At 71.6% G+C, this 57,671-nt stretch carries 46 protein-coding genes and 2 pseudogenes (2 of these 48 running past the window's edge); 18 read left to right on the top strand and 30 right to left on the bottom strand.

What is annotated here, in order from left to right; translation table 11 throughout:
* A protein-coding gene (locus AB0D34_RS22385; RefSeq protein WP_362663964.1) for an alpha/beta fold hydrolase crosses the window boundary here: on the bottom strand, positions 1–525 show its beginning. 2,610 nt of this gene lie to the left of the window's left edge; 525 of the gene's 3,135 nt are visible here — the first part of the coding sequence; the start codon lies at positions 523–525; its stop codon lies off the left edge, out of view.
* 224 nt (positions 526–749) lie between these two features.
* On the opposite strand from AB0D34_RS22385, the gene AB0D34_RS22380 reads away from it, so the two are divergent.
* Positions 750–1,721, top strand: a complete 972-nt coding sequence (locus AB0D34_RS22380) for an aldo/keto reductase (RefSeq protein ID WP_362663962.1) — start codon at positions 750–752, stop codon at positions 1,719–1,721.
* Positions 1,722–1,737: 16 nt separating this feature from the next.
* Here the strand turns inward: AB0D34_RS22380 and AB0D34_RS22375 are convergent, their stop codons facing one another.
* A complete protein-coding gene (locus tag AB0D34_RS22375) occupies positions 1,738–2,529 on the bottom strand; it encodes a phytanoyl-CoA dioxygenase family protein (protein ID WP_362663960.1) in 792 nt (263 codons plus the stop codon).
* Between the two features lie 63 nt (positions 2,530–2,592).
* Between AB0D34_RS22375 and AB0D34_RS22370 the strand changes: the two are divergent.
* The 3 genes and pseudogenes from AB0D34_RS22370 to AB0D34_RS22360 form a co-directional block, all read left to right on the top strand.
* Positions 2,593–2,880: pseudogene (locus tag AB0D34_RS22370) on the top strand (AraC family ligand binding domain-containing protein); the annotation flags it as partial.
* A 108-nt stretch (positions 2,881–2,988) separates the two neighbouring features.
* Entirely contained in the window at positions 2,989–3,843 is an 855-nt protein-coding gene (locus tag AB0D34_RS22365; RefSeq protein ID WP_362664161.1) for an AraC family transcriptional regulator, read from the top strand.
* A 368-nt stretch (positions 3,844–4,211) separates the two neighbouring features.
* Positions 4,212–6,152 (top strand): ricin-type beta-trefoil lectin domain protein, encoded by a 1,941-nt coding sequence (locus tag AB0D34_RS22360; protein ID WP_362663958.1) that lies wholly within the window; start codon positions 4,212–4,214, stop codon positions 6,150–6,152.
* 6 nt (positions 6,153–6,158) lie between these two features.
* Here the strand turns inward: AB0D34_RS22360 and AB0D34_RS22355 are convergent, their stop codons facing one another.
* From AB0D34_RS22355 to AB0D34_RS22345, 3 genes are all read right to left on the bottom strand, one after another.
* Positions 6,159–7,415 carry an SLC13 family permease gene (locus AB0D34_RS22355; RefSeq protein WP_362664159.1) on the bottom strand — a complete coding sequence of 419 codons (1,257 nt, stop codon included), beginning with the start codon at positions 7,413–7,415 and terminating at the stop codon, positions 6,159–6,161.
* Between the two features lie 88 nt (positions 7,416–7,503).
* Complete coding sequence (locus AB0D34_RS22350) at positions 7,504–8,148, bottom strand: DUF4232 domain-containing protein (RefSeq protein WP_362663956.1); 645 nt, start codon at positions 8,146–8,148, stop codon at positions 7,504–7,506.
* An 86-nt stretch (positions 8,149–8,234) separates the two neighbouring features.
* On the bottom strand, positions 8,235–10,616 hold the full coding sequence (locus AB0D34_RS22345) for a SpoIIE family protein phosphatase (protein WP_362663954.1): 2,382 nt from the start codon (positions 10,614–10,616) through the stop codon (positions 8,235–8,237).
* Between the two features lie 257 nt (positions 10,617–10,873).
* Between AB0D34_RS22345 and AB0D34_RS22340 the strand changes: the two genes are divergently transcribed.
* Complete coding sequence (locus AB0D34_RS22340) at positions 10,874–13,972, top strand: glycoside hydrolase family 2 TIM barrel-domain containing protein (RefSeq protein ID WP_362663952.1); 3,099 nt, start codon at positions 10,874–10,876, stop codon at positions 13,970–13,972.
* A gap of 94 nt (positions 13,973–14,066) precedes the next feature.
* A complete protein-coding gene (locus AB0D34_RS22335) occupies positions 14,067–16,310 on the top strand; it encodes a glycoside hydrolase family 9 protein (protein WP_362663950.1) in 2,244 nt (747 codons plus the stop codon).
* On the opposite strand, the gene AB0D34_RS22330 is transcribed toward AB0D34_RS22335, so the two are convergent.
* The 3 genes from AB0D34_RS22330 to AB0D34_RS22320 form a co-directional block, all read right to left on the bottom strand.
* Positions 16,255–17,784 (bottom strand): cytochrome bc complex cytochrome b subunit, encoded by a 1,530-nt coding sequence (locus AB0D34_RS22330; protein ID WP_362663948.1) that lies wholly within the window; start codon positions 17,782–17,784, stop codon positions 16,255–16,257. The genes AB0D34_RS22335 and AB0D34_RS22330 overlap by 56 nt on opposite strands.
* Positions 17,781–18,689: an RNA polymerase sigma factor SigJ gene (gene sigJ, locus AB0D34_RS22325; protein WP_362663946.1), complete on the bottom strand. Its 909-nt coding sequence runs from the start codon at positions 18,687–18,689 to the stop codon at positions 17,781–17,783. Before sigJ ends, AB0D34_RS22330 begins: the two co-directional genes overlap by 4 nt.
* Positions 18,690–18,782: 93 nt before the next feature.
* Positions 18,783–19,505 carry a 2OG-Fe(II) oxygenase gene (locus AB0D34_RS22320; protein WP_362663944.1) on the bottom strand — a complete coding sequence of 241 codons (723 nt, stop codon included), beginning with the start codon at positions 19,503–19,505 and terminating at the stop codon, positions 18,783–18,785.
* A gap of 151 nt (positions 19,506–19,656) precedes the next feature.
* On the opposite strand from AB0D34_RS22320, the gene AB0D34_RS22315 reads away from it, so the two are divergent.
* The 3 genes from AB0D34_RS22315 to AB0D34_RS22305 all read left to right on the top strand — a co-directional run bounded on the left by AB0D34_RS22315 (position 19,657) and on the right by AB0D34_RS22305 (position 22,400).
* A complete protein-coding gene (locus tag AB0D34_RS22315) occupies positions 19,657–19,902 on the top strand; it encodes a hypothetical protein (RefSeq protein WP_362663942.1) in 246 nt (81 codons plus the stop codon).
* A gap of 3 nt (positions 19,903–19,905) precedes the next feature.
* Positions 19,906–20,283 carry a hypothetical protein gene (locus AB0D34_RS22310; RefSeq protein WP_020134791.1) on the top strand — a complete coding sequence of 126 codons (378 nt, stop codon included), beginning with the start codon at positions 19,906–19,908 and terminating at the stop codon, positions 20,281–20,283.
* 500 nt (positions 20,284–20,783) lie between these two features.
* Positions 20,784–22,400 carry an RICIN domain-containing protein gene (locus tag AB0D34_RS22305; RefSeq protein WP_362663940.1) on the top strand — a complete coding sequence of 539 codons (1,617 nt, stop codon included), beginning with the start codon at positions 20,784–20,786 and terminating at the stop codon, positions 22,398–22,400.
* Positions 22,401–22,438: 38 nt separating this feature from the next.
* Here the strand turns inward: AB0D34_RS22305 and AB0D34_RS22300 are convergent, their stop codons facing one another.
* The 3 genes from AB0D34_RS22300 to AB0D34_RS22290 form a co-directional block, all read right to left on the bottom strand.
* A complete protein-coding gene (locus tag AB0D34_RS22300) occupies positions 22,439–23,608 on the bottom strand; it encodes a lactate 2-monooxygenase (RefSeq protein WP_362663938.1) in 1,170 nt (389 codons plus the stop codon).
* A 123-nt stretch (positions 23,609–23,731) separates the two neighbouring features.
* On the bottom strand, positions 23,732–24,421 hold the full coding sequence (locus AB0D34_RS22295; RefSeq protein WP_362663936.1) for an alpha/beta hydrolase: 690 nt from the start codon (positions 24,419–24,421) through the stop codon (positions 23,732–23,734).
* Positions 24,422–24,604: 183 nt separating this feature from the next.
* The gene (locus AB0D34_RS22290) at positions 24,605–25,168 is read right to left on the bottom strand and encodes a hypothetical protein (RefSeq protein ID WP_362663934.1); all 564 of its coding nucleotides are present in this window, start codon (positions 25,166–25,168) and stop codon (positions 24,605–24,607) included.
* Between the two features lie 322 nt (positions 25,169–25,490).
* Here AB0D34_RS22290 and AB0D34_RS22285 point away from each other — a divergent pair, with 322 nt between their 5' ends.
* Entirely contained in the window at positions 25,491–25,925 is a 435-nt protein-coding gene (locus AB0D34_RS22285; RefSeq protein WP_362663932.1) for a protease inhibitor, read from the top strand.
* A gap of 134 nt (positions 25,926–26,059) precedes the next feature.
* On the opposite strand, the gene AB0D34_RS22280 is transcribed toward AB0D34_RS22285, so the two are convergent.
* The 8 genes from AB0D34_RS22280 to AB0D34_RS22245 all read right to left on the bottom strand — a co-directional run bounded on the left by AB0D34_RS22280 (position 26,060) and on the right by AB0D34_RS22245 (position 32,195).
* Positions 26,060–26,440 (bottom strand): STAS domain-containing protein, encoded by a 381-nt coding sequence (locus AB0D34_RS22280; protein WP_362663930.1) that lies wholly within the window; start codon positions 26,438–26,440, stop codon positions 26,060–26,062.
* Between the two features lie 119 nt (positions 26,441–26,559).
* Positions 26,560–26,793, bottom strand: a complete 234-nt coding sequence (locus tag AB0D34_RS22275; protein WP_362663928.1) for a CDGSH iron-sulfur domain-containing protein — start codon at positions 26,791–26,793, stop codon at positions 26,560–26,562.
* Positions 26,774–27,448: a HemK2/MTQ2 family protein methyltransferase gene (locus AB0D34_RS22270; protein ID WP_362663926.1), complete on the bottom strand. Its 675-nt coding sequence runs from the start codon at positions 27,446–27,448 to the stop codon at positions 26,774–26,776. The genes AB0D34_RS22275 and AB0D34_RS22270 overlap by 20 nt, the downstream gene beginning before the upstream one ends.
* A gap of 21 nt (positions 27,449–27,469) precedes the next feature.
* Positions 27,470–28,483, bottom strand: coding sequence for an iron-containing redox enzyme family protein (locus tag AB0D34_RS22265; protein WP_362663924.1), 1,014 nt, complete (start codon positions 28,481–28,483; stop codon positions 27,470–27,472).
* A 379-nt stretch (positions 28,484–28,862) separates the two neighbouring features.
* Entirely contained in the window at positions 28,863–29,033 is a 171-nt protein-coding gene (locus AB0D34_RS22260; RefSeq protein ID WP_362663922.1) for a hypothetical protein, read from the bottom strand.
* 28 nt (positions 29,034–29,061) lie between these two features.
* Positions 29,062–30,069, bottom strand: coding sequence for a Ppx/GppA family phosphatase (locus tag AB0D34_RS22255; RefSeq protein ID WP_362663920.1), 1,008 nt, complete (start codon positions 30,067–30,069; stop codon positions 29,062–29,064).
* A gap of 36 nt (positions 30,070–30,105) precedes the next feature.
* Positions 30,106–30,600: an isoprenylcysteine carboxylmethyltransferase family protein gene (locus tag AB0D34_RS22250; protein ID WP_362663918.1), complete on the bottom strand. Its 495-nt coding sequence runs from the start codon at positions 30,598–30,600 to the stop codon at positions 30,106–30,108.
* Positions 30,601–30,695: 95 nt separating this feature from the next.
* On the bottom strand, positions 30,696–32,195 hold the full coding sequence (locus tag AB0D34_RS22245; RefSeq protein WP_362663916.1) for an MFS transporter: 1,500 nt from the start codon (positions 32,193–32,195) through the stop codon (positions 30,696–30,698).
* Positions 32,196–32,375: 180 nt separating this feature from the next.
* Here AB0D34_RS22245 and AB0D34_RS22240 point away from each other — a divergent pair, with 180 nt between their 5' ends.
* Positions 32,376–32,720 carry a metalloregulator ArsR/SmtB family transcription factor gene (locus AB0D34_RS22240; RefSeq protein WP_362663914.1) on the top strand — a complete coding sequence of 115 codons (345 nt, stop codon included), beginning with the start codon at positions 32,376–32,378 and terminating at the stop codon, positions 32,718–32,720.
* A 6-nt stretch (positions 32,721–32,726) separates the two neighbouring features.
* Positions 32,727–33,242, top strand: a complete 516-nt coding sequence (locus AB0D34_RS22235) for an SRPBCC family protein (RefSeq protein WP_362663912.1) — start codon at positions 32,727–32,729, stop codon at positions 33,240–33,242.
* Positions 33,243–33,867: 625 nt separating this feature from the next.
* Here AB0D34_RS22235 and AB0D34_RS22230 read toward each other — a convergent pair.
* The 5 genes from AB0D34_RS22230 to AB0D34_RS22210 all read right to left on the bottom strand — a co-directional run bounded on the left by AB0D34_RS22230 (position 33,868) and on the right by AB0D34_RS22210 (position 40,900).
* The gene (locus tag AB0D34_RS22230; RefSeq protein ID WP_362663910.1) at positions 33,868–36,681 is read right to left on the bottom strand and encodes an NHLP bacteriocin export ABC transporter permease/ATPase subunit; all 2,814 of its coding nucleotides are present in this window, start codon (positions 36,679–36,681) and stop codon (positions 33,868–33,870) included.
* Position 36,682: 1 nt separating this feature from the next.
* A complete protein-coding gene (locus AB0D34_RS22225; protein WP_362663908.1) occupies positions 36,683–38,905 on the bottom strand; it encodes an NHLP family bacteriocin export ABC transporter peptidase/permease/ATPase subunit in 2,223 nt (740 codons plus the stop codon).
* Positions 38,902–39,708, bottom strand: a complete 807-nt coding sequence (locus AB0D34_RS22220) for an HlyD family efflux transporter periplasmic adaptor subunit (RefSeq protein ID WP_362663906.1) — start codon at positions 39,706–39,708, stop codon at positions 38,902–38,904. Before AB0D34_RS22220 ends, AB0D34_RS22225 begins: the two co-directional genes overlap by 4 nt.
* 112 nt (positions 39,709–39,820) lie before the next feature.
* Entirely contained in the window at positions 39,821–40,036 is a 216-nt protein-coding gene (locus tag AB0D34_RS22215) for a type A2 lantipeptide (protein ID WP_362663904.1), read from the bottom strand.
* Between the two features lie 450 nt (positions 40,037–40,486).
* Positions 40,487–40,900 (bottom strand): PaaI family thioesterase, encoded by a 414-nt coding sequence (locus AB0D34_RS22210; RefSeq protein ID WP_362663902.1) that lies wholly within the window; start codon positions 40,898–40,900, stop codon positions 40,487–40,489.
* Between the two features lie 190 nt (positions 40,901–41,090).
* Here AB0D34_RS22210 and AB0D34_RS22205 point away from each other — a divergent pair, with 190 nt between their 5' ends.
* Positions 41,091–42,551 carry a S1 family peptidase gene (locus AB0D34_RS22205; protein ID WP_362663900.1) on the top strand — a complete coding sequence of 487 codons (1,461 nt, stop codon included), beginning with the start codon at positions 41,091–41,093 and terminating at the stop codon, positions 42,549–42,551.
* Between the two features lie 193 nt (positions 42,552–42,744).
* On the opposite strand, the gene AB0D34_RS22200 is transcribed toward AB0D34_RS22205, so the two are convergent.
* On the bottom strand, positions 42,745–44,868 hold the full coding sequence (locus AB0D34_RS22200; RefSeq protein ID WP_362664157.1) for a SpoIIE family protein phosphatase: 2,124 nt from the start codon (positions 44,866–44,868) through the stop codon (positions 42,745–42,747).
* A 305-nt stretch (positions 44,869–45,173) separates the two neighbouring features.
* Between AB0D34_RS22200 and AB0D34_RS22195 the strand changes: the two are divergent.
* Positions 45,174–45,758: pseudogene (locus tag AB0D34_RS22195) on the top strand (response regulator transcription factor); the annotation flags it as partial.
* Here AB0D34_RS22195 and AB0D34_RS22190 read toward each other — a convergent pair.
* From AB0D34_RS22190 to lanKC, 4 genes are all read right to left on the bottom strand, one after another.
* The gene (locus AB0D34_RS22190) at positions 45,681–48,194 is read right to left on the bottom strand and encodes an ATP-binding cassette domain-containing protein (protein ID WP_362663898.1); all 2,514 of its coding nucleotides are present in this window, start codon (positions 48,192–48,194) and stop codon (positions 45,681–45,683) included. The pseudogene AB0D34_RS22195 and the gene AB0D34_RS22190 overlap by 78 nt on opposite strands.
* Before the next feature lie 40 nt (positions 48,195–48,234).
* Positions 48,235–49,953 (bottom strand): ABC transporter ATP-binding protein, encoded by a 1,719-nt coding sequence (locus tag AB0D34_RS22185; protein ID WP_362663896.1) that lies wholly within the window; start codon positions 49,951–49,953, stop codon positions 48,235–48,237.
* Positions 49,954–50,041: 88 nt separating this feature from the next.
* On the bottom strand, positions 50,042–50,161 hold the full coding sequence (locus AB0D34_RS22180) for a SapB/AmfS family lanthipeptide (RefSeq protein ID WP_362663894.1): 120 nt from the start codon (positions 50,159–50,161) through the stop codon (positions 50,042–50,044).
* Between the two features lie 59 nt (positions 50,162–50,220).
* Complete coding sequence (gene lanKC, locus AB0D34_RS22175; protein ID WP_362663892.1) at positions 50,221–52,839, bottom strand: class III lanthionine synthetase LanKC; 2,619 nt, start codon at positions 52,837–52,839, stop codon at positions 50,221–50,223.
* A gap of 196 nt (positions 52,840–53,035) precedes the next feature.
* Here lanKC and AB0D34_RS22170 point away from each other — a divergent pair, with 196 nt between their 5' ends.
* The 4 genes from AB0D34_RS22170 to AB0D34_RS22155 all read left to right on the top strand — a co-directional run bounded on the left by AB0D34_RS22170 (position 53,036) and on the right by AB0D34_RS22155 (position 57,269).
* Positions 53,036–55,492 carry a SpoIIE family protein phosphatase gene (locus AB0D34_RS22170; RefSeq protein WP_362664155.1) on the top strand — a complete coding sequence of 819 codons (2,457 nt, stop codon included), beginning with the start codon at positions 53,036–53,038 and terminating at the stop codon, positions 55,490–55,492.
* 45 nt (positions 55,493–55,537) lie between these two features.
* Positions 55,538–55,957 (top strand): CBS domain-containing protein, encoded by a 420-nt coding sequence (locus AB0D34_RS22165; RefSeq protein WP_362663890.1) that lies wholly within the window; start codon positions 55,538–55,540, stop codon positions 55,955–55,957.
* Between the two features lie 157 nt (positions 55,958–56,114).
* Positions 56,115–56,291 (top strand): hypothetical protein, encoded by a 177-nt coding sequence (locus AB0D34_RS22160; protein ID WP_362663888.1) that lies wholly within the window; start codon positions 56,115–56,117, stop codon positions 56,289–56,291.
* Positions 56,292–56,465: 174 nt separating this feature from the next.
* Positions 56,466–57,269 (top strand): class I SAM-dependent methyltransferase, encoded by an 804-nt coding sequence (locus tag AB0D34_RS22155; protein ID WP_362663886.1) that lies wholly within the window; start codon positions 56,466–56,468, stop codon positions 57,267–57,269.
* 67 nt (positions 57,270–57,336) lie between these two features.
* On the opposite strand, the gene AB0D34_RS22150 is transcribed toward AB0D34_RS22155, so the two are convergent.
* On the bottom strand, positions 57,337–57,671 hold the 3' portion of the coding sequence (locus tag AB0D34_RS22150; RefSeq protein ID WP_362663884.1) for a glycosyltransferase family A protein. The gene runs 1,612 nt beyond the window's last position; the window shows 335 of its 1,947 coding nt (coding positions 1,613–1,947); the start codon falls outside the window, past its right edge; its stop codon occupies positions 57,337–57,339.

Below are 57,671 nucleotides of genomic sequence, written 5' to 3'. Positions count from 1 at the left end.
GCCGGCGGGGACCTCGAACCCGGTCCGTGCGGCCAGCAGCAGACCGACGCCCTCCGCGTGCACCCGGCGGGCCACGAAGGCGAACACCCCGAGGGACTCCTCGTCGACCCACTGGGCGTCGTCGACGCAGACCAGCACCGGCCGCCCCTTCGCGGTCTCGGCGAGCAGGCTCAGCGTCGCCAGCCCCACCAGGAACCGGTCCGCGGGCGGACCGTCGGCCAGCCCGCAGGCCACCCGCAGGGCGTCGTGCTGGGCCGGCGGCAGCATCCCGGGCCGCTTGAGGTCGTCCAGGAGCGGCACCAGCAGCCGGTGCAGGGCCGCGAACGGGAAACCCGACTCCGCCTCCACCCCCGCCACCCCGAGCACCCGCAGATCCGCGGCCTGGACGACCGCGTGGTCCAGCAGCGCCGTCTTGCCGATACCCGCGTCGCCCCGGAACACCACCACCCCGCTCAGCCCGTCACGCAGGGCCGCCACCAGGCCGTCGAGCCGTGTCCGTTCCCCGGTCCGCCCCTTGAGGATCACACCAACGCCTTTCGAGAAGGTCCGGATCCGAACGGTTCTATGCGGTTCTTGTGAAGATGCCTCATTCAACCATTACCGGACACGGCGGACGCAGGCATTCGGTTCAGCGGCAGTACCCGGCTTTGTCGACGGGAGCGGGGTTCGGCGCGTCGCCGTGGACCGCGAGGTGCACTCCAAGTCGTACGCTCCCCTTCGGACCCCTCTCCAAGGCAGGAGCAGCAACGATGCAGTACGTGAAGCTCGGTTCGACCGGCCTGGACGTCTCGCGGATCTGTCTGGGCTGCATGTCCTACGGACTTCCGGACCGAGGCGTGCACGAGTGGACCCTCGACGAGGAGGCGTCACGGCCACTGATCCGGCAGGCCCTGGACGCGGGCATCAACTTCTTCGACACCGCGAACGTCTACTCCGACGGCACCAGCGAGGAGATCGTCGGCAAGGCCCTCGCGGACTTCGCCAACCGTGACGAGATCGTCCTCGCGACCAAGGTGCACGGCCGGATGCGGTCGGGGCAGAACGCCTCCGGGCTGTCCCGCAAGGCGATCATGACGGAGATCGACCACAGCCTGAGGCGCCTCGGCACCGACTACGTCGACCTCTACCAGATCCACCGCTTCGACCCCCACACCCCGGTCGAGGAGACGATGGAGGCGCTGCACGACCTCGTGAAGGCGGGCAAGGTCCGCTACATCGGGGCGAGTTCGATGTACGCCTGGCAGTTCTCCAAGATGCAGTACACGGCGGAGCGGCACGGCTGGACCAGGTTCGTGTCCATGCAGAACCACTACAACCTCCTCTACCGCGAGGAGGAGCGCGAGATGCTGCCGCTCTGCGCCGACCAGGGCGTCAGCGTGCTGCCGTGGAGCCCGCTGGCCCGCGGCCGGCTGACCCGGGACTGGGGCACGGTCACCGACCGCAGCTCCACCGACGACTTCGGCAGCCGCCTCTACCAGGAGGGCGACCGCGCCATCGTCGAGACGGTCACCCGCATCGCCGGCGACCGGGGCGTCCCGCGCGCCCAGGTGGCCCTGGCCTGGCTGCTGGCCCAGGACACGGTGGCGGCCCCGATCGTCGGCGCGGGCAGGCCGCACCACATCGAGGACGCCGTGGCGGCCGTGGAACTGGAGCTCAGCGACAAGGAGATCGAGGAGCTGGAGGGGCCGTACACGGCCCGCCCCATAGTCGGTCACAGCTGACTTCGGCCGCGGCCGACTAATGGGGTCCGTGCGGTGCGAACTCCGTGCCGCACGGACCCGCCCCCTCGCTCTCCGGCAACGGCACCCGCGCGCCGCTCATCGACAGGGTCCGGTAGTAGTGCCCGATCCGCTCGGTCGAGGCACCGACGTAGTGGCCGATGAACGACCGACGGAACCGGTCCGCCGTACGGTTCGGTTGCGAGCCGTGCACCAGGCTGCCGTTGAAGAACAGGACGTCCCCCGGCGACATGTCGACCGGAACCGCGGCGAGCCCCGGCGGCGGGGCGACGTACTCCCGCGCGAACGACACCTCGGAGTCCGCCAGTTCGGGACAGAACAGGTCCATCCGATGCGTTCCCGGGACGACTTCCAGCCCTCCGTTGTCCCGGTCGATCACATCGCAGGCGACCCAGGCCGCGACACACGTGCCCGGCTCCACCCGCAGATAGAAGTTGTCCTGGTGCAGCGCCTGGCCCCGCGCCCCCGGCGGCTTGAAGTAGAACATGCTCTGCGCGGCGAGCACCTCCTCACCGAGCAGCGTCTCCAGCACCTCCCGGAGCCGGGCGTCCAACAGCACCCGCAGCGCCAGGTCGTTGATCTCGTGCGGCTGCATCACCCGCGGAAACCTCCGCAGCGGGTCCGTCGACTCGCTCGGCTCGAAGTGCCCCGGCACGGGCCCGCCGGCGTGCAGCGCCCCGAACTCGCCGCACAACCGGTCGATCTCGTCGCCTGCGAACAGCCCGCGGACGACCATGAAGCCGTCCTCCTGGAACTGCCGGACCCCCGTCTCGATGCCCGTCACTGTCATGCGTCCACTCCTCGGTGAGATGTGTTCCACTCGTCACGCTAGGCCGCCGCCGACCGGAGGAGGATGACCGTGACCGCCGACGGATTGCCCGAGACTGCTGCGCCCGGCGACCCCGCCCCGCCACCGGGCCTCGTGGTCGTCGGCCACTACGACGAACTTCCGGGCTACGCCGTCCAACGACCGCACGGCGCCGACAGCTGGCTGTTCACGTGGACGGTGGGCGGCCGGGGCACCCTGCGCCAGGGCCGCGCCGAGACCGGCGCGGGCGCCGGGGACCTGGTGGTGCTCGCTCCCGGCACCCCGCACCGCTACACCGTCGAACAAGGCGCCCCCCACTGGGAGTTCTGGTGGGCCCACTGCACGGCCCGCCCCTCCTGGACCACTTGGCTGCAACCACACGCCGTCGGCGACGGCATGTACGTCGTCAGCGCGGGTTCCTCGGGCGGCGGTCCGGAGGGCGTGCGTGCGGGTTCTTCGGGCGGTGACGCGGATGGTGTCCGGGCGGGTTTCCGGGGCGGCCGGGCTGGCGTCAGTGCGGGTTCCTCGGGCGGTGACGCGGATGGTGTCCGGGCGGGTTTCCCGGGCGGCCGGGCTGGCGTCAGCGCGGGTTTTTCGGGCGGCGGCCCGGACGGCATGCGCACGTGCTCCTCGGGCGGCGGCCCGGACGGCATGCGCGCGGATTCCCCGGGCGGCGGCCCGCATCGCGTCCGTACGGATCCATCCGACGGTGACCGACACGGCGTCCCGCGAGACCGCTCCGCACGCAGCCCGCACGTCAGGATCGAGGCGGCCTTCCGACGGATGCTCGGCGACGCCCGCTGGACCGGCACCGGCACCCCGCCCCCGACCACCCCGCCCGACGACCGCGTCACCGTCGCGGTGGCCCATGGCGCCACCGCCCGTGAACTCGCCCTGTGCGCACTGGAGGAGGCCGTCCTGCTCGCCGCGGGTGCCGCGCGCCGGGCCGGGACCGGGGCCGGTGTGGACCCCCGGGTGCACCGCGCCCAGGAGCTGATCGTGGCCGACCCCGGCGCCGCGCACACCGTGCGGTCGCTGGCCGCCCAGGTGTCGCTGTCGCCCTCCCGCTTCGCCCATCTCTTCACCCGGCAACTGGGCCGCTCACCGATGCGGGCGCTGCGCGAGGCACGTCTGCAGCATGCCGCCCGGCTGCTGGAGGGCACGGACCTGTCTGTGGAACGCGTCGCGGCCGCTTCCGGTTTCGCCAGCCCCTTCCACTTCAACAGGGTGTTCAGAGCCCGCTACGGGACTCCGCCCGGGGCCTACCGGTCCGCCGGTTCAATGGTTGAGGCATGACATCGCGGCGCCACCCGGACGCGCCGTGTAGTGGACGTTCAATGGTTTCCTGGATCTCCTCGCGGAGTTGACTGAATCCCGTTTCCAATTGTGAAATCGAGAGAACGGCAATCTCCGGGGCCTCGACCTTGACGTCTCGTCAAATCAGCGTGAGGCGAACGCAATGCACAAAACCGCGAGATCTCTTGTTAGGCCTCCCTGACCTGTGCAAAGGTGTGTGTGTCGGCGCACAGTCAATGCACATTTCCCACCTGTGTGCTCTCGACCCCCTCCGTACGCCCCATGCTTCAAAAGAGCTGTCCAAGGCGGACGTACCCATAGGTATGGACTTGAAGCAACGCAGCATGCCCTCGGGAGGAAATGCCGCCGTGAGTGACGCAGGCCTGTCGAATTCCCCGTCTCCGGTTCGTCCGTACGACGTGACGGACGAACAACTGAGCGCCGAGCTCAAGAAGTGGAGCGGTACGACGCCCGCGCTGCAACCGGTCGGTGAACTCCTCGACCGGCACTGGGAGGCCGCCTTCGCCTACGCGCGGCTGTGCACCGACGGTCCCCGTCCCGCCGGCATGCTCACCACGGCCGCGTTCACCCGCCTCTTCGGGGAGTCGCTGCGTCAGACCGGGCCGACCGCCGCGTGGCGTCCCCATCTGCTCGTCACCGTCCGCCGTATCGCGGCCGAGTGGGACTCCGACGGCCGTCGGGAGATGCTCCATCCCGCGCTGAGAACCGAGGCGGGCGGCGAACGTGCCGCGGCCCGCCTGCTGCCGCCCTCGGAGCGGCGTCTGCTCTCCGGCGCCTTCCAGCGCCTGCCCCAGTCGGCCCGCTGCCTGCTGTGGCACACCGAGGTCGAGGCCGAACCGCTCGGTGTCCCCGCCGCCCTCCTCGGACTGGACGAGGAGGACGCCGGCGTCGAACTCCGCCGGGCCCGCGACCGGCTCCGCGAGGAGTGCCTCCAGGTCCACCGCGAACTCGCCCCCGAGCAGGAGTGCCGGCACTACCTGCGACTGCTCGACGTGACCTACCGGCGCGGCGGCGTCGACCTCGATCCCGATCTGCGCGAGCACCTGGAGCGGTGCAGGCACTGCATGCACACCGCGGACCAGCTCCACCAGTTCAACGGCGACCTCGGCACCGCACTCGCCGAGGCCGTGCTCGGCTGGGGAGCCGCCGCCTACGTGGCGTCCCGGATGAGCGTCGACGACAGCGGAGCCCGGCACGAGGCCGCGCGACACGCCCCGGCCAGACCGTTCGTGGCAGAGGCCTTCGGCGCCCCGGCGCCGTTCGACGCCGCGTTCCCGGGCGCCCCCGCGTCCGCTCCCGTTCCCACCGAACCGCTGCCCGCCGTCCCCGGTCCCCGCTCGCGGGCCCGCTCGGCCAACCGCCGTTCCGCCCACAAGGCCGCCCGGCGCACCTCCCGGCGCAACCTCACCGCCGCCGTCCTGACCGTCAGCGGGCTCGTCGTCCTGCCGCTGGTCCTGTGGTCCTCGTTCAGCTCCGGAGACGGCAACGGCCCCGCCGACGCCGCCCCGACCGAGGCACCGGGCTCCGACACGGCCTCCTCGACCACCGACCCGTCCTGGGCCGGGGCCGACGAGGCGCGCCAGGGCGACCTGAGCGGACGGCTGCACAACGTCGAGTCCGGGCTGTGCGTCGGCGTCGCAGGCAAGAAGGTCGCCCAGGGCGCCGAGACCGAGCTCGCGGAATGCTCCGCGGCCAAGGGCCAGCAGTGGACGTACGAGACCGACGGCCTGCTGCGCAGCGCCGCCGACCCCGATCTGTGCCTCGACTCCCACCTCGGCTTCTCGGTACGGCTCGCGCCCTGCGCCGGCGCCACCGAGGCCGACGCCAAGGACATCCGCTACGACTTCACCCTGCAGGGCACCCTGGTACCGCGCTGGGACCAGGACCTCGCCCTGGCCCCCGCCGCCACCGACGGGTCCGGCGCGCTGGTGCTGAAGAACCGCGACGACGGCTCCGCCCAGCGCTGGGTCTTCGACACCTCCAAGACCGACCCCCAGATGCAGGCGGTCAACTGGGACGCCGAGAGCAGCCCGAGCCCGACCCCAACCCCGAAGTCGGCCCCCGCACCCTCGAAGACGCCCACGGCGACCCCGAAGGCGTCCGCCACCCCGGAGCCCACACCGCCGATACCGTCGACCGCCCCCACCCCGAGCGGCAACTGCGCCACCAACCCGTACGCCTGCTCGTGGGGCGGCCCGTACGGCGGGGGCTACGGCTATGGCGGGGGCTACGGCTACGGCGGCGGTTACCCGGGCGGTTACCCAGGTGGCTACGGCGGCGGGCGCTGACCCGCCTCAGGCCCCGACGAGCTGGAGCGAGCCCCACAGCGCCACCACGGCGGCGGCGAGCGCGGTCGGCACGGTCAGCAGACCGAGCCGGCTGAACTCCCCGAGCCCGACCTCGTGGTCGTGCCGGTGGAGGATGCGCCGCCACAGCAGCGTGGCCAGGGACCCGGCGTAGGTCAGGTTCGGGCCGATGTTCACCCCGAGCAGCACCGCGAGGACCGCGCCGGGACCGGCCGAGGCGGTGAGCGGCAGCAGGACCAGGACCGCGGGCAGGTTGTTGATCAGGTTCGCCAGTACGGCGGCCAGCGCGGCGATCCCCAGCAGTGCGACGATGCCGGCCCCGTCGGGCAGCACATGGCGCAGGGCGTCGGCGAGTCCGTTGTCGACGACCGCGCGTACCACGACGCCCAGGGCGAGCACGAACGCCAGGAACGCCGGTGCCGCCGCCCGCACCACCGCCACCGGCGTGGCCTTGCGGCGCACGAGCGCGCGGCCCGCCAGCACCAGCGCCCCCGCGCACGCCACCCAGGCGGGATCGACGCCGAACGCGGAGGCCACCACGAACCCGGCCAGCGTGCAGCCGACGGTGACGAGCGCGAACAGCGGCAGTGCGGGCTCCTCGCACGGCTCGGGGGAGTGGTCCACGACGGTCAGGTCGGCTTCGAAGAAGCGCAGGAAGACCACGTACTCGACGCCGATCGCCACCAGCCAGGGCAGCGCCATCAGCAGCGCGAACCGGGTGAAGCTCACCCCGCTCGCCTCGAAGGCCAGCAGGTTGGTCAGGTTGGACACCGGCAGCAGCAACGAGGCCGTGTTCGACAGGTGGGCGCACGCATAGACGTGCGGCTTGGCGCGGGCGCCCATCCGGGAGGCGGTGACCAGCACCACCGGGGTCAGCAGCACCACGGTGGCGTCCAGGCTGAGCACCGCAGTGATCACCGACGCCAGTCCGAACACCCCGGTCAGCAGCCGCCCGGGGGACCCCGCCGAGCGGCGGGCCAGCCAGGCCCCGCAGGCCTGGAAGAGCCCCTCGACGTCACAGAAGTGGGCGAGCACCAGTACGGCCGCCAGGAACCCGACCACCGGCCCGAGCCGCTCGGCCTCCGCCCACGCGTGCTCCGGGGAGATCGCCCCGGTCACCACCGCGAGCCCCGCCGCCGGGACCGCGACCACCGCTTCCGGCCAGCCGAAGGGGCGCAGCACCGCCCACACGAGTACGGCGACGAGCAGGGTGACGGACAGGGCTTCGGCGAGCGGGGTGTTCAGGGCGAATCCTTCGGGACGCGAGCAGATCGTGCCCGGTCATGAAACCAGGCCGGGGTAAGAAGTCGTCTCATACCCCCGACTGTGATCTTCAGGCGCCCGTGCCGGGACTGAACGGGATCAGCCGCACCGACGACTCGGTGCCGGACACCGGGACCTCCCCGCCCCGCCATGTCACCTTCAGGGGGTCCTCCTCGTCGGGCGGGGTCACCAGGAGGGCGGCCGGGGTGGCCGTGCCCGCCCCACTGACTTCGGGGTTCGCGAAGGACAGTCCCGCCCAGGCACTCCGGCCGGGCGCCAGTGACACGGTCTCCGGATCGGCCGAGGACCGCTTCGGGTCCGGGCCCAGCTGCTTGCCGGACGCGTCGACGAAGGCGGTGCCCGGATAGCCGTACAGGGTGCAGGTGCGGTTCGACCTGTTCGTCAGCACGACCGGGAAGTTCTCCTGGCCCGCGCCCGGGTTGTTGCGGCCCACGGAGGCGCTCAGCTCGGAGGTGTGACAGCGGGTGCCGGAAGCCGGGGACGGGGTGAGGGAGTTGCTCACCGCGTCGGTCGGGACGCCGCTCGGCGCGCTGCTCGCGTCTTCTGTGGCGGAGCCGGACGGCGTGGTGCCGGATTCCGTGCGCGGGGCGCTCGCCGTGTCGTCGCCACTGCCGCAGCCCGTCAGCAGGCCGAGCACCGCGAGCGAACTCGCGAGCAGAGCCGCCCGCCGCACACCCAGGGACCTGTTCGTCATGTCTCCACACTCCCGGAGATCTCACGCACGCGCGCGGACATGGAGGGATTTCAGGACACGGCCGACCCCGCCGGACAGCCGACCGCTCACTCCTCGTCGAGGAGACCGATCTCCGCCCAGATCGTCTTGCCCTGGGCCGTGTGCCGGCTGCCCCAGCGCTGGGTGAGCTGAGCGACCAGGAGCAGCCCCCGGCCGCCCTCGTCCCAGGTCTTGGCGCGCCGCAGGTGCGGGGCGGTGTGGTTGGTGTCGGAGACCTCGCAGATCAGCGTGGTCGCGTCATGGATGAGCCGCAGCCGGATGGGGCGGGCGCCGTACCGGATCGCGTTCGTCACCAGCTCGCTCGTCACCAGTTCGGCGGTGAAGGACGCCTCGCTCAGGTCCCAGCGGCCCAGCTGTTCCACGACCTGCTTGCGGATGGGCGCCACCAGGGCCGGATCGGCCGGGATGTCCCAGGTCGCCACCTGCGAGGCGGGCAGCCCCAGGGTGCGGGCCAGCAGCAGCGCCACGTCGTCCGAAGCGCCGCCCGACGGGAGGAGCGCGTGCAGCACCCGGTCGCAGACCTCCTCCAGCGAGTCGGAGGAGACGGCCAGGGACTCGCCCAGCAGCGTGTGACCGGCCTCCACGTCCCGCTCCCGGGACTCGATCAGCCCGTCCGTGAACAGGGACAGCAGCGTGCCCTCGGGCAGATCCAGCTCGGCCGACTCGAACGGCAGCCCGCCCACGCCCAGGGGCGGCCCCGCGGGCAGGTCCACCTCGCGGGCCACCCCGCCCGGCGTCAGCATCACGGGCGCCGGATGCCCGGCCCGGGCCAGCGTGCAGCGCCGGGACACCGGGTCGTAGACCGCGTACAGACAGGTCGCCCCGACCTCGCCCGGACTGCCCTCGCCGCCGGCCTCCGCGGACAGGCGTACGACGAGGTCGTCGAGGTGGGTGAGCAGCTCGTCCGGGGCCAGGTCGATGTCGGCGAGGGTGCGGACGGCGGTGCGCAGCCGGCCCATCGTCGCCGAGGCCTGGATGCCGTGTCCGACCACGTCCCCGACGACCATCGCGACCCGCATCCCGGACAGCGGGATCACGTCGAACCAGTCACCGCCCACCCCGGCTCGCGCGGCCGGAAGATAGCGCGAGGCCGCGTCCACGGCGGCCGTGCGCGGCAGGGACCGGGGCAGCAGACTGCGCTGGAGGGCGAGGGCGGTCTCGCGCTCGCGGGAGAACCGGCGGGCGTTGTCGATGCAGACCCCGGCCCGCGCGGTGATCTCCTCGGCCAGCAGCACGTCGTCCGGGGTGAAGGGGTCGGGCCGCCGGTACCGGGTGAGGACCGCGACCCCGAGGGTCTGGCCGCGGGCCTGGATCGGCACCGACATCGTGGAGTGGATGCCGAACTCCTTGACGCGTTCTGCGCGGGTCTTGTTCCAGTTGAGCCACTGGTCCAGGCGGCCCGAGGCGACCGTGGCGACGATGGTGCGGCCCGCGGCCAACGAGTCGGCCTGCGGCGAGGTGGCCGGGTACAGCTCGGTGTGCCCCGGCTTCATCACCGCCAGCGGATTGCCGCGGTCCACCGACTGGTGGGCGGCGCGGCACAGCTCGACCGGCGCGGCGAGCGACACCGGGCCCTCGCCGTGTTCCTGCGGGCCCAGCAGATCGACGCTGACGAAATCGGCGAGCGCCGGAATGCAGACGTCCGCCAGCTCCTGGGCCGTCCGGTTGACGTCGAGGGTGGTGCCGATGCGCACGCTCGCCTCGTTGACCAGCTGGAGCCGCTCCCGGGCCAAAAAGTTGTCGGTGAAGTCGTGGGCGGCCAGACACACGCCCCGCACCCGGCCCTCGGCGTCGGTGATCGGCGCCATCCGGGCCAGCCAGGCGTGCGCGCTGTACTCGCCGCCGGTCCGCATGTACGTCTGGACGTCCTTCGCCCGGCCGGTGCTGAGCACGTGCAGCAGGTGCTCCTCAAGCTCCTCGCTCTGCTGCTTGCCACCGATCTCGGACAGCCTCAGGCCCTGGATGCGCTTCTCGGGCAGCCCGATCACCTCGGCCATGGCGTCGTTGATCCGGCGCAGCCGCAGCTGGTCGTCGTACACGGCGACGGCACAGGGCGACTGGGTCAGCGCTTCCGTGTGCAACGGGTCGTCGGGGGAGCGGGGACCGCTGGTGTCCAGCGGGGTGACCACGAGCCAGTGCCCGGGACCGCCGTCGGCGGAGTCGCGGTGATGGGCGAGCAGCCACACCGACACGGCCGTGCCGTCGCGGTGGCAGAGCGTGAGGTCGCCGTCCCAGCGGGCGCCGACGGGTCCGTCCGGCACCTCGCCGTCCGTGCCGACCAGGAGGTTCGTGACGGGTCTGCCGAGGACCTCGGCGGGCGACCAGCCCAGCAGCCGTTGCGCGCCGGCGTTCCACGCGACCAGCGTGCCGTCCTCGTCGACGACGGCACGCGCCGTCGCGGCGTCGTCGAACGGGTACACGAGGGTCATCGTCGCCACTCCATTGCGCGCACTCTCAGTGAACAAACAGGTCACTTGGGTGCCAAGCCTAGTGCGTCGCCTCCGCACACGAACGCCGAACCCCGCTGCCCACCCGGACCACCGGCAAGGGGGAAATCGGGCCGCTGTGACACGCGGGACAGAAGCAGCTGACCGCACCCTTGACGGCCGCAAGTGGCTCACCGTCAGATTGTGTTTGTTCACGATCAGTTGTGAGTACTTCTGGGTCCTGATGAGGGAGAGCCGCCATGACGGTCACTCGCAGATCGGTTCTGCTCGCTTCCACGGCCGCCCCGGCCGCGGGAGCGCTTCTGGCCACCCCGGTGGCCCAGGCCGCCGAGTCCGCCGGGAGCACGCGCGGCCGCCGTACGGTCGCGCTGCGCGACGGCTGGCGCTTCGCGCTGGTCAACCCGGGCGGGATCACCGATCCGACGGGGGAGTACGCCGACGCCGCGTCCCCCGGACACGACGACTCGGGCTGGCGCGAGATCGCGGTGCCGCACGACTGGAGCATCGAGCTCGCCCCGACCACCGAGAACGGCACCACCAGCGGCACCGGGTTCTTCCCCGGCGGCCTGGGCTGGTACCGCCTCGCATTCACCCTGCCGCCCGCCCTCGCCGGCAAGCGGATCTCGGTGGAGTTCGACGGCGTCTACATGGACTCCTACGTCCACTGCAACGGCACCGAGGTCGGCCGCCACCCCTACGGCTACACCGGCTTCGCCCTCGACCTCACCGGCCTGCTCCACACCGACGGCACCACCGAGAACGTGATCGCGGTCAGGGTGCAGAACCGGCTGCCCAGCAGCCGCTGGTACTCGGGCAGCGGTATCTACCGCGAGGCCCGCCTGGTCGTGACCGAACCGGTGCATGTGGAGCGCTGGGGCACGTATGTCACGACACCGGAGATCACCGAGGAGCGAGGTCTCGTCCGGGTGGCGACCTCGGTGGCGAACGCGTCCGGCGCCGGCACCGACGTCGAGGTCGTCACGCGGATCGCAGATCCCCGCGGTCGCACGGTCGCCCGTACGTCCTCCACGGTCGCCGTCGCCGAGAAGGCCACCGAGACCCACGAACTCACCGTCGCGCAGCCGAAGTTGTGGGATTTCGCGACACCGGACCACCGCTACACCGTGCACACCGAGCTGCGCGTCGCCGGCCGGACCACGGACACCTACCGCACCCCCTTCGGTTTCCGCACCTTCCGCTTCGACCCGGACGAGGGCTTCCACCTCAACGGCACCCACCACAAGCTCAGGGGTGTCGACCTCCACCACGACCTGGGCGCCCTCGGCGCGGCCGTCAGCATCGACGCGACCCGCCGGCAGATGACCATCATGAAGTCGATGGGCGTCAACGCCTTCCGGACCTCCCACAACCCGCCCTCCCCGGAGATGATCCAGGTCTGCGAGGAGCTGGGCATCGTGATGCTGGTGGAGGCCTTCGACTGCTGGAAGACCCCCAAGACCCGTTACGACTACGGCCGGTTCTTCGACGAGTGGTGCGAGAAGGACGCGACCGAGATGGTCCTCGCGGCCCGCAACTCGCCCGCCGTGCTGCTGTGGTCGATCGGCAACGAGATCCCCGACTCCACGTCCACCGCGGGGCTCGCCATGGCCGACCGGATCATCGCCGCGATCAGGGCCGTCGACGACACCCGCCCGCTGATCATCGGCTCCGACAAGTACCGCCGCCTGCCCGCCAAGGGCTCGGCGGCCGATCTGATGCTGGCGAAGCTGGACGGCCTCGGCCTGAACTACAACACCGCCAAGTCGGTGGACCAGCTGCACGCCGCCTACCCGCACCTGTTCCTCTTCGAGTCCGAGTCGTCCTCGGAGACCTCGACCCGGGGGGCCTACCAGGAGCCCGAGCACCTCAACACCGGCGAGAACCACACCCCCGGCAGACGGGACACCTCGTCGTACGACAACAACCTCGCCTCCTGGACCATGAGCGGCGAGTACGGGCACAAGAAGGACCGGGACCGGAAGTGGTTCGCCGGGCAGTTCCTGTGGTCCGGCATCGACTACATCGGGGAGCCCACGCCGTACGACGTCTTCCCGGTCAAGGCGTCCTTCTTCGGCGCGGTCGACACCGCCGGCTTCCCGAAGGACATGTACCACCTCTTCCGCAGCCAGTGGATCGACGAGCCCATGGTCCACCTGCTCCCGATGACCTGGAACCACGAGAAGGGCGACACCGTCGAGGTGTGGGCCTACTCCAACGTCGCCACCGTCGAACTGTTCCTCAACGGCAGATCCCTCGGCACCCGGACCTTCGACACCAAGAAGACCAGCGACGGCCGGGAGTACCTGGAGACCACCGAGGCGACCGGCGACGACAAGACCTTCACCGACGGTCCCTACCCCGGCAGCTACACCAGCCCGAACGGCAGCGCGGGCAAGCTGCACCTGGCGTGGAAAGTGCCGTACGCGCCGGGCGAGTTGAAGGCCGTCGCCCGAAGGAACGGCAAGGTCGTCGCCATCGACATGCTGCGCACCGCCGGAGCACCCCATGCCGTACGGCTCACCGCCGACCGCAAGTCCGTTGCCGCCGACGGCCGTTCGCTGGTCTTCGTCACCGCGGACGTGGTCGACGCCCGGGGTGTGGTGGTGCCGGACGCCGAGCACCTGATCTCCTTCGCGGTCAAGGGCGGTTCCCTAGCCGGGCTCGACAACGGCCGTGAGGAGAGCGCCGAGCGCTATCAGGCCGGCACCCGGACCGCCTTCCACGGCAAGGCCCTCGCGATCGTGCGCGCCGGTACCGAGCCGGGAGTCCTGAAGGTGACGGCGAACGTGGAGGGCCTGCGGACGGGCACCGCGAACGTGCGCACCACCCCGTCCCGGACAGCCGCCGTCACCCAACCGACGCCCTTCACCCCCGACCCACCCCTGCCCCCGAACTACCCCCACGCCGACGCCAGTTACTCCGGACGCCCGGACACCCTGCCGGCCGCGATGCTCGACGGCGACCCCGCCACCGGCTGGTCCAACGCCTTCAGCAAGGCGGCCACCGCCCTGCTGCCCGCCTTCAGTGGGGCAAGGGCCGAGGACTGGGTCTCCGTGAACTTCGGACGGGCCAGGACCTTCGACCGGGTGGAGGCGTCCTTCACCGTGAGCAGCACACACAGCCTGCCCTCCGCCGTCGAGGTGGCGGTGTGGGACGGCTCGGCGTATGTCCCGGTCCGGGGCGCATCCGTCGAATGGGCCACCGCTTCGGGCGAACCGACGGTGATCACCTTCGCCTCCGTCCGTGCCTCCCGGATCCGGCTCACGCTGACCAGCGCGTACCCGGGGGAGGCTCGCGGAGGGGTGCGGATCGGCAAGTTGGAGGTCCCCGGTAGTTGACGCAGTGTCACGCCTGCAACAGCATGGCGTGCGTCCGCATCTGGGAGCGCTCCCATCACGAGCGTCACCCGCACCTCTCCAGAGGAGCCCAGACGTGAAACGACATAGAACCACCCTGCTGGCCCTGACGGCCCTCGTGGGTACGGCACTTGTGGGCCTCCCGGCGTCCGGAGCCGTCGCCGACGAGGTCGAGCAGCTCGAGAACGGCACCTTCGACACCTCCACCGAGTCCTGGTGGACGACCAGCAACGTCACCGCCGGCCCGTCCGACGGACAGCTCTGCGCGGACATCCCCGGCGGGACCGCCAACCGCTGGGACGCCGCCGTCGGGCAGAACGACGTCACCCTGGTGAAGGGGGAGTCGTACAGGTTCTCCTTCACCGCGAACGGTTCGCCCGAAGGGCATGTGCTGCGAGCGATCGTGGGGCTGCAAGTGGCGCCCTACGACACCTACTTCGAGGTGAGCCCGCAGCTGAGCGTCTCCGGGAACTCCTACTCGTACACGTTCACCTCCCCCGTCGACACCGCCCAGGGGCAGGTCGGCTTCCAACTCGGCGGCAGCGCCGACCCGTTCCGCTTCTGCATGGACAACGCGTCCCTGCTGGGCGGGGTCCCGCCCGAGGTGTACGAGCCGGACACCGGACCGCGTGTGCGAGTCAACCAGGTCGCCTATCTGCCCGCCGGGCCGAAGAACGCCACCCTGGTCACCGACGCCACTGCGAAGCTGCCCTGGCAGCTGAAGAGCGCCTCCGGAGCCGTCGTCGCCCATGGCTGGAGCGTGCCGCGCGGCACCGACGTCTCCTCCGGGCAGAACGTCCACTCGATCGACTTCGGCGCCTACAAGAAGCGCGGCGAGGGGCTCACCCTGGTCGCCGACGGTGAGACCAGCCGACCCTTCGACATCGGCACCGCCGCCTATGAGCAACTCCGTCTCGACGCGGCGAAGTACTACTACACCCAGCGCAGCGGCACCGCGATCCGCGACGACCTGCGCCCGGGCTACGGCCGCGCCGCAGGCCATGTGAACGTGGCCCCCAACCAGGGCGACAAGGACGTGCCCTGCCAGCCGGGCGTCTGCGACTACACCCTCGACGTCACCGGCGGCTGGTACGACGCCGGCGACCACGGCAAGTACGTCGTCAACGGCGGCATCTCCACCTGGGAGGTGCTGAGCACCTACGAACGCGAGCTGCTGGCCCGCACCGGCCAGCCCGGGAAGCTCGGTGACGGCACCCTCGCCATCCCCGAGAGCGGCAACAAGGTGCCCGACATCCTCGACGAGGCCCGCTGGGAGCTGGAGTTCCTGCTCAAGATGCAGGTGCCGGAGGGGCAGCCGCTGGCCGGGATGGCCCACCACAAGATCCACGACGAGCAGTGGACCGGCCTGCCGCTGATGCCGGCCGACGATCCGCAGAAGCGTGAGCTGCATCCGGCGTCCACCGCGGCGACCCTGAACCTGGCCGCCACGGCCGCGCAGGCCGCCCGCCTGTACCAGCCGTACGACAAGGCGTTCGCGGCGAAGGCCCTGGCGGCCGCCCGCAAGGCCTGGACGGCTGCCCTCGCCCACCCCGACCTGTATGCCTCGGAGAGCGACGGCATCGGAGGCGGCACCTACGCCGACAACAACGTCACCGACGAGTTCTACTGGGCGGCGGCCGAGCTGTACCTCAGCACCGGGGAGAAGGCGTTCCAGGACCACGTGCTCGCCTCGCCGGTCCACACCGCCGACATCTTCGTCCCCGTCGGCTACGACTGGGCCCGCACGGCCGCGGCGGCCCGGCTGGACCTGGCGACCGTGCCCAGCAAGCTGCCCGGCCGTGACAAGGTCCGGCAGTCGGTGGTCAAGGGCGCCGACCGCTACCTGTCCACGCTGAAGGCCCACCCGTACGGCATGCCGTACGCCCCGGAGGGAAACCTCTACGACTGGGGCTCCAACCACCAGATCCTGCACAACGGGATCGTCATCGCCACCGCCTACGACATCACCGGGGCCACCAAATACCGGGACGGCGCGCTCCAGGGCATCGACTACATCTTCGGCCGCAACGCCCTGAACATCTCGTACGTGACCGGATACGGCGAGGTCAACTCCCGCAACCAGCACGCTCGTTGGTACGCCCACCAGCTCGACCCGAGCCAGCCGAACCCGCCGAAGGGGACCCTGGCCGGCGGGCCGAACTCCGCCATCCAGGACCCCTACGCGCAGAGCAGACTCCAGGGCTGTGTCGGTCAGTTCTGCTACATCGACGACATCCAGTCCTGGTCGACCAACGAGCACACGATCAACTGGAACTCGGCCCTGACCCGGATGGCGTCCTTCGTGGCGGATCAAGGCTGACCTGAGCATGCTCCACCAGCTCACCGGGCCGTTCGTGCGCGGTGAGCGTGTGGAGCCGGGCCTGATCGAGCGGCTGGTGCACCTCGACGTACTCCCCGTGCGGCAGCCGCTTGATCACGCCGGTCTCCCGGCCGTGCAACACCAGCTCCCGGTCCCGGAGTTGGAGACCCAGGCAGATGCGCCGGGTGGCGACGAAGACAATCACCGGGACGACGAACATCCCGATCCGTACGGCCCACGTCACCGTGTTGATGGACAGGTGCAGCCGGGTCGCCACGATGTCGTTTCCACCGCCCGCCAGCAGGATCAGGTACAGGCTGATCCAGGAAGCGCCGATCGCCGTACGGACCGGACGGTTGCGCGGGCGGTCCAGCAGATGGTGCTCCCGCTTGTCCTTGGTGAACCGGGCCTCCAGGAACGGGTAGACGCCGATGAACACCAGCAGGAGCGGGAAGATCACGACCGGGATCAGCACTCCCAGGATCAGCGTGTGGCCCCACAGCGTGATCTCCCAGCCCGGCATCACCCGCACCAGCCCCTCCGCGAACCCCAGATACCAGTCCGGCTGGGCGCCCGTGGAGACCTGGTCGGCGCGGTAGGGGCCGTAGGACCAGACCGGATTGATGCTCGCCACGGCCGCGATGAGCGTGAGCGCTCCGAAGACCAGGAAGAAGAACCCGCCCGCCTTCGCCAGGTACACCGGGAAGAACGGCGTCCCGACCACGTTGCGTTCGGTCTTTCCGGGGCCCGCGAACTGGGTGTGCTTGTGGTACACGACCAGGATCAGATGGGCCACCACGAGGGCCGCCATGATGCCGGGGATCACCAGGATGTGCAGCGAGTAGAAGCGGGCCACGATGTCGTGGCCGGGGAACTCGCCGCCGAACAGGAACATCGCCAGGTACGTCCCGACGATCGGCACGGACAGGGTGGCGCCGTAGACGAACCTGAGGCCCGTGCCCGACAGCAGATCGTCCGGCAGCGAGTAGCCGAAGAGGCCCTCGAACAGGCCGAGGAACAGCAGGGACCAGCCGAACAGCCAGTTGACCTCACGCGGCTTGCGGAAGGAGCCGGTGAAGAAGTGCCGCATCATGTGCGTGAGCATCGCGGCCACGAAGATCAGCGCCGACCAGTGGTGCAGTTGCCGGATCAGCAGTCCGCCGCGCACATCGAAGCTGATGTCGAGCGTCGAGGCGTACGCCTCCGACATGCGCACCCCGTTCAGGGGCGTGTAACTGCCGTGGTAGGTCACCTCGTTCATCGAGGGATGGAAGAACAGCGTCAGCCACACGCCGGTCAGGATCAGTACGACGAAGCTGTACAGGCAGATCTCGCCGAGCAGGAAGGACCAGTGGTCCGGGAAGACCTTGCGCAGGTACTTCGCGCCGAGCGTGCGGGTGCCGAGCCGTCCGTCGAGCCAGCCGGACAGCCGCTCACCCTTCGCCGGTTCGGCCCGGCGTTCCGTGGCGGTCACGCCTCCTCCTTCGGGACATGGGTGAGCTTGTCGGGGTTGGTGACGACGAAGAGGCCCGAGACCCGGTCGCCCTCCGGCGTGAGGTCCAGGACGATCACCGCGTACGGCGAGCCGTGCTCGAACAGCACCGCCGCGTCGTCGCCGTTGACCCGCCGGTAGCGCAGCTCCAGGTCCAGGTGGGCCCCGCCCCGCTTCGCGTACCCGTTGAGCAACCGGGCCGCCTTGTCGCGGCCGTGCACCGGACGCAGGGCCTGCCCGCGCATGCCGCCGCCGTCCGTCCACACGGTCACGTCCGGCGCGAGGATCTCCATCAGCTCCGCGATGTCCCCGCCGACCGCGGCCCGCACGAACCGCTCGGTCGCCTCCCGGCGCACCCGGGGATGCGCCTCGTACAGCGGCCTGCGGGCATGCACATGGGTCCGCGCGCGGTGCGCCAACTGCCGTACGGCGGCCGGGGCGCGGTCGATGATCTCCGCGATCTCGGTGTGGGGGTACCCGAACACCTCGTGCAGCACGAACACCGCGCGTTCCAGCGGCGACAGCGACTCCAGAACCACCAGCATCGCGAGCGACACGGACTCGGTCCGCAGCGCCGCGTCGTCGGCGCTCGTCTCGTCGGCGACCAGGGGCTCGGGCAGCCACGGGCCGACGTAGGTCTCGCGGCGGCGGTTGACCACGGCCCGCCGTTGCAGGGCATGGTTGACGGCGATCCGGACCAGATAGGCACGAGGGTTGTCGATCCCGTCGGGGCCCCGGCGCGACCACGACAACCAGGTGTCCTGGAGCACGTCCTCGGTGTCGGCGACACTGCCCAGCATGTTGTAGACGACGCCGAACATGAGCTCTCGGTGCTCGACGAAGACCCCGGTCGGGTCCTCGGCGTCGGGAACGGGTATCTCGGACATCTCGCGTGGCCTCCCAGTAGCGCGCTCACTACTGCGAGGCCTCCAGGCCCCCGAATGTGACATCGAGCGGCCGGAATGTGACCCACGCCTCATCTAGGAGGCGTCATGGAAGACGATCCCGAGCGCGTGCCGGCGTCCCGAGCGCAGGACGCTCACTCCGTGCCGCATGGCCCCGGCCGACCAGCCGCGCTGCGTACGCACCGGCCGGTCTCGGGTCGTGAAGACCACTCCGTGGCCCTGGGGGAGCACGGTCGCCGAGCCCCGGGACTGGGCCCGGGGGCGCTGCTCGACCATCAGGAACTCGCCGCCCGTGTAGTCGGTGCCGTACTCGTCGAGACCGATCACCACCTGGAGCGGGAAGACCAGATCGCCGAAGACGTCCCGGTGCAGCGCGTTCCAGTCGCCCTCCGTGTAGCGCAACAGGATCTGCGCCGAGCGGTCCTGCCCGGCCGCGTGGCAGCGCTCCAGCCACTCCTGAAGGGAGTCCGGCCACGGTGCCGGGCGCCCGAGACGGGCCGCCCAGTCGCGGGCGACGGGGAGCAGACGCGGGTAGAGCGCGGCGCGCAGGGCGGTTACCGGGGCGGGCAGATCGTGGGTGAAGTAGCGGTACTCGCCCGAACCGAACCGGTGCCGCGCCATGTCCACGGTGGTCCGGAAAAGCTCCGGCTTCTCGTACAGCGCCGCGAGGTCCCGGCACTCCGCGGGCGTCAGCAGCGGGGCGGTGGCGGCGCAGCCGTGCGTGTCCAGTTCGGCGGCGAGTGCGGCCCAGTCGGTCCTGGCGACGCGGGTGCGGGCCAGGGCGGGGGTGACGGTCATGTCGTTTCCTCCTCGCCTCCGAGTGTGGGACGCCGTGCGCTGCCCGTCCGGCGGGAATCGGACGCCGTGTTCCTGGCCTCGCGGTACCGCGAGGAACCCTGTTTGACCTGCGTATATTTACGGCCGAGTACCCTCGCGGTACCGTGGTGACATGCCAGCTCTCAACGTGGAGTTCAGCGACCGCGAGCTAGAGGACCTGCGGCAGATCGCCAAGGAGCGAGGTACGTCGATGAAGGCCCTCGTACGGGAGGCCGCCGCGGCCGACATCGCCCGGCACCGGGCCCTGCAGGAAGGCGCGGAGGCGTTCCGGCGGTTCTTCTCCGCCCACGCCGACGAGTTCGCGGCCGCGTTCCCGGAGGACGAACCGGCCGTCAAGGGCGCGGGACGGGTCGTCTGACCGATGGCTTCCGTCGTTCACATCGACGTGCCCTGGCTGCTCCAGCGTCACGAAGAGGTCCTGCCCGAGCAGCCCACGATCAACGACTTCTCGGCCCTCGTCGCCGCCGTCGCCCGGCACCGTGTCGATCCGCCCCGCCTCGGGGTCGACTCCGACCCGGCCTGGCGGGCCGCCGCCCTGCTGCACACCCTCGCCCTGCTGAAGCCCTTACCTTCGGCCAACGCCCGCTTCGCCTGCGCCACCGCCGTGGCCTACATGTTCGTCAGCGGAGTCGGCATCGACCCGCCCTACGGCGCCCTCGTCGACCTGGCCCGCGACCTGATCTCCGGCAAGACCGACGTGTACGGCGCCGCCGACCGACTGCGCTCCTGGCAGATCTGAGTCCCCGGCCGGACGCCGACCGCCCCGCCCCCGGGGCCGCCGACCGAGGGCGGGAGGAACGGGGTTGGCGGCCGGGGTTTCGCACGGGAGAGCCGCCGTCCCGCGCGGGACCTCCGAGAAGGGCCGGTTCCAGTGGACTACCGGTCGCCGGGTGGGGGGAGCGTGCGTGGCGCTCCGGCGCGTGCGCGGGCTTCACACGGGGCGCATGAAATGTCGAAAGCCGGTGCGAGCGCACGCAGTTGCGACGCCGTGTGACTATCTTTCAATTGGCATGCATGTTGCTCAGGTGCCTTGTTGGTCACGAGTGACTTGTGCAAGGGTGAACCACCTGAGTGGGGGGCAAGGGCCGGGTCGCATTCGTCCCGTGGGGAACCGGGGTGGAGGGGCTTCGGCGAATTCGTGCTTCCCACGCCACGCCCAAAAGGGATGCGCCGTTCGGCACTCCTTTTCGGCAACGAGTTCTTCTGTGAGTCCCATGCCCCTGGGAAGGAATCCGCTCAGTGCCAACCCCCCACCCGCCACTCCCTCCTTACCCGCCGGCCGGCGGCGCCTCCGGAGAATCCGACGAGGATCTGGCCGCCCGGCTCAGGGGCCGACCCGACGGTGAGGCCGCCCAGGCCGTCGCGCTGCTCATGGCGCGCCACTGGAAACCCGCCCACGAATACGCGGTCATCTGTCTCGCCTCCCCGTCCGAGACCGCCTCCATGGTGGCCGCGGCCGCCTTCCACCAGGTCCTGGACCGGCTCGCACTCGGCGAACCGGCCCTCGCGCTGCGCCCCAGAGCCCTCGTGGCCGTGCGGGACACGGTCAGGGAGTGGGTGGCCGAGGAGCGGATAACCGGGGTTCTGCCGGACCTGATGAAACCGAACGGTGGTCGCGGTATGCGAGCCGCCAAGTCCATGACACCCGAAAATCGCAAGCTCGCCGAGCGGTCATTCCAGTCCCTTCCCGGACTCGCCCGCTGTCTGCTGTGGCACACCGAGGTGGAGGCGGAGTCGATTGCCGTCCCCGCCGCGCTCCTCGGCATGGACGTCGACACCGCGTCGGCGGCACTCGAACAGGCGCGTGAAAAACTCCGGGAAGGATGTGTACATGCCCATCGGGAACTCGCGCCGACCAAGGATTGCCGCTTCTACAACCGCCTCCTGGACGTTCCGATTCGGCGCGGCGGAGCCCTGCTTCCGGATGTCCAGCAGCATCTCGCGGAGTGCCGCTACTGCCGTTCCGCCGCGGAACAACTGAGCCATTTCGAGGGCGGCCTGGGCGTCCTGCTCGCCGAGGCGGTCCTGGGCTGGGGTGCCCGTCGCTATCTCGAACTGCGCGCCGGGCGTACGCCCCAGGAGACGGGACGCGGCCGCGGTACCGGCCGGCACGGCGCCGCCCGCCGCCGCATCCTCGCGCGCATCCCGACCCCCGGCCGTCGGGGTCCAGGCGAGGGCGGGGGACTGCGGTCCTCGCGGACAGTGCTCACCGGAGTGGGGCTCACCTCCGCGGGGCTCCTCGCCGCGATGCTCGCCGCGGGCATGTGGTCGCACGACGACGGCGCCGACCCGGCCGCCTCCACCAGCGCCACCGGCAACGACCCGGCTCCCGGCGCCGTCAGCAGGAGCCCTGGAGCCGCCCAGCTGCCCACGGCGCCGGCCGTGACCCGGCTGCGCAACGCCGACGCCGACCTCTGCCTGGACATCCGGGGCACGGTGAAGGAGGGCGCCGGCACCGAACTGGCCGCCTGTTCGACCGACGTGACCCAGCAGTGGTCGTACGAGGCCGACGGGCTGCTGCGCAGCGAGGCCGATCCGGCGCTGTGCCTGGACTCGCACGTGGACGCGGGCGTGGTCATCCTCGGCAAGTGCGCCGACGAGAAGACGAAGCGCGCCGCAGACGTGCGCTACGACCTCACCGTGCAGGGGGAGTTACTGCCTCGCTGGGACGAGCAGCTCGCCCTCGCCACCACCACCGACGACCCGGGCGCCGATATCGTCGTCAAGGTCCGCGACCACTCGGACCAGCAGCGCTGGCTGACCGACCCCACCACCAACGCCAGCCCCGGCTCGCTGTCGGTCACCGGGAGCGAGGCGCCGCAGGCGCAGCCCGCGGAGCTCGCTGACCAGATCTAGGAACGGGACCCGGTCGGGGTCCCCAGGGAGGCCTCTCCTCAGGCGGGGGCCTCCAGGAGGTCGTCGGGGCCGACCGTAACCGGGCTCGCGTGGCCCGAGAGGGCGAGCGTGAGGTCCAACTCGGCGAGCAGACAACGGATCACATGCTCGACGCCCGCCTGTCCGTCGAGGCCCAGGCCGTAGACGTACGGCCGGCCGAGGAGCACCGCGCGGGCGCCGAGCGCGAGGGCCTTGAACACGTCGTCGCCGGTGCGGATCCCGCTGTCGAAGAGCACCGTCAGTCGGTCGCCGACCGCCTCCACGACCTGCGGCAGCGCATCGGCCGCTCCGACGGACCCGGCCACCTGGCGGCCGCCGTGGTTGGACACCACGACCCCGTCCATCCCGGCGTCGGCGGCGCGGCGGGCGTCGTCCGGGTGCAGAACGCCCTTGAGGACGATCGGCCCGTCCCAGTGCTCCCGCAGGAACGCGAGGTCCGGCCAGGTCTTGCCGGGGTCCGCGAACATGCCCACGAAGTGCAGCACGGCAGCGTTCGGGTCCTCGTGCACCGGCTTGGCCAAGGCTGCCTGGAAGGCCGGGTCGGAGAAGTAGTTGGCGGTGCCCACGCCGTGCAGGAACGGCAGATACGCCTGGTCGAGATCGCGGGGCCGCCAGGCCAGCAGCGGGGTGTCCAGGGTGACGACCAGGGCGGTGAATCCGGCCGACTTCGCCCGGTTCAGGAAGCTCAGGGCCACCTCGGGGTCCTTGGGCCAGTACAGCTGGAACCAGCGCTCGGCGTCCCCCATCGCCTCGGCGACCTGCTCCATCGGAGTGCTGGAGGCGGACGACAGGATGTACGGCACGCCCTGCGCCGCGGCGGCCCGGGCGGCGGCCGGCTCCGCGTCCGGGTGCATGATCGACAGGACTCCGACCGGAGCCAGCGCCAGCGGGGCGGGCAGCGAGCGCCCCAACACCTCGACGGACAGGTCGCGTTCGTGGACGTCCCGCAGCATGCGCGGCACGATCCGGCGCCGCTCCAGCGCCGCCCGGTTCGCCCGCGCGGTACTGCCGTCGCCCGAGCTGCCCGCCACATAGCCCACAGGGCCTGGCCCGAGCCGCTGTTCGGTGAGCTGTTCCAGCCGGGTCAGATCGGTGGGCAGCCGGGGCACCGCGCCGGACATGCCGTTCAGGTAGATCTCGTACTGGAAGTCCGCCCAGTGCTTCGCCATCGGACCGTCCCGCCTCTCGTCGTCGAGCGTGCGCCGACGCCGACCATACCGGTGGGTATGCGGGACGGGTCGGTGGCTGCCGCTGGCGATCCGGTCGGTCGGCGGCCGCCGACGGGAATCGGCTCAGGCGGCTGCGCCCCGAAGGATCGCGGCCAGTTCGCGCGGCTGCGAGAACATCGGCCAGTGACCCGTGTCCATCGTCACCAGCTCCCACGAGTCGTTCTTGAGCAGCTCGGCCACGACGGGCATCGGCTCCTCGTCGTCGAGGAGGCACTTGATGTAGGTCGCGGGGAGTTCACCGAGGGGACGGGTGAGGACGGCGGGTTCGGTGAGCGTCGCGCCCGGGTGCGGGGAGGAACGGTCGATGATCCGGGAGATCTGCTCGTCCGTCAGACCCTGGCCGGCGTAGTGCTCGGGGCCCACCGGCAGCCAGAAGCCGTCGCTCTTCTCGATCTCCTCACGCACGTGGTCGCTCGGCCAGCCGGACAGGAACGACTCCCCGTCCACGGGCACGCTGGAGTCCACGAAGACCACCCTCGCGAGCCGGTCGCCGATCCTCTCGGCAGCCTGCCCCACGGGTATGCCCGAGTAGCTGTGCCCGACCAACACCACCTCGCGCAGGTCCAGCCGCTCCACCTCGTCGACGATGTCCCGCACATGGGTCTGCTGGCCCGCCGGGACACCCCGCTTCTCCGCGAGGCCCGACAGCGTCAGCGGACGGGGTTCGTGTCCGGCCGCGCGCAGCTCCGCCGCGACCTCGTCCCACGCCGACGCTCCGAGCCTCGCGCCCGCCACCAGTACGAAGTTGGTCATGCCCGCAACGTAGCCGACGGCACCGACACCGCCCCGGGGCACGGTGATCGGCGGCACCGGCACCTCGACGGTGTGTGCCAGTCGCGCCCCCTCCGGCCCGTACACGGCCCGCGGTTGAGGATGACGTCCTGCTGGGGTGTGCCGACGGTACGGCCCGCCGGGGCACCCCAGCCAGTGGACTTCTCATCCATCTTCCGGATCTCCGGTGGAGGAATCGGCCACCCCCTCGGTGTCCGGCCCGCGCTCCCGCACCCGCTGGACGTGTTCCAGGGAGTCCCGCAGCTCGGCGAGCCAGTCGTCGGTGTGCCGCTGGACCAGCCGGACGCACCAGGCGAGCGCGTCGCTGCGGCTGCGGGCGACCCCGCCGGCGATCAGGGTGTCCAGGACCTGACGCTCGGGCTGGCGCAGCCGGGTCATGACAGGGGCGGCCACGTGCGTGAACAGGGCGCGCTCGCCGTCGCACTCCACGCCCCAGGACACCTTCCGGCGGAACTTGTGCTCGGCCTCGACGGCGACCTCGATGCGGTCCTCGCGGGTGCGTTCCCGGAACTCCTGGATCCGGCCCTGTACGGCCGCCTCCCGCTCGGCGGCCGAGACGTCCTCGGCGAGCCGGGGGCCGGGGATGCGGCCGATCACGGTGATCTCCTCGCGGTCGACGACCACCTCGACCAGGGCCTCGAAGAGGTCGTCAGGCAACCGGCCGGTGAACCAGCCACGCAGCTTCTCTCGTTGCTCGTCAGTAATCATGTAATGACGATTACTCCCCTGCTTCATGAACGCAAGGGGTTGCGGAGAGGTGCGCCGACGGCTGAAGCGGAATGTTTCAGGCCTATTGCCGAGGCGGGGTAATCAGGCCATCCGGCCGGACCGGGCGATCAAGAGCCGCCCGGTTGAGGGGCCCGACTGTTCCGATGATGTGACTTCACGCCACTGATTCAACACGCAAGGTTACTGAAAGCCGCGGGGTCGATGTGAAGTTCGGGCCAGGACTCGGCAGACTCGCGCTCGCCGCTCCGGCACCGACCGAGCCGGAGGGCACACCCTCGAATCCAGCGGAAGGATGCACACAATGCGGAACACCGCGCGCTGGGCAGCGACCCTCGGCCTCACGGCCACCGCCGTCTGCGGACCCCTGACCGGGGCCGCTCTCGCCGAACCCGCCGCCGCTCCCATGGGCCTCTACGCCCCGTCGGCCCTCGTGCTCACCCTCGGCCACGGCGAGAGCGCCGCCACCGTCACGCCGGAACGGGCCGTGACCCTGACCTGTGCCCCGACCTCCTCGGGCACCCACCCGGCCGCGAGTACGGCCTGTGCCGAACTGCGCGCCGTCCAAGGTGACTTCGGCGCCCTGGCGGACAGATCCGACGCGCTGTGCACCAGGGAGTACAACCCGGTTGTGGTCACCGCCGACGGCGTCTGGCGCGGCAAGCGCGTCTCCTATGAACGCACCTTCGCCAACGAGTGCGTGAAGAACTCCTCCGGGATGAGCGTCTTCACGTTCTGAGGGACCGGGATCGCGCGGTTCCCGTGACCTGTCCGAGGGGCCCGCAGCTGGGGAGTGCCGCCCCTCTCAGGGATCCCCGTGATCCCGTACCGAGGGCCGGCGGACGGAGTGGGGCCGTCCGCCGGACCCTCGGGTCACCGCTGCTCGGGAAGCCGGGGAATCTCCCGGAGGGGCGGGAAACGGGCCCACAGGCCCGCGGCGCGCAGCAGCCGGTGCAGCCGCGGCCGGTCGGTGACCACGCGCAGCTGTCCGCCGCGTTCCCTGGCGCGGGAGTCGGCGCGGCACAGCACCCGAAGGCCCGAGCAGTCGAAGAACTCGACGAGCCGCAGGTCGACCAGCACGTCCGGCCGGGCGGTGCCGGTCGCCGCGTCCAGATGTTCCGCGAGGAAGCCCGCTGTCGCGAGGTCGATCTCGCCGACGGCCTCCACCACGGTGAAGCCACCGTCCACCCGGGTGCGGGCATACGGGTTCGCCGCGGGCGTTTCGGGAGCGCGGTCGTCGGACTCCGGCGTCATGGCCGCTCCACCTCGGCGAGGGACGCATTGATCTCGGTAGTTACCCCGCGGCGGCCCGGAACATCCATCCAGCGAGGTGCGCAAGATCTGGTTCACTCGACCCAGTGAATTTCTGTCAATTACATTGACTTTTTGTCCATAGGTGAGTCTGCTCCCCGGGTCCGCTCCCGGTGGCTGGTGTCGCACCAGGGGTAGCGGCGACTGCGTCGGCAGGTGCACAGGGCCACTTGGAAGCGGTCGGAGACGACCGTGCTGCCGTCCTCCAACTCCACTTCCACGGGGCCCTCGACAAGCAGCGGACCGCGCTGCTGGACGCGGACGCGGCACGGTCGGTCAGACGGGGAGTTCGGCACGGACGACCACCAGCTCTTCCTTCTCGTCGGCTGTGGCGACGGCGGACAGCAGCCCGCGTTCACGCAGCCAGTCCTCCCGGGTGCGCAACACCGGGCCGAACGCGATCCGGTGACGGCGGGTCACGGCGGCCTTGAGGCCTGCCGCGCGCAGATGCGCGACCGTTCGCCCCGAGTCGCTCAGCTCGGAGTGCACGATCAGCAGCACTCCGCCGGGGCGCAGCAGCGCGGGCGCCTCCCGGCAGACCCGGTCCAGGACGAACCGCCCGTCATGGCCGGCGTCCCAGGCCCGCGCCCTCCCGCGCGGCGCCCGGACGTCTGTCGGTGCCGGTACATACGGCGGATTGGCCAGGATGAGATCGAAGGACTGATCCCGCACAGGGGTGAACAGGTTCCCGCGCCGGACGCTGACCGACGCTCCGGTCAGCCAGGCGTTCGCCCGGGCCGTGCACACCGCCCGCCACGACACGTCCACCGCGGTCACCCGGCTGCCCCGGCGCGCCGCCTGAAGTGCCAGCGTGCCGGTCCCGGTGCCCACGTCCAGGACGTGCGCGCCCGGCGGCAACGGTTCTTCGGAGAGGGCCCCGGCCAGGAGCGCGGTGTCCTCCTGCGGGGTGTAGACACCGGGGAGAGCCAGGGGCGGGTTCAGTGATCTCACCCCGGCCAAGTACCCCGATATTCAGGAAATATGGGGTATTTCGGATGCCTGGAGTGAATGCAGGGACGAGTGTCCGGCCTGCCAGTCGTGCAGGAGGCGGTCGGCGAGGCGGTCCTCGACCTGCCCGGTGACGTCGATACCGAAGGCGACGTCGGTGGCGAGATGCGGCTCCTCGGCCAGCAGTCCGCCGATGACGTCATGGCGTACGACCTGTTCGTGGACGGCGTCGGCCTCGACGTGCTCGTCGTAGAAATGCTCGGCGGCCGGTCCCGCGCCGGTGCGGCGCATCGCCTCGGCGAGTCGCCGGGAGCCGGGCGAGGAGGTGATCTCGACCGCCGCGAAGTGGCCCACGAGCGCCCCGCGCAGGCTGCGGTGCAGGCCCAGCAGGGACATGAGGTTCACCGTGGCGAGCATCTCCGCGCAGGCCGCCTCCAGGTAGTGCCCGTACGTCGTGTCCAGGCCCAGGTCGGTCATCAGTTCCGCGAAGAGACGGGCGTGAACGCGGTCGGGGCGGCCACCGCCGAACTCGTCGAACTCCACCGCCGCCATGCCCGCCTTGGCCCTGCCCCACAGGCGGGGCAGCACCCACGCGTGCGGGTCGGCCTCCTTGAGGTGGTAGAGCGAGCGCTGGGCCGCGTACTCGCGCACCTGCCACAGCTCGCCCTCCTTGCTCAGGAAATGGCTGAGGCCGGTGCCGTCGACCGGTTCCACCAGAAGCCCGGCGAGCGCGTCCTCGACGCTGTCGTGGATCTGGGTGTCCGTGCGCAGGGCGGACAGGAAGCGGTGTTCCAGTGCCGCCCGGGTGCGCAGCAGGTCGGGGTCCCACTCGTGGTCGGGGGAGACCGCGGCGAATCCGCGGTAGTGCAGTTCGTAGCAGAGGTACAGGGCGAGCTGGAAGTCGTCGCCGTACACGGCCGCCGCCGCGACGTCCTCGTGGCGCGGCAGCGGCCCGGCGCCGAGCAGATACTCCTCGACGGCCGCCGAGACGGGTCCCCGGGCCGCCGGCAGCGGTGGCCCTTGACGATCGTGGTCCATGCGCCCCGGGTACCCGGGCGGCGCCAGGTCACCCGATCCGTCCAACAGCGAGGCGTTTGCGAACGTCGTCGTGGAACACCTCCGCAAGGACGGCGTGCACGTGCTGGAGCGGATGGAAGCGATGTTCTCCGAGAGCGACCACGAGGGCAGGCCCCTCGCCTGCAACCGGGTCGCGGGCGTGGTCGTCACCGGTAGCGAGGACGGCACGCACCATGTGATCAGCGAGATCTCGGGCGCGCTCGCCGACATCGGCTACACCGTTCCCGGGCCAGGCGTGGACGTCTTGGCATCTGGGCCCCGGCCCGGGCCATGGCCGCCAATCTGTACGGCGTGGCGAGCGCGCCGGCGGCGCGCCCGCTGGGCGCGCCGCCGGAGTAGCTCACTGGCCCTCGGACTCCTCCTGGGCGCGGGTGTTGGGGGTGATGGCCTCCCCGGCCTCGCCCCGGCGCCCGCGCTTCTCGCCGGAGTCCTCGGTGTGCTTCTCGGCGTCCTCGAACTCCTGGAGAACCTCCTCCAGGGCGGTGTCCGGCGCCTGCTTCTTGTCGGGCACGGTGTCTCCTTTCCCAGTTTCCCAGGGTTCAGCGGGTGGCGGCCGCGATGCGCAGCGGCACCGGGTCCGGCAGGGCGGCCTCCTCGTTGCGGCGGGTGATCTCCGCCCACCAGGACGGGCCGTCCTCGATGTGCCGCAGCAGCACGCCCTCGCGGATCGCCCAGGGGCAGATGGTGACCGTCCTGATGCCGGTGAGCTTCATCGCCGTGTGCCCCACCACCGCACCCGCCAGGCTCTGCGCGGCGCGCGGGGCGGAGATACCGGGCAGTTCGGCCCGCCGGGCGGCCGGGAGCATCGCCAGACAGTCGATGGCCTCCCGCAGGTCGGCGCGGCGCATCCGGCGCTCCACGAAGGGTCCGCGCCGCCCGGGCGGGGTTCCGCAGAGCCGTCCCAGCTGCTCGAAGGTGCGCGAGGTGGCCACCGCGGTGCGCGGTCCCTCCCAGCGGATCCGTGAGGCCACGTCCCGCAGTTGGTGGCGGACCTTGCGGCGCAGCGCCCGTACCGCCTCGGGGGACGGCGGGTCCTGCCCCTCGAAGAACTCATGGGTCAACCGGCCCGCGCCCAGCGGCAGCGAAGCCACGAAGTCCGGCAGCCGGCCACGTCCGAAGGCGACTTCGAGCGAGCCGCCGCCGATGTCCATCAGCGCGAGCGGCCCCGCCCGCCAGCCCATCCACCGCCGCGCCCCGAGAAACGTCAGTTCGGCCTCCACCTCACCCGGCAGGGTGCGCAGATCGACGCCGGTGCGCGTCCGGACGGTGCGCAGCACCTCCACGCGGTTCGGCGCGGCACGCACGACGGCGGTCGCGAAGGCCAGCGGTTCGGCCGCGCCCCACCGCGCGGCAGTGCGCTTCGCCCCTTCGACCGCCTCCACCAGCCGCTCCACGGCCTCCTCGGGCACCGGTCCGCCCGGCCGCACATGATCGGAGAGTCTCAGCCGCCATTTCGCCGTGTGCACCGGCAACGGCACCCCGTCCTGGGCGTCCGCGACCACCAGCCGCACCGTGTTCGAACCCACATCCACCACGCTTATCCGCATGGCCGTGTGGGTACCCACGGGGAGCCCGCTCCAACGTCAGCCGTCGCGCCAGGGCGTCGCTCTCGGCCACCACCCGGGCACCGCCCGTCGATACCGCTCGTACTCGGCACCGAACGTCCGCGCCAGCTCGGGCTCCTCGTACCAGTGGGCGAACGCCCCCATCAGCAGTCCCGCGCCGACCCCGTACCCGAACAGCGCCGGTCGTGCGAGCAGCAGGCCCTGACCGGCGATCGCCGCGACGACGGCGACGTACATCGGATTGCGTACGTAGCGGTAGAGCCCGCCCACCACCAGGTGCTCGGTGGGCGCGACCGGGGCGGGAGTGCCGAGTCCCTCGACCACGAACCGCCCGAACGACCAGAGCAGTGCGAGCACGCCCGCTGCCAGCGGGACCAGGCCGAGCAGCCGGACCGGCAGCCACCAGTGGCCGGGATGCCAGCCGGTCAGCCACCACGGCAGCAGCAGCGCCACGGTGCCGGGGGCGAGCGCGAGGAAGAGGGTGCTGCCGAGTGCCGCCGTCGGTCTGCGCATACGACCACCGTCGCAGCGCGTCGGGGCAAAGGGGAAGGGCCGCCGTCTCCCTGCTGACGGCGGCCCTTCGGACCGTGCGGCTCCTGTTGTGGCGGTTACATGTGTACGACGGGTGCGGCGTCCGGGTCCTGCTCCGGCACCCCGCGCCGGAAAAGCAGGAAGGTGATCAGCGTGCCGACGGCGAACAGGCCCGCCGACCACCAGAAGGCGGTGGTGTAGCTCTCGATCGTCGCCTGGGCCTGGACCAGCTTGTTCGTCGCGTCCTTGCCGGTCAGGTAGTCGGTGGCGGCACTCGCGGCCAGCGTGCTCAGCAGCGCCGTACCGATCGAACCGCCCACCTGCTGCATGGCGTTGACGGTCGCGGAGGCGACACCGGCGTCCTCGGCGGCGACCCCGCCGGTGGCCAGCTGCATGGCGGGCGGCATGACCAGACCGAGGCCGAAGCCGGTCACGATCAGCTGCGGGAGCACGTGGGAGGCGTAGCTGGAGCCGACGCCGATCCCGGTCAGCCAGGCCATGCCGACCGCGGCCACCGCGAAGCCCAGCGGGATGACGACCTTCGGTCCGATCCCGGGGACCAGCTTCGTGGTGCTCACCTGGGCGGCCACCATCAGCGCGGCGACCATGGGCAGGAAGGCCACACCGGTCTTCGTCGGGCTGAAGCCGAGGATCAGCTGGAGGTAGTAGGTGAGGAAGAGGAACACACCGAACATGCCGCCGCCGGAGATCAGCACGGCGACGAAGGAGGCGGCGCGGTTGCGGTCCAGCAGGATGCGCAGGGGCAGCAGCGGATGGGCGGCACGGGTCTGCCACCAGGCGAAGGCGGCCAGAAGCAGACCACCCGCGATCAGGAAGCCCCAGGTCTCGGGGGCGCTCCAGTCGTGCGTCTCGGCGTTGGAGAAGCCGTAGACCAGGGAGAAGAGACCGGCAGCGACCAGCACGGTGCCGGGCACGTCCAGCTTGGAGTTCGCGGCGTCACGGTGGTTGTGCAGCAGCAGCCAGCCGCCCGCGAAGGCGACCACGGCGATGACGACGTTGACGTAGAGCGTCCAGCGCCAGTCCAGGGCGTCCGTCAGGATGCCGCCGAGCAGCAGGCCCACCGCACCACCGGCACCGGCGATGGCGCCGTAGACGCTGAACGCCTTGGCGCGTTCCTTGGCGTCGGTGAAGGTCGTGTTCAGGAGCGAGAGCGCGGCGGGTGCGAGGAGCGCGCCGAACGCGCCCTGCAGGGCACGGGCGGTGACCAGCATCTCGAAGTTGGTGGCGGCACCACCGAGCGCGGAGACGGCGGCGAAGCCGGCGACCCCGATCAGGAAGGCCGTCTTGCGGCCGAAGAGGTCCGCGATCCGGCCGCCGAGCAGCAACAGGGACGCGAACGCCAGCGCGTAGGCCGTGACGATCCACTGGCGGTTGCCGTCGGAGAAGCCGAGGTCGGCCTGGGCCGAGGGCAGCGCGATGTTCACGATGGTGGCGTCCAGGACGACCATCAGCTGCGCGAGCGCGACGACGGCGAGTATCCACCATCGCCTGGGCGAGGCGTCGGGCTGCGCCTCGACGGCGTCCTCCCGGCTCTCGGTCAGAGTCTTCTGTGACATGGGAAACCACTCCAGGGAAAGGGCGGGCGTTACCAGTTCGTAAACGAAACCGTTTCGTACACGCTGAGGCTAGAACACTTTCAGCGAAACGGCAACGTTTCGCTTGGATGGGCACTCGTGACGTCCGCGACCACGCCTTATTCCTTGACTGGAATATAACTGTTGAGGCATATTGGGGTCATGTCCGATGCCGCGCTCTGGACCGCCCTCGCCGACCCCCACCGGCGGGCCATCGTCGCGCTGCTCCTGGAGCGGCCCCGGCCGGTCGGGGAGATCGTGGAGGCGTGCGGACTGAGTCAGCCGAGCACCTCGAAACATCTGAAAGTGCTCAGAGAGGCGGGTCTGGTCCGGGTACGACAGGACGCGCAACGCCGTGTCTACGCCCTGGACCCGGCCCCGATCGCCGAACTGGACGCCTGGCTGACCCCGTACCGGAAGCTCTGGAACACGAGCCTGGACGTGCTCGGCAGCCGCCTCGACGAGACAGCACCCGACACCCGCGAGGAAACCGCCCCGAAGGACTGATCCACCATGGCCGCAGATCTCACCGGCACCTATCTGACCCTGGACGACGGGCGCCCGGCCGTCCGCTTCAGCCGCACCTACGACCATCCCGCCGAGCGCGTCTGGCAGTTCGTGACCGATGCCGACGAACTCGCCCACTGGTTCCCGTCCCGCGCCGAGATCGAGCTGCGCCCCGGCGGCACGATCAGGTTCAGCGGTGACCCCCACATGGCGGACTCGACCGGCCGGGTCATCGCCGTCGACGAGCCCCGGCACCTGTCCTTCGAGTGGGGCGGCGACGAACTGCACTTCGACCTGGAGCCACTGGACGAGAAGCGGACCCGCTTCACGCTCACCAACGTCCTGAGCGCCGCCGACACCGCCGCCCGCAACGGCGCCGGCTGGGAGGTGTGCCTGACCGCCCTCGACGCGAAGGCCCACGGCGAGCAGGCCGCGGGTGCCTCCGCGCCCTGGAAGGAGCTCTACCGGGCGTATGTCGACGCGGGCGTCCCGTCCGGAGCGCCGGTTCCGGGAACGGACTGACTCCGGGGCGTCTGTTGCGGGGGACGGAGAGAAACCCGTCGCGCCATACGACGGGGGAGGACCGACCCCTACGGCAGCGGGCTCGGGGTTGCTCGATTCCTCACTCCGCCTGCCGTGTGGGCGTCCGGTTCCTCGCGCCACGGGCCGTGGGGTTGCCTGGGTCGTGGCGCTGCCTGCCGTGGGGTCGTCCGGTTTCTCGCGCTGCCTGTCGTTCATGGGCGGGGGAGCGTCCAGTCTCAGCGGCGGCCGCCGGGGGTGGTCCGACGTAGGCAACGCCATCCGTAGGGGGAGCGCCGGGCCTCCGCGGCGCTGCCTGCTGTGGGGTTGCCTGGGTCGTGGCGCTGCCTGCCGTGGGGTCGTCCGGTTTCTCGCGCTGCCTGTCGTTCATGGGCGGGGAAGCGTCCATTCTCAGCGGCGGCCGTCGGGGGTGGTCCGATGCAGGCAACGCCATCCGTAGGGGGAGCGCCGGGCCTCCATGGCGCCCCTTGCGGGATCTGTGGCGGGTGGTCCGGTCCACCCCGGGGGCTCTCCTTTACGCGACCTGTCGCGGGGTGGCTGACGCGCACGGGACCCGTCGCCGGGCGGGGTTCGGCCTGGCCGGCGCCTGTCGCGGGGCCCGGCGGGCTCACGCCATCTGTCGCCGCACCAGTTCGTGCAGTCGGCCCCCGGTGTCCGCGAGGAGCTGCGCGGGCGGGCCCTGCTGGGCGACCTTGCCGTTCTCCATCACGATCACGCGGTCGGCGTCCAGGACTGTCGACAGGCGGTGGGCGATGACGATCCGGGTGGCGTTGAGGGCCTTGGTGGACTCGATGACCGTGCGCTGGGTGTCGTTGTCCAGGGCGCTGGTCGCCTCGTCGAAGAAGAGGATGCGGGGCCGTCGGATCAACGCCTGGGCGATCATCAGCCGTTGGCGCTGGCCGCCGGAGATGGCACCGCTGCCCGAGACGATGGTGTGCAGCCCCATGGGCATGCGCTGGATGTCCTCCGCGAGCCCCGCCATCGCGGCCGCCGCCATCGCCTCCTCGGGCGTGTAGGGCTCGGTCCCGCAGATGACGTCCAGGATGGAGCCGGTGAACGGCTGGGCGTGCTGGAGCACGACACCGCACTGCCTCCGCACCGCCGACTGGTCGAGTGCGGCCAGGTCCTGGCCGTCGTACAGGACACTCCCGGAGACCGGACGGTCGAAGCCGATCAGCAGCCTGAGCAGGGTCGACTTGCCGCAGCCGCTCGGGCCGACGATCGCCACGAACTCGCCGGGCCGGATCTCGAAGGACACGTCGTCGAGGATCAGCGGGCCGTCGTCGGAGTAGCGGAAGGAGAGCCTACGGGCCTCCATCGCGCCGGTGAGCGGCCCCGGCCGGGTGCTCGCCGTGCGGACCTCCGGCTGCGCCTCCAGGACCGGCTTGATCTCCTCGAACAACGGCAGCGCGGCCACCGCCGAGACGAAGGCGCCGGTGAGCGAGGTGACCGCGGTCAGCAGCATCGTCACCGAGGTGTTGAAGGTGAGGAACTCCGCCGCCGACATCGAGCCGCGCGCCGGGCCCGCGAGCAGCATGAACATCAGCAGGGTGCACAGCGGCAGATAGACCGAACCCAGCACCGTGGTGAGGTTCTTGATCCGGCCGACCTTCTGCTGGAGCTCACGGCTGCGGGCGAACTCCGAGGCCCAGGCCGCGTACGCGTAGTTCTCCGCCGCCGCCACCCTCAGCTTGGGCAGCCCGCGCAGGGTCTGGAAGGCCTGGTTGTTCAGCTTGTTGCTGAGCACGACCAGCCGTCGCTGCCAGCGCACCTGCCACAGCCCGAGACCGAGGAATCCGGCGGCGATGACGACGAGCATGCCGATCGCCGCCATCGCCATCGGCACGCTGTACCAGAACAGCAGGCCCAGGTTCATCGCGCCGACGGTCACGGACTGGGCGACTGTCGGACCGATGCCCGCCATCATCCGGCGGATCGAGCTGATCCCCATGGCCTGGCTGGCCAGTTCACCGGTCGAGCGCTCGGCGAAGAACTTCGTCGGCAGTCTCAGCAGCCGGTCCCAGACGGCTGGTTGGAGGGTCGCCTCGATACGGCCCTCCAGGCGGAGCATGGTGAGGTTCTGCAGCAGCATGAAGGCGGCCGTCACCACACCGCTGACCATCACGGCCAGACAGACCTGCACGATCAGGTCGGTCTGGGCCTTCGGCACGAACTCGCCGAGGACCTTGCCGGTCGCGATGGGGACCAGCGCCCCGATCCCCACCGTCACCAGACCGCTGAGCAGCAGGTTCGTCACATCGCCGCGGGTGCCGCGCATGCTGAACCGCACCAGCCCCAGCGGGCTGAGCTTCCGGTCGGGCAGCGGGCGGTAGAACATCACCGCGCGCGGTTCGAACTCCTCCGCGTTGTCCTTCTCGATCGGTGTCTCGCGCCCGGTCGCCGGATGTACGGCCACATAGCCGCCGCGCCGCCACAGCAGCGCGACCGGCGCACCCGACAGGGCGCGGTGCCCCACCAGCGGGCCCACGTTGTCCCGCCACCAACTGCCGTCCAGACGTACCGACCTGATGCGGACGCGAGAGGCGAGGGCGATGCGCTCGACCGGGTCGAGACGGTCGCTCTCGGTGCCGCTGTGCGCGTTCTCGGCGAGCGGGATCCCGGCCGCGTCGGCGACGAGCTTGCAGGCCGCGTAGCTCGCGTCGGCATCGGCGGCCGTGGCCCGCTGCTTGGACTTGCCGATGGACGCGAGCAGCGTTCGGTCGGCCTGGGCACGCACCGCCTCACCGGCCCTGATACCGGCGGCCGTGCGGGTCTCGTGGGTGCGTTCCAGCTGCTCGATCCAGCGGTCGAGCGTGGTCAGCAGCCGGTACTGCTGGTCGACCATGGACTGCCAGACCCCTGGGTCCATCAGCAGGTCGGCGGCCGCCTCGGCGCCGTAGAGCGAGCCGTACTGCACGCTGCCCGGCGGCACCTGCATCCAGAAGACGTCGTCGTCGGTCGGGGCGGCGGCCCTCTCGTCGGCCATCGGCGCCTGGAAGAGGATGGAGAGGCTACGGCCGACGCCGAGCGCGAGGGCGTACTCCAGGGGGCTCGTCGTCGGCGGCACGTACTGGGGGTTGCCGTACTCGTCGTACGACCAGGTCTGGGTGTTCGCGGGCTCGTACAGCTCGCGCAGACCGATGCGATGCACCACGCAGTCCCTCAGCGGCCGTGCCACCAGGGTGTGCTGCGGTCCCGGAACCGGCCCCAGGAGCAGCGCGCCCGGCTCCAGACGGCCCAGGTGGTGCCAGTGGCCCTGCTGGTCGGCGTCCACCGCGAACAGGTCGACCGCGCCCGACACGACCAGCCACAGCACCTGGGGACCTTCGAGGTCCAGGCGGCTGAAACCGGCGCAGTCGATGCGGGTGCCCATCTGCCCGAGGGCGCCCAGGACGACATCCCCTTCGTGTGCGGTCGTCATCTCACCGTTCCTTGACCAGCGCCGCGTACGCGCCGCCGCGCGCCACCAGCTCCTCGTGCCGCCCGCGTTCCACGATCGTGCCGTGCTGCAGTACGACGATCTCGTCGCTGTCGCGCACGGTGCTGAGCCGGTGCGCGATCACCACACAGGCGCAGCCGCGCTTGCGCAGGTTGTCCATGACGACCAGCTCGGTCTCCGCGTCCAGCGCGCTGGTCACCTCGTCGAGAACCAGAATGCTGGGCCTGCGCACCAACGCCCGCGCGATCTCCAGGCGTTGGCGCTGGCCACCGGAGAAGTTGCGGCCGTCCTGCTCGACCCTGCTGTGGATGCCGCCGGGCCGCCGCGTGACCACGTCGTACAGGGCCGCGTCGCGCAGCGCGTCCACCACGGCGTCGTCCGGGATGGACGGGTCCCACAGCGCCACGTTGTCGCGGACCGAGCCCTCGAAGAGGAAGACGTCCTGGTCGACGAAGGACACCGAGGAGGCGAGCGCGCCGCGCGGGATGTCGTCGAGGCGCTGTCCGTCGATGCGGATCACGCCCTCCCAGGGGGCGTACAGGCCCGAGATCAGCCGGGAGACCGTCGACTTGCCGCTGCCTGAACCCCCCACCAGCGCCACCTGCTGGCCCGGGCCCACGGTCAGGTCGAAGCCGGTGAGCAGCGGCTTGTCGAGCGGGTTGTAGCCGAAGGTGATGTTCTGGAGCTCGACATGCCCGTGCAGGCGGCGCGTGGAGTCGCCGGCGCCGGGGCGGCCGTAGAGCGGGTCGGCCTTGAAGTTCTCCACGTCCTTCAGGCGGGCCACGTCGGCCGCGAAGTCCTGGATCCGCCCCGCCACGCCGTTGAGACGGGTGATCGGGGCGGTGAAGCGGGTCACCAGGGCCTGGAAGGCGACGAGCAGGCCGACGGAGATACCGCCCTCCACCGCGCGCATGCCGCCGATCCACAGGATGAGCGCGCTGTTGAAGGTGGCCAGCATCGGGGCGACCACACCCAGCCAGGCGCTCGGCACCCCGAGCTTCTGCTGCTCCTCCAGCGTGGTGGCGTGCTGACCGGCCCACTTGCGGAAGTAGCCGTCCTCGCCGCCGGTCGCCTTCATCGTCTCGATCAACTGGAGGCCGGTGTAGGCGGTGTTGGTGAGCCGGGCGCTGTCCGCGCGGAGTTTCGCGGTGCGGGTGGCGCGCAGCCGGATGACGACCCGCATGGCGACCACGTTGAGCAGGGCCACGCCGATGCCGACATAGGTGAGCTGGGGGTCGTAGGTGTAGAGGAGGATCGCGTACAGCACGACCACCACCGCGTCGACGCCCGCCGCCGCGAGGTCGCGGGCCAGCGTCTCGGCGACCTGGTCGTTGGACTGGAGGCGCTGGACCAGGTCGGCCGGACTGCGCTGGGAGAAGAACGTCACCGGCAGGCGCAGCAGGTGGCGCAGGAAGCGGGCGCTGGAGAGGGTCGAGGAGATGATCCGGCCGTGCAGCAGGTTCGCCTGCTGGAGCCAGGTCAGGGCCAGGGTGAGCGCGACGCAGGCGCCCATCGACGCGAACAGCACGCCGAGCAGCGAGGTCTGCCCGCCGATCAGGAACATGTCGATGTAGGTGCGGGAGAGCGCGGGGGTGGCCGCGCCGACCAGGACCAGCAGCAGGCTCGCCAGCACCGCCGTCGGCATGGTGCCCGCGGTGCCGCGCAGGCGGGCCGGCATCGCGCCCAGGATTCCCGGCTTGCGGCCGCCCCGGGTGAAACCGTCGCCGGGCTCCATCACCAGCACGACACCGGTGAAGCTGCCGTCGAAGTCCTCCATGGGGACGAACCGGCGGCCCTTGCCGGGGTCGTTGATGTAGACCCCGCGGCGGCCGAAGCGGCGCCCCATGCCGTCGTAGACGACGTAGTGGTTGAACTCCCAGAACAGCACCGCCGGGGTCTTCACCTCGGCGAGCGCGGCCGTGTCCATCTGCATGCCCTTGGCCGTCAGACCGTAACTGCGGGCCGCCTTGAGGAGGTTGCTGGCGCGCGAGCCGTCCCGGGAGACACCGCAGGCGATGCGCAGCTCCTCCAGCGGGACGTGCTTGCCGTAGTGGCCGAGCACCATCGCGAGGGACGCGGCGCCGCACTCCACGGCCTCCATCTGGAGCACGGTGGGCGTCCGGACCGTCTTCGCCTTCCCCTTGGGGACCGGGCGCTTGGGCGGGGCGGAGCGGCGCCTGCTCCGGGTGTCCTGTGCGGTGCTCACGGCAGCAGCCAATCGACGGGGCGCTGGTCGGCCAGCCGGATCGAACCCGAGGCCACGGTCATGGAGGTCAGGGCGAAGGGCGGGCCCTCGGCAGAGGACCACTTGTAACCGCTCTTCGTGCCCTTCGACTTGTCCAGCCTCACCAGGACGGCGACCGGGCGGCCGTCCTTGGTGAACTGCTCGCCGAGTTGGCTGTCCCCGAGGAACGCGGCGATCTGCTGCGCCGACTGGGCCGAGCGGTCCACCGACTTCACATGGCCGCGCAGCACGCCGTACTCCTGGGTGGGCACCGAGGAGACGGTCAGGTCGACGGCGGCGTTCTCGGGAATGGAGGCCGCGTTCTCCGCGGGCACGTACACCGTGGCGTACATCGGGTCGGTGGCGTGGGCGACCTTCTCCACGGCGGCGACGTTCGCGCCGGTCGAGATGATCTGCCCGATGGTGGCGGCGAGAGCGGTGACCCGGCCCGCGGCGACCGTGCGGACGACGGTGTCGCCCTCGGCTGTACGGACCTTCAGCACGGGGGAGTTGGCGGGCAGCTGGGCGCCCTCCTTGGCGATCACCTGCGTGACCTGCCCCGCGACCGGGCTCTGCAGGATGTAACTGCCCTGACCGTGCGTGAGGATGGCGGGCGCGCTCACCGTGGAGGCGACCGAGCCGGTCACCGCCCACACCGAGGCGGCGGCCATCACGACCACCGTCACGGACATCACGAGCCAGCCCTGGGGGCGGGCGAAACGCACCGGAAGGTCGAGCTCCTCCGGTGACTGGAGCTTGGCGAGGGCCTGTTGGCGGAACTGCACGGTCTTCCCTCACCTGGAGAGATGTTTCAGGGCACCCAAGAGTCCCGGAACCGCCGGTTTGCGGCTCCGGGACGGGTCGACCACAAAAGAGTGATCAGATCACAAAGTGTGATCAGAGGCCGGCGACCAGGCCGGTGACCGGGGCGGTGTTCAGGCCGGTCACACCCTCGACCGTGGAAACGCCCGTGTTGACCAGGCCGGAAACCGGGGCGACGCCGTCCACCAGGTCGGTGACGGTGCCGAGGGCGTTCAGCTGCAGGCCGCCGGAGACGGTGTCGAGGTCGGCGTCCGAGATCTCGACGGTCTCAACCTGGGGGGTGGAGTTCATGATGGAACTTCCCTTCGTATGGGTATTTCACAAGGGGGGAGCGGCCCCCTCTGGGGACAGATGACGGCCGCAATCGCATGGCACCGGATCCCGTTTCCGGGAACCCCGACGGCCCTGCGGTGCGATGGATCAAAGCACGCCGCCGCGCCGCCCTTCCAATCAACCACCCGCCTCACCAGGCAACTTGAGTCACAGAAGCCTTCATCCGTGCAGGAATGCGCACGCCGTGGTGCCGACTTCTTCACATGTGATGTTGCGAGGGCGTGAAGCGACCCTTGCCGCCGCCGCGGCGAATGCGACACACCTCGCCAATGACATGGGTGCCGGTCCGCACTTGTGCAGAACTTCCGCTCCAGGTGACCCGGTTGCGCATTCGATGTGCAGATCTGCTGGAGAGAGGATTCGGCACGGTATTCACAACCGACCGTTGTCGACCGTTCGCTGAGCGTGTCAGCCCAGAAGTGCGTAGACCGTGTTCGCCTGGGCCACCAGATCACCCGACACGGAGTCGGTCATCGTGATGTCGGTGAACGCCATGCGCCGGCCCAGTTTGGTGACGACCGCCTTGATCAGGACATCCGAACCGGTCACCGCCCGCTGGAAGGTCGTGGACTGCTGCACCGTCGTCATCGGTCCGTAGGCGCCCCGGGCCGCCGAGACGGCGATCACGGTCGCGGTGTCGGCCGCCGCCATCAGGGCCTGCCCCGACAGCGCGCCACCCTCCCGGGCCAACCGCTGTGACCAGGGCAGACGCAGGACCGCATGGTCGTCGTCGAGCGTCTCGACCGACAGGCCGAGGTCCAGGACCCAAGGGGCGAAGTTGTCGGCGAGGATCTTGTCGGCTTCGGCGGGCGTCATCGTCATATGGGGGATTCTTCCCGCCCGCGGCCCGCCCGGCACGGCTCGTGGCCGAATCGGCATGGCAATCGGGTCGTAAAGAAACGGCATTGAACGCACCGTGCGCACCGTGCGTACCCATGGCCATCCAGGCGCCCCGAACAACCAACTGCCGCTCGGCGGTTACAGACTCCGGTCCCCCAGGAGGTCGAGAAGTTTGAGTCACAAGCGAATTCCGAAGCGCAAGGCCGCATTTGCGGCAGGCACCGTCGTGGCGCTCGGAGCGGCGGCGATTCTGCTGCCCAACGCCAACGCGTCCCAGGACGGTTCTTCGAACGACGCGGCGGCCATCGCTCCGAAGACTCTGAAGGCGTCGGACGCCACGGACCTCGCCTCGCAACTCCAGGAGCTGCTGGGCGACGCCTTCGCCGGGTCCTACTACGACTCCGACAAGCAGCAGCTCGTCGTGAACGTCGTCAACAACGTCATATCCGGCGACGACAACAACGTCATCGTGCAGGTGAAGAAGGCGGGCGCGGCCGTCCGCGGGGTCGACAACAGCCTCACCGAACTGGCTGCGGGCGCAAAGACCCTGAAGACCGAGGCGACCATCCCGGGTACCTCCTGGGCCGTCGACCCGCGCACCAACAAGATCCTCGTGACCGCCGACAGCACCGTCACCGGCGACAAGTGGAACACCCTCGAGTCGACCGTGAAGAGCCTCGGCTCCGACATGGCGACCATCAAGAAGTCGGCCGGCACCTTCAAGACCTTCGCCTCCGGCGGCGACGCGATCTTCGCCGGCGGTGCCCGCTGCTCGCTCGGCTTCAACGTCACCGCGGGCGACGGCACCCCGGCCTTCCTGACCGCCGGTCACTGCGGGGTCGCGGCCGAGCAGTGGTCGGACACCGAGGACGGCCAGCCGATCGCCACCGTCGACCAGGCCACCTTCCCCGGCGACGGCGACTTCGCCCTCGTCAAGTACGACGATCCGGCGACCGAGGCACCCAGCGAGGTCAACGTCGGCGGCGGCCAGACCGTCGCGATCAACCAGGCGGCGGACGCCGAGGTCGGCACCCAGGTCTTCCGGATGGGCTCCACCACGGGCCTCGCCGACGGCCAGGTCCTCGGACTCGACGCCACCGTCAACTACCCCGAGGGCACCGTCACCGGGCTCATCCAGACCGACGTCTGCGCCGAGCCCGGCGACAGCGGCGGCTCGCTGTTCACCCAGGACGGTTCGGCGATCGGCCTGACCTCCGGCGGCAGCGGTGACTGCACCGCAGGCGGCGAGACCTTCTTCCAGCCGGTCACCACCGCCCTGGAGGCGGTCGGCGCCACGCTCGGCGCGGGTGACGCGGCCGGCGGCGCGGGCGGCGACCAGGCCGGCGGCGAGGAGGCCGGTGCGGGTGCCGGCGGCGAGGCGGGCGCGGGAGCGGGCGCCGGTGACGAAGCCGGTGCCGGTGCGGGCGAGGAGGCCGGTGCGGGCGAGGAGGCCGGTGCCGGTGGCGACGCCGGCGCGAGCCCCGGTGACGAGGCCGGTGCCGGTGGCGAAGAGATCGGCGGGGTCGGCGGCGAAGAGGCCGGCGGCGACCAGGTCGGCGGCGAGGAGGCCGGCGCCGGTCAGGAGACCGGCAACGGCGCCGACGACGGCACCGGTGCGACCGAGTCCCACTGATCCCTCCGGCGTCTGACGCCGGATCACCCCAGTACCGACCGCGTCGGCAGCGGCCCACCCCCCACACTCCGCTGCCGACGCCGGTCCGTACGACCACCACCCGGCCCACAGCGCGGTTCCGGCCGGGCGGTGCAACGGTCCGGCCCTCCGGCGGGAGGGCCGGACCGACGTGTTCCCACCGGGCGCCCGCGGGTCAGCCGACGGCCCGCAGCAACAGCAGCGCCACGTCGTCGATCCGCTCCCGCGCGGCGGGACTGCGACGGACGAGTTCGTCGGCCAGTTCGTCCAGCGGACGGTCACCGGCCTCGGCCAGCTGGTGCCCCAGATCGGCGAGCGCGTCCTCGATGTCGACGCCGGGTGACTCGATCAGACCGTCGGTGTAGAGGGCGAGGACACAGCCGGGTGCGAGATCCACCTCCGTCGTCGGGTAGACCGCCGAGCCGTCGATCCCCAGCAGCGGGCCCCCGGCCAGGTCCAGCACCCGCACCCGCCCGTCCGGCCGGCGCAGCAACGGCGGCGGATGCCCCGCCCGCGCCATCACGGCCCGCCCCCGCCCCGGATCGAGCCGCAGATACAGACAGCTGGCGAACAGCTCGGCGCCGAGGTCGATCAGCAGCCGGTTGGTCGAGCGCATGACCTCCTCCGGCGGCCGGCCGACGGCCGTGTACGCCCGTACCGCCGTCCGGATCTGCCCCATCAGCCCGGCCGCCGTCACGTTGTGCCCCTGGACGTCCCCGATCACGGCGGCCGTGAGACCCTCCACCGGCACCAGGTCGTAGAAGTCGCCGCCGATGTCCATGCCCTGCTCGGCCGGCAGATAGCGGGCCGCCGCCTCGATGCCGGGCAGCGAAGGCAGCGTGTGCGGCAGCAGGGCCGCCTGCAGACCATGCGCCAACTGATGCTTGGCGTCGTACAGTACGGCCCGCTCCAGAGCCTGGGCGATCAGCCCGCCGATACTCGTCAGCACCGCCCGCTCGTCCGCGGGGAAGGGATGCCGCGCGGCGTACGCCAGTACGCACGTGCCCACCGGCCGCCCCGAGGCGATCAGCGGGAGATAGGCCCAGGCCGCGAACCCGTCGGGGGTGGCGCGTTGCCCTGGATACACATGCTCCAACTGCTCCCGGGAGTCGAAGAACGCGGGCACCCCCGTGTTCAGGACACGCGTGCCCGGCGTCGGCTCGGACAGCGGCAGCCCGTCGAAGCGCTCCACGATCCGCGCGTCCGGATACCCGCGGTGCCCGAGCACATGGAGCCGTCCCGCCCGCGAACCGAGCACGACCAGCGCCTGGCTCCCCACCGCCGGGGCGATCTCGTCCGCCACCAGCTGCACCACGTCCTGGACCCCGACCGCCTCGGTCAGCGCCCCGGCCAGGCTCAGCACCTGCGAGATCGTCACCAGCCGGGACGGCGAGTCCCCGGGCCGCGGCCCGGCCCGGCTCATGTCCGCCACCGACCGGGCCCGGTTCACCCGGACGCTCAGCCCGGTCGTGCTCGGGTACAGCCGGAACGACAGCCAGTCCCCGGGCGGCCGCAGCGCCACGAACGACGTACTGTGCTGGCTGAGCAACGCGGCCCGGTAACGGTCCTCGTACACCGGGTCGTTGAGCCAGGGCACCGCCGCCCACAGCTGCGAGCCGAGCAGCTGGGAGACCGGGGCCCCGATCAGCTCGGCCGCCGCCGCGTTGGCGAAGCAGACCCGCCCGTGCAGGTCGAGCGAGCACAGCCCGTACGGCAGCCTCGCCACCATCCGCGCCGCCTCCACCGTGCCCAGCGTGCCGGCCGCACCCCCGACCGGCGCCGCCGCGAGCAGATCCGGCTCCGAGTACGGCGGCACGCTGTCCTCCACGGCCCGCTCCAGCCGCACCGCCAGCCGCCCGCAGGCCGCGGTGAGATGGTCCCGCTCCCGGTCGGTCAGCTCCGGCGGATGCGAACCGGGCCAGGTCACGAAGACCGCGCCGTACACCTTGGACGAGGTCGCCACCGGCACCGCGGCCAGCGCGAACGGATACGGCAGCACCACGGCGATCCGGGGAAAGCGGCGGGCCATCTCCTGCTCGCCGCCGACCCACACCAGCCGCCGCTCCCGCACCGCCTCCGCCACCGGGATCGGCGCGCTCAGCCCGACCCGCTCCCACGGGGCCGCGAACGCCCGGGGAAGGCCCGCCATCACCGCCATCTCCAGCACCGGTTCCTCGGCGGCCAGCAGATACACCGCGCCGGAGTGGGCGTGCACCTCGTCCATCATCGACGCCAGCGCAAGGGACAGCAGCGGACGCCCCACACGCGTCCGGCCGCCCGCCGCAGGAGCCGCCGACATATGCCCGTCGGACACGCCGACCACCTCCTCGCCCGGGGCGCGTCCCGGAGGAGGGCGCGGACCGCGGTCGCGAACCGGCCCCTCAGGGATCAAATCTCCACCCTCATGGCGCGTCCCGCACGGCGAGCCCGCCCTGCCCGGGCACACGGGTAGCCGAGCGACGGCGAGGACCGCTGTGTACCCCGGCGCCCAGGGACCATGCCCCCACAGTCGAAGCGCGCGGCGGCACGCGGGCGCCGTGCATGCGCCCCCGCGCACCCTGATGGCCAATTCTTCGCGCCCGTGGGCGGTCCGGGACCCGAACAATGGGGCACGCGTTCATCGCCACGGAACCGAGCAGGGCGAGTCGAGGGGGACGAGCAGTGATCCGGGTGCTTCTGGTGCACGACGCGTGTCTGGTGAGATCGGCCCTGGCGGAGTGGCTCCGCCGGGAACCGGACCTCGGGGTGTACGACACCCCGTGGCACACCGCGCCCGGACGCCTGCGATCCGTACGGCCCGACGTCTGCGCCGCCGACCTCGAATGCTCCGACGCGTACGGCATCCCGCCCCTGGGCGAGTTATCCGTGCGCGAGCCGGACCGGAGTCCGCCGCGCTTACTGGTGATGGCCAGCCCCAACCGTCCGGGGCTGCTGAAGCGCGCGGTCGAGGCGGGGGCGCTCGGCTACGTGGACAAGGAGGATGCCGGGCCGGAGCGCCTTGTGCGTGGGATCCGGCGCGTCGCTGAGGGGAAACGTTTCGTCGATGACTCGCTCGGCTTCGGTTTCCTCCAGGCCGCCGAGATGCCGCTGACCAGACGGGAGCTGAGCGTGTTATCCCTCGCGGCGGAGGGGGCCTCCATCGCGGAGATCGCGGGGAGCCTGTGCCTGTCCCACGGGACCGTGCGCAACTACATGGCCGCGATCACCCGCAAGACCGGCGCCCGCAACCGCATCGACGCGATCCGGATCTCGCAGGGACAGGGGTGGCTCTGACCGGTTCGGGGGTACGGCCGTCCAGCCGCCCACCAGTTCGCGGTAGGCCGGAGACCTGTGCACGAGCTCGTCATGGGTGCCGTACGCCGTGCGCGGGCCGTCCATCAGCAGCACGTGGTCGGCGCGGCGAGCCGAGCTGATGCGGTGGGCGACCACGACCAGCGTGGTGCCCGGCCGGTCCGCGAAGGCCCGCTCGGCGCGCTCCTCGGCCCGGGGATCGAGATGACAGGTCGCCTCGTCGAGCAGGACGAGCGGGGCGTACGACAGATAGGCCCGGGTCAGCGCGACGAGCTGGCGTTCCCCGGCGGACAGGGCGGCCGGGTCCACCTGTGCCCGTGGCCCGCCCAGCGCGTCGAGCAGCGGGGTGAGCCCGACGGCTTCGGCCGCCGCCAGCAGCTCCGGCTCGGGCACCGGGTCCACTCGGAGGTGCCCGAGGTTCTCGGCGAGGGTGCCGGTGTGGACGTAGGCCTCCTGCGGGATGAGAACGCGCCGCGCGGCCGCCTCCGGTGAGGGCACGGGGTGTCCGCAGAGCCGGATCTCGCCGCCGCTGGGATGCAGGAGACCGGCGACCAGGGCGGTGAGCGTGGACTTCCCGATCCCGCTCGGACCCACGACGGCCAGGTGGGCGCCGGGCGGGAGGGTGAGGTCTAGGCGTTCGATGACGGGGGTGGCGGCGGGGCCGTAGGCGAAGGTGACGGAGCTGAGCGAGAGGGCGGGGGAGGGGGTGGCCCCGGGCCCGGACCCGCCGCGAGGTGATGCGGCACGGCCAGGGCGGTCGTGTACGTCGGTCGCGGCGGTCCCGGAGGTGCGGTCGGCCCGTGGGTCCGGGCCGTGGGGCGCGGCTCGGTTGGGTGTGCGGTGCGGGTGGGCGGCCGAGGTGGGGGCCGTGGGTGTGTTCTCGGGCTGTGGGTGTGGCTTGGCAGAGTCTTGCGTGGGTTGGGGGTCCGCTGCGGGGGTGGGGGACGTGGGGGTGTTGTCGGGCTGTGGGTGTGGGGCGGGTGGCTTGGTGGGGTTTGCTGCTGTCTGTGGGGGCGTTGCGGGGGTGGGGGCCGTGGGTGTGTTCTCGGGCTGTGGGTGTGGCTTGGCAGAGTCTTGCGTGGGTTGGGGGTCCGCTGCGGAGGTGGGGGCCGTGGGCGTGTTCTCTGGGCGTGGGACGGGTGGCTTGGCGGGGCCTGCTGCCGTCCGGGGGGCCGCCGCGGAGGTGGAGGCCGTAGGCGCGCTCTCCGGCTGTGGGTCTTGCGAGTGTGGCCTGGCGTGGCCTTGCGCGGTCTGCGGGTCCGCCGCGGAGGTGGAGGCCCTGGGCGCACTTTCGGGCGGTGTGCCTGCGTTGTGGGGCGCGGTACAGGTCGGCGTGGCGTGCGAAGCCTTCGCCGGGGCGTGCTCACGGCACCTGTCGTGTGACCCGGCGTGCCGCCCCACCTCCCCAGCAGGCTCGCGGACCAGCCGTCGGAGGACCACCACCAGCCTCGACCCGCTGGTCCCCAGGCCGTGGACCAGGTTGCGCAGGGCGGGCAGCAGGGACTGGGTGACGTAGGCGAGGGCGCCGACCAGGGCGCCCGGGGTGACGCCCCGGGCCAGGAGCCAGGGGGCGCAGGCGAGGAGGAGGACGATCGGGAGCTGGCCGCCGAGGGCGAGGGAGGCCACGCGCACGACGGACCAGTGGGCCAGGGAGTACGCGGCCCGCTGCTCGGTGTCGACAAGTCGGCCCGTGTCGGCGGCGACGCGTTCCTCCGCGCCGGCCGCCGTGATGTCCCGCAGCCCTGGGCAGACCCTGCCGAGACCGTCGGCGAGTGCCTCGTCGGCGACGAGGAAGTCCTCCTGGCGGCGGGCGAGCGGTCGCAAAGTGGCCGCGAACAGGGCCAGCCCCGCGGCCAGCGGCGGCCCCACGACCAGCAGGAGCAGCGGGTCCAGCGAGGCCAGGCCGACGACGGCGCCCACGGAAGTGAACACGAACGACCGCGACACCAGCACCAGCCCGGCGAAGGTGTCCCGCGCGATCTCGACCTGCTGGGTCAGCCCGGACAGCGCCCCCGGGTCCGCCTCCCGCACCCCGCGTTCGACCACCCGCCCGACCAGCGCGTCCCGCAGCGGCTCGACCAACGCGGCGACGGCGGCGTACACCCGCACGGTCCCGTACGCCCCGACGAGCACCCCGAGACCGGCCACCCCGAGCCAGGCGAGTCCGACGCCGGGCCGCCCGGCCAGGAACCCCTCGTCCAGGGCGCGGGCGGGCGCGTACCCGGTGAGGAAGGTCTGCCCGGTCTCCAGCACGGACCACGCGCCGAGCCGTGTCAGCACCCGCCACCGGGCCCGCAGATAGCGGACACCGCGTGCGTAGACCCCGTCGGTCACGGTGCCCTCCGGATCCGGGTCGCGTCTGCGGACCCCTTACTCACGACGGCCCCGACTGATGGCGGGTCCCGGACGGGGCATCCGCACCGTCCTCGAACACCCCGCGGTACTCAGCCAGCCCCCACAGCTCCTCGTGCGGGCCCACGGCCCGTACCCGGCCCCCGTCGAGCCAGGCCACCGCGTCCGCGCGGGCCGCCGTGGCCGCGCGGTGGGCGACAAGGAGCCGGGTGCCGCTCGCGCCGCCGCTCACCAGGGCCTCGGCGATCCGGGCCTCCGTCACGGTGTCGAGACTGGAGAGGGCGTCGTCGAGGATCAGCAGTCGGCCACCGTGGGCGAACGCCCGGGCCAGACCGAGCCGTTGGGACTCCCCGCCGGAGCGCGGGGCGTCGGCCACGAGGGTGTCGTACCCGTCGGGAAGCCGGCGTACGAAGTCGTCCGCGTGGGCGGTGCGGGCGGCCTGCCGGACCCGGGTGGGGGAGGGGGACGGGAGGGTGAGTCCGATCTCCTCCTCGAGCGTGCCGCCGAGCAGGGCGGGATGCTCGAAGGCGTAGCCGATCGCCCCGCGCAGTGCGTCGTGCGTGAGCTCGCGCAGCGGGACCCCGTCGAGCAGGACCTCTCCGGCGTCCGGGTCGCTGAGCCGCCCTGCGACCGCCGCGAGCAGCGACTTGCCGGCCCCGGAGCGGCCCACCACCGCGAGTGTCGTCCCGCCCGGTACGACGAGGTCGACCCCGTCGAGTACGGCACGGCCGCCGCGCAGGGCGGTGACGTCACGCAGCTCCAGCCGCCCCGGACCGGGTGGCAGTGGGCGCTCGCCGTGGTCGAACGGGGACTCCGCGAGCACCTCGTCCAGCCGTCCGGCCGCCGCCCGGGCCCGGGCCAGTCCGGCGAGCTGCCCCACCAGGACGCCGACGCCGGTCGCGAGGACCGCGTACCGGGAGGCGGCGAGGACGTCGCCCACCGTCACCCGGTGCCGGGCGAGCAGGACCCCGGCCACGGCGAGGACGCCGAGCTGGAGCAGCGGGGCCACCGCGACGGACTGGCCCGAGGCGCGGCCCTGCACCCGCCACATGCGGTGACCGGCCTCCGACAGTTCGGGCAGCGGCCGCAGGATGCGGGCCGTCTCGCGGTCCTCCGTACCGGCCGCCCGGATGGTGCGGTGTCCGCCGACGGCCTCCGTGAGCGTCTGCGCGATCCGTCCCTGCACTTCCTGGTAGCGGGTCACGCACTCCCGGGTGTCCCGGGCGAAGGCCCGCAGCAGCAGGGCGAGGACCGGCGCTCCCGCCAGGAACACGGCCGCGAGCCACGGGGAGATGAGACCGAGGGCCACCACACCGCCGACCGGTCCGGCGAGCGCGGCGAACAGGGCGGCACGCGCGGTCGGTGCCGTGCCGGCCTGGGCGGCGTTGCCGACGAGGCGGGCGACGAGGTCCCCGGAACCGAAGCGGGCGGTGGCGCGCGGGCCGACGGCCAGGACATGGCCGGTGAGGCGGCGGCGCAGCCAGGCGGTGGTGCGGGCGTCGACCGTGCCGCCGAGGACGGTCTCCGACGCGTCGAGCAGGGCGAGCAGCAGCACGAGCCCGGCGCAGCACAGCACCCAGCGGGTCGCCGGGGCCTGCGCGAGCAGCAGGTCGAGGGTGCGGCCCAGGGCGGCGGGCAGCAGCAGTCCGGCGCCGGTCGCGGCTGTGCTCACCAGGCACAGCACCAGACAGCGGGCGCGGGCCGGGCCCAGCGGGCCGGCTCCTGTCGTGTGAGTCGTCATGCGGCGGCCTTCCCGGGATGGGCAGAACCCCGGGCGGTCCCTCCCTCGCGGGAGTGGACCGCCCGGAGTCATGGGCGCACGATGCCTGTCAGAGACAGAGCGTGATGCTCGCCGCGCTGACGCAGGACAGCAGGCTCAGGGTGCTGTTGCCACCGCCGCCGCCGGTGTGCTCGTCGGACTCCATCGTCTGCAGGTCGAGAAGTGCCATCTCGTTTTCCTCTCTTCGGTGTCGTCCACCCGTGGGGACGGGGTTGGGTCACGGCTCCGTCAGATCGCGGAACCGCGTATGTGGGGCCGCGTGAGCGGCGGCAGGAACGGCAGATGGGCGCCGGCCGGGCTGTCCAGGGCCGCGCCGAGCGCGAGCAGGCACCCTGCCGTGCCGGTGCCCAGGTCCATCGACAGCCGCATCATCTGGTGCCCGGGGAAGGCCAGTTGGCCCTGGTAGTCCATCGAGAACCAGCCGAGCCCCTCGATCTGTTCGGCGATCCGCTCCCTGCCCGCACCGGGCGTGTCCGTGCGGGCGAGATGCAGGATCATCCCGGCGCGGCCCTGGAAGAGGCCGGGCTGGACGTAGAAGCGGCTGGTGGCGGCGGTCAGGATCCCGGCGCGTGCCCGCTCGAACTCCCCCTCGGTGTCGGCGCCGTGGGCGAGATAGTCGTCCAGGACCATCCCGATGCCCGCACTGCCCTCACCGAGGTACGGCAGCGTCCGCCAGCCCTCGTCGACCTCCAGCGAACCGCGCGGGTGCGTCACACAGCACTCCAGGTCCCGCCGCAGCGCCACTTCGGCCGCCCTCAACAGCAGGGGCTCACCGGTGCGTTCGTACTGCCGCAGCAGGAACAGCGCGGGCCCGGTCCACCCTCGCAGCAGCCCGGCCCGGCGCCGCTTGGCACTGTCGGGAAGGGGCTGCGCGAGTCGTCGTACGAGGACGTCGGCGGCCTCGGCGGCACGGTCCCGCAGCTCCGACTCACCGGTGGTGCGGGCCAGTTCGCCGAGGACCAGACCGAGTCCCGCGAGGCCCCCGTGCAGGTCGGAGGAGAGGTTCTGCCACCGTTCCGCGAGGACACGCTCGACCAGGTCGAGGGCCCGCTGCCGGTGACCGAACCGGTCCAGGACGTGGGCGACGCCGGCGAGACCGTCGTAGAGCCCGAGCGGTGTGCCCGTCGGCGGGGGTGCGGTGCGGGCCAGGAGCCAGCGCTCGCCCTCCTCGTAGCGCTCCGCGCCGACCGCGTCCAGCGCGTAGAGCACTCCGGCCGCGCCGTGCGCGAGCCCGAGGCCGCCGCCGTCGTTGAACTGCGTGATGTCACCGGGGAAGAGCCGGTCCTCGCGCTCCGGGGTGGCCGAGGCGAGGAGCGCCTTGACCATGGAGTCACGGCTGTAGGGCCAGTCGCCGGGTTCGACGAAGGACGGCGCGGTCTTCAGGGCCGTACGCTCGCCGCCGCTGTCCGTGGCGGTGTCCCGGGTGATCTCCGCGACCGCCTGGTCGAGAAACTCCCTTGGCACGTCCGGGAACTGACGGAGGATCACCTCGGCGAGATGCGCCGCCTTGCCCCGGTCGACCACGAACAGCGTGGTCACCGGCAGGAACAGGGCCAGCCGCAGACAGGCCAGGGCGTAGCGGTCGACGTCGACGCCCTTGCGGTCCGGCGGCGCGAAGAAGCCGGGGTGGGCGACCACCTGGCGGCCGTTCTCCTCGACCGGCGCTGCCGCCTCGAAGTCGAGCAGGGACACCGACTCCTCGTCGGGGCCGACCATGATGTTGAAGACGTGCAGGTCGTTGAAGACGATCCCGCGCGCGTGCACCGCCTCCACCGCCCGCTCGACGGCCCCGTGGATCCGTACGGCCCACGCCGTATAGTCGGCGACCGCCTGCGGATCGGGATCCGGAGTGAGCAGCGGATGCCGCTCGGCGAAGAAGGAGTTCAGCGGGCGCCCCTCCAGGAAGTCCATGACCAGGAACCGGTGGTCGCCGAGCGTGAACCAGTCCCGCACCTCGGGCACCACACCCGTCCCGGCCACCTGTACCAGGGCGTCCTTCTCCCGCTCCAGGCGGGCGATCGCGTCCGCCCCGTCGGCGGCGAGCCCCGCGTGCGGCCGGCCCTCCTTCAGGACGACCTTGCGCCCGTCGCGGGTGTCGGTCCCCGTGTAGACCCCGCCGCCGTTGGAGAAGTGCAGCGCCTTCTCGATCCGGTACGGCAGGTCGCCGACGGTCGTGGTGTTGCGCGCCTTCAGATGTGGCTCCAGGAAGTCCGGCAGCGTCACCCACTCGGGCACCTGGAAGGACGGCGCCCGCCGGTCCGGCACGAGCGTGCCCCCGCCGTCGCGTACCGCCGGGACCAGTGAACCCCGCTCGTCGACCACGAAGGTGCGCGCGAACGCGCCGTAGCGGACGTAGAGCGGACCGTCGTACCAGCGCAGATCGGTGAGGATGTAGGGCCCCTCGAAGCCCTCCAGAAGCTTGCCCAGCTCTCGGAGTACTTCGTGCAGCTGCTCCTCGTCGGCCGGGTAGACGGTGACGAACTTGCCGCTGGTGTCGCGGGCCGCGTACTTGGTGTTGCGCAGGTGCAGCAGATGCGGGCCCGGCACGAACTTGAAGGAGATGCGGCGCGGCACGCAGTAGTCCCACACGATCGCGGCGATCCGCTCCGCGTTCGCCCGGGTGGCCGAGGCGTGGATCTTCCAGCCCTGCGACGGACCCGGCACCGGCTTCCCGTCCGCGTCGAGCGGCGTCAGCGTCAGCCAGTCACCGATCCGCGCCGCGTCCCAGCCCTCGGGCACGGCACGGCGTGCCGTCTCGTAGCCGGGTGGCTCGCCCGCGGAGATGCGGTCGGGCGTCTCGTAGAAGTGTCTGTCGGCGAGCGCGTACACCTCGTAGCGCTTGTCCATGCGTCCCCCTCCGTGGCCCGGCAACGAGCCTTCCAGCGGGCCGGTGGCCACGGACAGTCACGGCTGTCACGAGATCACCGTGCGGAACGCATGCGTCAAGAAATGTTCGGGGACTTTCGAGCACGGCCCCCGCAGTTGCTCCACGGAACGCTCACAGGGGCTGCGCACGTGCCGTATAAGCGCTGTAATGGCGGACGTGGTCAGTGAGGACGCTGCGGGACGCAGAACGCGAACGCTGCGTGCCGAAAGTGCTCTGACATCGCTCACGGACGGTCCCGCATCGCCCGAGCGGCTGCGTCGCGTCCTCGAACAGGTGCTCGTCTTCGCCGGGGCGACCCTCGCCGCCGTGTACACGCCCGGCGAGGACGGCGAGCTGCTGTGCCTCGTCGAGTCGGCGGGCGTCCCCCGGACGGTGTACGGGCTGCGCGACAGCTATCCGAGCTCGGGAGGCTCCGCGCCGGCCGACGCGCACCGCTCGGGACGGCCGGTCTTCCTGGGCCCGGAGGACCTCGCCGCCGGTGCCGAGTCCCGCAGGGCGCCCCAGCGGGACTTCCACCTGGCCGTGCTGCCCGCGCACGGCGACGACGGCCGGGCCTGTCTGCTCGCCGTCAGCGAGGATGCGGGCGGCTTCGACGACGAGGACCGCAAGTGCCTCGAACTGATCGCCGACGCGATCGTCTGCCCCGCCCCGGCGGTGGCACTGGAGGGCGGGGAACTGCGCTCCGACGCGTTCAGCCTCGCCATGGACTCCGGTCACATCGAGGTCGGCGACGAGCTCCTGCAGCTGTTCGGCATGAGCCGGGCCGACTTCGACGGCAAGGTCGAGACCCTGCTCGGGCTGACCGTCCCGGAGGACCTGCCCTCGCTGATGTCCCTGTTCGAGGCCGACCACATGTCCATCGGCGACCGCGAGCTGGAGTTCCGCGTCCTGCAGCCCTCGGGGCCACCCAGGTGGCTCAGGCTGCGCGGGCGCATGCTGCCCGGCGGCGAGGGCCGACCCGCCCGCCTCGTGGGCGCCGTGGCCGACGCCTCCACCCTGCGCTCCGACGTCACCGACGTGGCCCGGGTGCAGCGGCTGGCCGCCGCCCTCGCCATGGCGGGCACCGTCCGTGACGTCAGCCAGGCCGTCGTCTCCGCCCTGCGCGCCCCGCTGCGGGCCGACCGCATCGCGCTCGCCGAGCTGGAGAACGAACGGATGGTCGTCACCGTCCTGGACCCGCCCGAACCCGAGTCCTGGCCCGAGCTGTGGCGCCTGGAGTGGCGCAGCGAATGGCCCGAGGCACCCGTGCGGGCCATGCCCACCCTGGCCACCGCCCTGCGCGAGGGCCGCGCCCAGATCTGGCCCGCGGGCACCGGCGCCGCCTTTCTCGAACCGGCCCTCGCCGACGTCGGGCCCGGCGGCCTCGCCGTCCTGCCGCTGCCCGCCGCGGGCCGCATGGCCGGCGCCTGCCTCATCGGCTGGGACGCCCCGCACCACTTCGGCCCCGACGAACGCGCCCTGCTCACCGCCTCCGCGGGCCTCGCCGGGCAGGCCCTGATGCGCGCCCACGCCCTCGACGCCGAGCACGAACTCGTCGGCATGCTCCAGCGCCAGCTGCTGCCCCGTCGGCTGCCCCGACTGCCCGGCGCGGTCGCCGTCGCCCGCTACCTGCCCAGCACCGCGGGCCTGGAACTCGGCGGCGACTGGTACGACGTGATCCCGCTGCCCGACAACCACGTCGCCCTGGTCATCGGCGACGTCCAGGGCCACAGCGCGGGAGCGGCCACCCTCATGGGCCAGATGCGTACCGCCCTGCGCGCCTACGCCGTCGAGGGTCACCCGCCGGACGTCGTCGTGGCCCACGCCAACCGTCTCCTCGTGGACCTGGAGACCGACCTCTTCGCCACCTGCACCTACGTCGACCTCGACATCGAGGAGGGCACCGCCTGGTGCGTCCGGGCCGGCCATCTGCCGCCAGTCCTGCGCCACCCCGACGGGAGCACGGACATCGCCGAGGCCGACGGCGGACCCCCGCTCGGCGTGCTGGCCCAGGCGGACTTCCCGATGACCCCGCTGCGGCTGCGGCCCGGCACCCTGGTCGCCCTGACCACCGACGGCCTCGTCGAGTCCACCGAGGCCGACATCGACGAGGGCATGGACCACCTCGCCCAGCAACTGGCCGCCTCCGACCCCGCCCACCTCGGCCTCGTCGCCGACGCCCTGCTCGGAGGCGCCCGCCGCAGCGACGACGTCGCCCTGCTCCTGCTGCGCTACGACGGCATGGCCACCCACCCGCTCAGGGAGAGCTGGACCGTCTGGCGGGTCCCCGAGGCCGCCCGGCACGCCCGCCGCTTCACCCGGCGCACCCTGCGGCTCTGGGGCGTCCCCCGGGACCACCTGGACACCGCCCTGCTCGTCGTCTCCGAACTCGTCACCAACGCCCTCGTGCACACCGGCGGCCAGGTGCGCCTCGACCTCACCCTCGTCGGCAGGCGGCTGCGCGTCTCCGTCGCCGACGCCTCGCCCCGCACCCCCGCCAAGCCCACCAACATCGGCTGGGAGGCCACCGGAGGCCGCGGCATCCTCCTCGTCGAGGCCGTGTCGGCGACCTGGGGCACCCTCCCCGTGAGCGGCGGCAAACAGGTGTGGAGCGAAATCGCACTCGACGGCTGAGGAGGGGTACCCGGGACGTACCATCCCAGGAGAGAGAGGTACGTCATGACTCAGCACGTCAGCGACATCATGACCAGCGCCCCGGTCACCGTGGAACCGCAGACCTCCGTGACGGCGGTCGCCCGGCTCATGCGGGACCAGGACCTCGGCGCCGTCCTCGTCACCGACGGCGACGCCCTGCGCGGCCTGGTCACCGACCGCGACCTCGTCGTGCGCTCCCTCGCCGAGGGCGGCGACCCCGAAGAGACCACGGTGGTCGGCGCTTGCAGCGACGACCTGGTGACAGTGGGCCCCGAGGACGACCTGGACCACGCGATCACGCTCATGCGCGAACACGCCGTGCGCCGGATCCCCGTCGTCGAGGACGGCCACCCCGTCGGCATCGTCTCCCTCGGCGACGCCGCCATGGAACGCGACCCGGAATCGGCCCTGGGCGACATCAGCGTGGCCCGGCCCAACACCTGAGCCGGGAAAGCCGGTTCGACCGGTCGTCAAGGTCCGGAAGTGCCGTGGCCCCGGCGAAACCATGTGCGGTACCGGTCTCCTGGCGGGCCTCCCGGCCCGTTTGCCCCGGCGCCCGCGGGGGACCCGGAGCACCAGCATGGAAGGACGGTGAACCGCCATGACCCCGCAGACCGTTGAGAAACCCGTCGCACGCCGGCCCGAGACAGGCTGGTCGAGGACCCGCCGCCTGCGCGGCAAGGGCGACCTGCGGACCTGCCTGCCCGCGGTCGAGGATCGGGTCGCAGCCACCACGGCGCACACGGGGGAGGGCAACATCTTCCGCGGAGAGGACTGAACGTCCCGCACACGCACTGAGGGGAACGCGCTGTTCGCGGTGCGTCACCGTCAAGTCACCCCTTGCGATGCCCGGTTCCTCCGGATCCGGGCTAGTGTGACGCAGATGAAGGGCCGCGGTCCGGTGGTCCGCCCTGCACGAAGCACTGCCGCACATCCGCAAGGAGACTTCCCAGTGAAACGTCATGAGTTCCTTCGGGGACTCCACCAGGCCAGCGCGAACCGGAACTACCTGGAGATCGGCGTCAACGACGGCCGCAGTCTGACGTTCTCCCGGGTGCCGAGCATCGCGATCGACCCCGCCTTCAAGGTGGTCACGGAGATCCGCTGCGACGTTCACCTGGCCAAGGCCACGAGTGACGACTTCTTCGCCCGCGAGAACCCGCTCCAGCACCTCAAGGGCGGCCGTCACCCGCTGCGCAACATCGCCCGCAACCGCAGCCCCTTCGGCTACTGGCGGGAGGTCACGCTCGATCTGTCGTTCATCGACGGCATGCACCTCTTCGAGTACGCGCTGCGTGACTTCATCAACGTCGAGAAGCACTCGGACTGGGCCAGCGTGATCGTCTTCGACGACATGCTGCCGCGCAACATCGACGAGGCCGCCCGCGACCGCCACACCGACGCCTGGACCGGCGACGTCTACAAGGTCATCGAGATCCTGAACCGCTACCGGCCCGACCTGGTCACGGTCCTCGTCGACACCGCGCCCACCGGTCAGCTCGTCGTCTTCGGCGCCGACCCGACCAGCACGGTGCTCCAGGACAACTACGACGAGATCATGGCGGAGTTCAACGTCCCCGACCCGCAGAAGGTGCCGGAGACGATCCTTGAGCGCACCGTCGCGGTCAAGCCGGAGGCCCTGCTGGAAGCGCGCTTCTGGAAGCCGCTGGTGCACGCCCGCGACCGCGGCACCAAGCGCGCCCGCGGCCTGGAGCCGCTGCGCGAGGCCCTGAAGCAGCTCGGCGACGCCGCCTGAGCGAGTCAAAGCCGCACGCGAAGGGGCGGTGCGGGCCGGTCCAGCCGGCCCGCACCGCCCCTTCGCGTCACCTCCCGCGCAACCCGAGTCGCCGGGCCACCCTGCCGACCAGCCGCCTCGCCCTGCTGGCCGGCCCCGGTCGGGCACCGGGCCGGGGCGGACGTACGACCTGGATCCCGCCCGCCTTCACCCGCACCCCGAACGGCAGCGGATGGAAGTGGGCTCCCGGCGCGTCGGACACCGGGCTCAGCGCGACCCGCCAGGGCGCACCGCCCAGGTCGCCGACGGGCAGCTCGGCCTCCAGGACAGATCCCGAGCCCTTCGGCCGGAGCGTGCCGGACGCATGCGCGGACGCGCCGCCGGAGCTCCGGGTGAACTTCAGCAGCACCGGAGCATCGTCGG

Source organism: Streptomyces sp. NPDC048420, from assembly GCF_040651535.1.
Taxonomy (GTDB): Bacteria; Actinomycetota; Actinomycetes; order Streptomycetales; family Streptomycetaceae; genus Streptomyces.
This window is presented reverse-complemented; position numbering and strand designations above follow the sequence as displayed.

Coding starts and splice junctions, on each gene's coding strand:
- lanKC (WP_362663892.1), bottom strand. CDS start 52,839: ATGGACAAGCGCTACGAGGTGTACGCGCTCGCCGACAGACACTTCTAC.
- AB0D34_RS22350 (WP_362663956.1), bottom strand. CDS start 8,148: ATGACGAACAGGTCCCTGGGTGTGCGGCGGGCGGCTCTGCTCGCGAGT.
- AB0D34_RS22300 (WP_362663938.1), bottom strand. CDS start 23,608: ATGGCGAAGCACTGGGCGGACTTCCAGTACGAGATCTACCTGAACGGC.
- AB0D34_RS22215 (WP_362663904.1), bottom strand. CDS start 40,036: ATGAACTCCACCCCCCAGGTTGAGACCGTCGAGATCTCGGACGCCGAC.
- AB0D34_RS22185 (WP_362663896.1), bottom strand. CDS start 49,953: ATGACGACTCACACGACAGGAGCCGGCCCGCTGGGCCCGGCCCGCGCC.
- AB0D34_RS22255 (WP_362663920.1), bottom strand. CDS start 30,069: ATGCGGATAAGCGTGGTGGATGTGGGTTCGAACACGGTGCGGCTGGTG.
- AB0D34_RS22290 (WP_362663934.1), bottom strand. CDS start 25,168: ATGATTACTGACGAGCAACGAGAGAAGCTGCGTGGCTGGTTCACCGGC.
- sigJ (WP_362663946.1), bottom strand. CDS start 18,689: ATGTCCGAGATACCCGTTCCCGACGCCGAGGACCCGACCGGGGTCTTC.
- AB0D34_RS22250 (WP_362663918.1), bottom strand. CDS start 30,600: ATGCGCAGACCGACGGCGGCACTCGGCAGCACCCTCTTCCTCGCGCTC.
- AB0D34_RS22230 (WP_362663910.1), bottom strand. CDS start 36,681: ATGACGACCGCACACGAAGGGGATGTCGTCCTGGGCGCCCTCGGGCAG.
- AB0D34_RS22380 (WP_362663962.1), top strand. CDS start 750: ATGCAGTACGTGAAGCTCGGTTCGACCGGCCTGGACGTCTCGCGGATC.
- AB0D34_RS22200 (WP_362664157.1), bottom strand. CDS start 44,868: ATGTCGGCGGCTCCTGCGGCGGGCGGCCGGACGCGTGTGGGGCGTCCG.
- AB0D34_RS22295 (WP_362663936.1), bottom strand. CDS start 24,421: ATGACCAACTTCGTACTGGTGGCGGGCGCGAGGCTCGGAGCGTCGGCG.
- AB0D34_RS22245 (WP_362663916.1), bottom strand. CDS start 32,195: ATGTCACAGAAGACTCTGACCGAGAGCCGGGAGGACGCCGTCGAGGCG.
- AB0D34_RS22340 (WP_362663952.1), top strand. CDS start 10,874: ATGACGGTCACTCGCAGATCGGTTCTGCTCGCTTCCACGGCCGCCCCG.
- AB0D34_RS22315 (WP_362663942.1), top strand. CDS start 19,657: ATGCCAGCTCTCAACGTGGAGTTCAGCGACCGCGAGCTAGAGGACCTG.
- AB0D34_RS22345 (WP_362663954.1), bottom strand. CDS start 10,616: ATGACCCTCGTGTACCCGTTCGACGACGCCGCGACGGCGCGTGCCGTC.
- AB0D34_RS22310 (WP_020134791.1), top strand. CDS start 19,906: ATGGCTTCCGTCGTTCACATCGACGTGCCCTGGCTGCTCCAGCGTCAC.
- AB0D34_RS22180 (WP_362663894.1), bottom strand. CDS start 50,161: ATGGCACTTCTCGACCTGCAGACGATGGAGTCCGACGAGCACACCGGC.
- AB0D34_RS22240 (WP_362663914.1), top strand. CDS start 32,376: ATGTCCGATGCCGCGCTCTGGACCGCCCTCGCCGACCCCCACCGGCGG.
- AB0D34_RS22160 (WP_362663888.1), top strand. CDS start 56,115: ATGACCCCGCAGACCGTTGAGAAACCCGTCGCACGCCGGCCCGAGACA.
- AB0D34_RS22210 (WP_362663902.1), bottom strand. CDS start 40,900: ATGACGATGACGCCCGCCGAAGCCGACAAGATCCTCGCCGACAACTTC.
- AB0D34_RS22280 (WP_362663930.1), bottom strand. CDS start 26,440: ATGACGCCGGAGTCCGACGACCGCGCTCCCGAAACGCCCGCGGCGAAC.
- AB0D34_RS22165 (WP_362663890.1), top strand. CDS start 55,538: ATGACTCAGCACGTCAGCGACATCATGACCAGCGCCCCGGTCACCGTG.
- AB0D34_RS22285 (WP_362663932.1), top strand. CDS start 25,491: ATGCGGAACACCGCGCGCTGGGCAGCGACCCTCGGCCTCACGGCCACC.
- AB0D34_RS22320 (WP_362663944.1), bottom strand. CDS start 19,505: ATGACCGTCACCCCCGCCCTGGCCCGCACCCGCGTCGCCAGGACCGAC.
- AB0D34_RS22375 (WP_362663960.1), bottom strand. CDS start 2,529: ATGACAGTGACGGGCATCGAGACGGGGGTCCGGCAGTTCCAGGAGGAC.
- AB0D34_RS22265 (WP_362663924.1), bottom strand. CDS start 28,483: ATGGACCACGATCGTCAAGGGCCACCGCTGCCGGCGGCCCGGGGACCC.
- AB0D34_RS22235 (WP_362663912.1), top strand. CDS start 32,727: ATGGCCGCAGATCTCACCGGCACCTATCTGACCCTGGACGACGGGCGC.